Genomic DNA, 57,671 nt, shown 5'->3' on the forward strand with positions numbered 1-57,671 from the left:
TCCGCGGATGGCGCCGCGGGCTCGGCGTAGCAGACGACGTTACGCGGGCAACGGGGCCTTTGGAAGCGGAGCAGGAGCAGCGGACGGGCTCGGTGCAGCGCCGCCTTGGACCACGGGAAAGCACCCGCGCCCCTCTGGCAGTTCGCGGGCGTGCGTAGCGGGAGTGCCTTCGCGCTCGGCGTCGCCGTCTCGGGGACGGAGGGCAGCGCTTCGAGTAGCTCCAGCATCCTCCAAATGTGGTTCGTCACGCCAGCCTCCATTGCGGGCGTTACGCGTGTCGACCCGGCTGCGACCGGACTCAGGTTGAAGCAACCAGTAAGGTTGGAGCGAGCAGCGAGCCGACCCAGGTTGGCGGATCCGGGGAGGTTACCGGCACCCGAGCTGCCGCCGCCTCGCCCGCGCCTGCGCCGCCGAGCGCGAGCGCTCCGCCGCCCCCCACCGCCCGAGGACGCTTCCGTACGCCGCGCACGCCCCCGCCTTGTCCCCGCTCGCTTCCAGCGCCTCGCCCAGCCACGCGCTCGCCCACACGTACACGAACGGCTCGTCCAGCGGGATGCACGCGTCCGCCACGGCGCGCAGCAGGGGCACGGCCGCCGCGTGCTCCCCGGCCATCGACAGCGCGCGCCCCGCGAACGCCTGCGCCGTCCACGCGTCGCGCCCGAACTGCTCCGGCCGCGGCGCGCCCCCTAGCTCCGCCGGCATCGCCCGCACCGCCCGCGCCGCCTCGCTCGCCGACGCCACCGTCGCCGCCTCCGTGAGCGCCCACAGGTCTGCCGCCGTCAGCAGCCCGCTCCCGTGCAGCTTCGCGAGCCGCCCTCGCCAGCGCGCATCGAGCGCCGGCGTGCCCTCCCTGCCGTCCGCGCCCTCCCTCCCGCCCATTCTCGCCGCGCGTTCCAGCCACGGATCGGTCCGGTGCAACCCCGAGAACGTCTCATCCACCCCGAGCCGCGCCGTCCATCCGTCCTTGCGCCGCAGGTACGCGACCGCGACCGCGGCGGCCTCCTCGCGGCGCCCCATCTCTTCCAGGAGGTCGACCACGAAGAGCGCGTGCACCCCGTGCGGCAGCCGCTCTGCGGTCCCGGCCACCTCCGCGCCAAGCTCCCCCGCGAGCCGCTCCGCCGCCGCAAGGTCGCCGTCCAGCACCGCGAGCTTCGCGCGCTCGTGGCGCTCCCTCCACGCCTCGTCGCCGCGTAGCCGCGCCCAGCGCCGGCCGAGCGCCTCGAGCGCCGCCTCGCGGGGACCGCCGCGCGCGACGAGCATCGACCCGAGATGGAAGAACCCCTCCGCCGTGTCCGGCGAGCTCGCCGTCCAGCGTCGGGCGTCCGCCTCCGCGTCCTCGCATCGACCCGAGCGCTGGTGCGCCGTGAAGCGGTCGCGGAGGCAATCGACCGCCCCGGGCGCCGCGCGGATGCACCGAGCGAGCGCCTCCATCTTGCCGGCCTCGTCGCCGAGCCGTTCCGCCGCGCGCGCGACGGTCTGCCACCCGTCGGCGTACCCGGGGTCCAGCGCCACCGCGCGGAGGGCCAGCGCGCGCTGCTCCAGCGGATCGGGCGACATCCAGGCGCCTGCCATGGCGATCTCCGCGTCGTCCGGGAACCGGCCGGCGAGCTGCCGGGCCTCGGCCGCGAACCCGGCGAAATCGGGCGGGTCTTCCAGGAGCAGCGGCGCGAGCATGTCGAGGAAGAGGCGGTCGCGCTCCAGCAGCCCTTCGCGCAGCTCGCGCGCCCGCTGGAAGGCGCGCCGCGCCTCCGAGGCCGAGCTGAAGAACCCGGTTTGCGCGAGGCGCAGGTGGGCTTCGGGGCAGCTCGGATCCGCCGCGGTGGCTCGCCGGAAGTGGAGGCGCGCCTGCTCCCAGCCGCCCTGGCGCAGGCTGGACCGCCCGAGGAGCACGTTGGCCGTCGCCGCGGGCGTGCACCTCGCCGGATCGGGCATCGCCGCCAGCGTGGTCCTTGGGCTTGTCGGGGCGGGGGTCGCCTCGGCCGGTGCGGGGCCCATCGCTGGCGGCCGTGGCTGCGCGTCAATCCCGGCAGTGCCCGTCGCGCGTGGGCCGATCCCGAGCGTGCCGATCCCGATCGAACCGAGCCCGAGCGCACCGAGACCGAGCGCGATGGCGCACACAAGCAGCCCGCGCGCCATGCGGCCGCGGTCGTGGCGCGGCCGGCCAGGCTCCGCGCCGCGGTCAGGCCCCGCAGCGCGATCAGCCCCCGCAGCGCGATCAGCCCCCGCAGCGCGATCAGGCTCCGCAGCGCGATCAGGCTCCGCGCCTGTACCCGCCGCCGCCGGGTCGATCCGCTCGAGCGCGTCGAGCACCACGAGGCTCGACGGCGGGCGATCCGCGGGCTCCTTGCGCAGGCACGCGGCGATCAGCGCGTCGAGCGCGGCCGGGACGCCGGCGCGGAGCGACGACGCCCTCGGCGGCTCGTCGCGCTGGGTCGCGACGAGGACATCGAGCGCGGTCGCGCCGCGGAAGGGTCGCTGGCCCGTGATCATCTCGTGGAGGAGCACCCCGAATGAGAACAGGTCGCTCCGCGCGTCCACCGCGAGGCCGCGGGCCTGCTCGGGGGACATGTACCCCGGCGTGCCGAGGATGCGCCCCTCCTCGGTCGCGACCGCCGCGGCGCCGTCGCCTGCGAGGCCGCTCCCGGCGGCGCCGACCGGCTTTGCCAGGCCGAAGTCGAGGATTTTGACCGCGCCGCCGTCGGCGATCATCACGTTGTCCGGCTTGAGATCGCGGTGCACGACGCCGGCCTCGTGTGCCTTCGCGAGCCCGCCGGCGATCCCCCGCGCGACGCGGACGGCCTCGTCGATCGCCGGCGGGCCGCTCGCCAGGACGGCCCGCAGCGTGTGTCCCTCCACGAGCTCCATGGCGAGGAAGAGGCGCTCGCCTTCGGCGCCGACGTCGTAGATCGCCGCGATGCTGGGGTGGGCGGAGAGCGCCGCCGCGCGCGCCTCGCGGAGCAGCCGCGCGTCGAAGCCTGCGCCGGCGAGGTGGCCCGGGAGGACCTTGAGCGCCACCGCGCGGCCGAGGGTCTCGTCGATGGCGCGGTAGACGACGCCCATCCCGCCTTTCCCGAGGACCGACACGACGCGGTAGCGGCCCATCCTTCGTCCCACGAGCGACTCGGGCGGCTCGGGCGGCTGCACTGCGGGCGCGCGTGCGGCGAGGCGCAGGAAGGCGTCTTCCGCTGTGTTACCGGCCGGCTCACCCGGATCGCTCGAGCCCACCGCCTCGCGCTGCGGATCCCACCCCGTCCCGCCGGGCGCCCCGTCCATGGCTCACCCGTCGCCGTCGCGGAGGAGGCCGCGCGCGCGGCCCAGGGCGATGAGCCGCTCGCGCACGAGCTGGAACCGCTTCCGGAGCCGCGCTGCCTCGCGCCGGATCACCTCGTCGTCGGCGCCCGGATCGTCGAGGAACACGCGGGCGAGATCGTTCCAGGCGAGGCCGCGATCGAGGCGCAAGATCAGCAGCGTGCGATCGGCAACCGGGAGCTCGTCCCGTAACTTCTCGATCTCACTTCGTTTTTCGGTGCGCAGGTACGACGCCGTCTCGGTCCGCACCGCGGCGGCCATCCGGTCCACCGCCGAGCACGCCGACAGGTCGACCTCGCGGCGGGCGCGTCTCCCTTCGGCTTTGCCGTGGGTGCGGGACGTGTTGCGCGCGACCACGTAGGCCCAGGTCCGGATCGAGCAGTGCCACCGGAAGCCGGCGAGGCCGCGCCAGAGGTGCTCGCAGACGATCGAGAACAGGTCGTCCGCGTCGCCGCCGCGCGGGTGCAGCGAGAGGAGCAGGCCGTAGAGCTCCGGCCCGTAGACCCGGATCACCTCCGTCGCTGCCCCGTCGAGGTCGCCTGCGTCCCACCGCGCGCGGATGGCGGTCTCGGCGGCGTGCCTCGCGTCGGGCGGCGCCTCGCCCGTGCCGGAGGTTTTTTTCGGTTCGGTCGGGTTCACATCCGGACGAGCGCCGAGTCTACCCGATCGAGGAGTGATGGAATGAACGGCATCCTACGACGGTGGGTGAGCGCCCTGGTGCTGCCCGCCCTGATCTACGTGTGTCCTGCGTGCGAGGGCGGCGGCGGCCACGGGTCGACCACCGAAGGTGGCGGCGCCGGTCCCGCCGCCAGCAGCGGTCCTGCTGGCAGCGGCGGCAATGGCGGCAACGGCGGCGATGGCAGCGGGAGCGAGGTCGGCACCGGCGGCACCGGCGGCACCGGAGAAGGCGGCACCGGCGGCACCGGCGCCTCCCTCGAGCACCGGCTCCAGGCGGCGCTCGACGACACCGTGGCGCTCCAGGAGGTGCCCGGCGGCACCGCCGCGGTGCGGTTCCCCGACGGCGCCGTGTGGACCGGCGCGACGGGGCTCCGCCAGCTCGATCCGCCCGAGCCGATGGCGCCCGGGAGCGTCCTCCGGATCGGCAGCGTCACGAAGACGTTCGTCTCCACCGTGCTGCTCCAGCTCTGGACCGAGGGCGCGCTCGACCTCGACGCGCCGCTCTCCACGTGGCTCGACCTCGTGCCGGACGGCGACGTCGTCACCCTTCGCCAGGTCCTGAACCACACGAGCGGCATCCCCGACTACTTCGAGAGCTCCGCCTTCCTCGAGGCGCTCTTCGCCGAGCCGCAGCGGGCGTGGGCGCCCGAGGAGCTCGTCGCCTACGGCGTCGCGCAGGAGCCGTACTTCGCCCCCGGCGCCGGCTGGCGGTACTCCAACACGAACTACATCCTCGCCGGGCTCGTGCTCGAGGCGGCGACCGGCCACCCCGCCGTGGAGGAGCTCCGGCGGCGCGTCCTCGATCCGCTCGAGCTCGGGTCCACGTTCCTCGACGCCTCCGAGCCGGTGCCGGTCGAGCTCGCGCGCGGCTACTTCTCCAACGAGGAGATCACGCTGCTCGACACCACGACGCGTTACCACGAGTCGCAGGGGTGGACGGCCGGCTCGCTGGTCTCGAGCGCCTCCGACGTCGCGCGGTTCATGGCGGCGCTGCTCGACGTCGACGTCGACGGCGGCAGCGGCCTGCTCGAGGCGCCCGCGCTCGCCGAGATGAAGACGTTCCTCCCGCTCGGACACCCCACCTACACGGGCTACGGGCTCGGGCTCTTCGCGCGGGAGAGCGCGATCGGCCCGACATACGGCCACGGCGGCGCGACCACGGGGTACCTCGCCAGCGCCTACTACGCGCCCGAGAAGGACGTCACCGTCACCGTGCTCCTCAACCTCACGGGCGGCAGCGCCGACGCGGACGCGGTCGCCGACGCGCTCTTCGAGGTGCTCGGCGACGCCGCCTTCTGAACCGGTTCAGGCCCGCCGCCGGCGCGCCTCAGCCGCCCGCCGCCGCGAGGATCTCGCGCACGATCGCGACCACCTCGCCGGGGCGCGACAGGAAGGGAGAGTGGCTCGTGCCCAGCCGCCGCACCGCGCCCGCGCGCTGCGACATCGCCTCTTGCGCGAACACGGGGATCGCGTTGTCGCGCTCGCAGATCACGTACGTGGACGGCAGCTCCCGCCAGGCCGCGTTGCGCAGCGGCTGCGTGAACGCCGCCTTGGCCTGAGGCTGCAGCGCCGCCTCGGCGGCGGCCGCGACCTCTTCCGTGCAGTCGTTGTAGAAGACGTCGCGCGGGTTCGCGGTCGTCACCGTCTTGCCGTCCGCCGAGGTGATCCACCACGGCGGCTCGTTCCCGCCGATCGCCGACAGCAGCGAATCCCCGCGGTCCAGCTGGAACGCGCACAGGTAAACGATGTGCGCGACCTTGCCCGTCCCGGCGGCCACCTCCGTGACCGGCAGCCCCCCGTAGGAGTGCGCGACCACGATCGCCTTCCCGGGCACCTCCGCGAGCGCCGCCCGCACCACGTCGGCGTCCGCCGCGAGGCTGCCCAGCCGGCCCGCGTCGGGCCCGGCGCTCGGCAGATCCGGCACGCGGACGTCGATGCCGCTTTCGATCAGCTGGCATGCGACCTGGGACCAGCACGACGGCCGGTGCCAGGCGCCGTGGACGAGGACAACCGAGGGGGCTGCGCGCATGGGCTCTCCTTGCCTCCGCTGCTCGCGGGGCGAGACCTCCGGACGTTATCCGAGCCGGTCGATCGGCACCAGCGCCCGCGTGGCCGGCGCCCGCGACCATCCGCGCCCTGGACCGCGGCCCGCCCGTGGGGTAAACCATATACCGGAACGATATTCCGAATAATGGAACGATCTGGAACCGTCGACAAGGCCGTGCGCGCCCTCGAGGCGCTGCACTCGAGCGGCGGCAGCGCCTCCCTCGCGGAGCTCGCCGCGCGGCTCCGCATGCCCAAGGCCACGCTGCACCGGCTGCTCGCGTCGCTCGCCGCGCACGCCCTGGTCGAGCAGGACGGCGAGGGCCGCTACCGGCTCGGCGTCGGCCTCATCCGCCTCGGGCTGGGCGCGCAGGCGCTCGACCCCGTCGCCCGCGTGGCCAGGCCCGAGCTCGAGCAGGCGGCGCGCGCCTTCGGCGAGACGTTCTTCCTCGTCGCCGCGCGCGGCGGCCGGCTCGTCGTGCTCGACAAGGCGGAGGGCACCGGCGTCCTCCGCGCCGCGCCCACCGTCGGCGCCGAGATCCCCGTCGACGTGACGGCGAGCGGCCGGCTCTACCTCGCGCACGCGCCGGAGCTCGTGGGCGCCGCGGACGCCGGCCGCGCCGCGCCGCGGGCCGTGCAGCAGGCGAAGAAGCGCGGCTACGACGTCAACGAAGGCGAATGGATCGACGGGCTGACCGTGATCGCCGCCCCGGTGCTCGCGCGCGGCGGCCTGCACGGCTGCGTCGCCTGCGCCGCCGCGTCGCCGAACCTGCGCGGCCAGCGCCTCGAAGCCGCTGTGCGCCACACGCGCGACGCCGCCGACAGCGTCGCGCGCTCTCTCCAGGGTGAAAGCAAGAGGTGACCGCATGAAGACATGGATCGATGGGCGAATCGTCGACGCGGCGGATGCGACCGTGAACGTCGCCGACCACGGGCTGCTCTACGGCGACGGCATCTTCGAGGGCCTCCGCGTCATCGCCGGGCGCGTCTTCCGGATCGAGCGCCACCTCGCCCGGCTCCAGGTCGGCGCGAAGGCGATCGGCCTGGAGCTGCCGCGCTCGCCCGACGCCCTCCGCGAGATCGTGGAGGAGACCGCGCGCGCCCACGGCGAGCGCGAGGCGTACGTCCGCCTCGTGGTCACGCGCGGCGTGGGCCCGCTCGGCGTCGACCCCACGACCTGCGAGCGCCCGGGGCTCTTCTGCATCGTCGGCGCGATCCGCCTCTTCAGCGACGAGCAGCGGAGGCGCGGCCTGGATCTCATCACCTCGAGCCACCGCCGCCCCAACGCGGACGCGCTCGACATGCGCGTGAAGAGCCTCAACTACCTCGGCTCCGCGCTCGCCAAGCTCGAGGCCCGGCAGCGCGGCGCCGACGACGCGCTGCTCCTGAACGCGCGCGGCCACGTGGCCGAGGCGAGCGTCGCCAACGTGTTCACGCTGCACGGCGACGTGCTCTCGACCCCGCCCGCCACCGACGGCTGCCTCGAGGGCATCAACCGCGCCGCCGTGATGCAGATCGCCCGCTCGATCGGCCTCGAGGTCAGGGAGCGCTCGCTCGGCCGGCTCGACTTCTTCGGCGCCGACGAGGCGTTCCTGACGGGCTCCGGCGCCGGCGTGATCGCGATGCGGAGCCTCGACGGCCGCACCCTCGGCGCCGGCGAGCAAGGCCCCGTCACGGCCCGCCTCACCGCGCTCCACCGGCGGCTCGCCGAGACCGAGGGCTCCGAGATCCTCCCGGCCTCCAAGGGCCAGAGCTGACCGGGATGAGGCGGTGATCGGAGGCGGGGAGCAGGAACGTCAGCACTCGCGGGCGATGTCCGCGAACAGCCCTCGCAGCCAGGTGTGCGCCTCGTCCTTGGCCTGCCGCTCGTGCCACACCTGATCCAGCGCGAAGCCGCCGAGCTCGACCGGCGGCTTCATGACGCGCAGCGCCTCCATGTCCGCGAACACCCGCGCGACGCGCGCCGGCACGGTCAGCACCAGATCGGTCTGGGCGACGATGAGCGGCGCCACGAGGAAGTGCGGGATCCGCAGCGCCACGCGGCGTGAGAGCCCCTGCTTGGCCAGCACCTCGTCGACCTGGCCGCCGGCCTCGCCGCGCGGGCTGATGAGCGCGTGCGGCAGGCTCGCGTACGTCTTGAGCGTGAGCTTGCTGCGCACCGCCGGGTGGTCCTTCCGCACGACGCAGACGAAGCGCTCCTCGAGCAGCCTTTGCCGGTAGAACCCCGCGGGCACCGAGGGGAACAGGCCGATGGCCAGATCGAGCTTGCCGGTCTCCATCGAGCCGAACATGTCCTCGTCGTAGGAGCGCGCGATCAGGTCGACGTGGGGCGCGTCGGAGAAGAGCTTCTGGACGAGGCGCGGCATCAGGACGAGCTCGACGTAATCGGCCGTGGCGAGCGTGAACGCGCGGCGCGCCGTCGTGGGCTCGAAGCGGGCGCGGCGCACGACGTTCGCCTCGATCTCGGCGAGGGCCGCGCGGACGGGCCCGATGAGCTCCTGCGCGCGCGGCGTCGGCGTCATCCCCCGCGGCGTGCGCACGAGGACCGGGTCGTCGACGAGCGCGCGGAGGCGCCCGAGCGCGTGGCTCATCGCCGACTGGCTGAGCCCCACGCGCGCCGCCGCGCGCGTGACGCTCCCCTCCGCCAAGAGCGCGTCGAAGACGACGAGCAGGTTCAGATCGATGGAGGCGAGATGCATCGTGTGCATGGCCTCCATGCTACTTATGAGTTGGTCACGCGCCATGAGGAGGCATGCTGTCGGGCCGTGAAGCGACACGAACCGACTCCGCCGCACCGTGATTCGATTTGTGAAGAAGCGTTGACTTGTTAAAATGCGTTAATTTGTAAAGATGCGTTAAGGTCCTCGACGTGGCGGGGACTCCGCTGCACCCGAACTCGAGGGCTCGACGCCACGAGGCGGAGGGCGAGATCGCGGCGACGTCGGGGTCGCAGCCGCAGAGCCGGCCTGCGGTCTTCACCCGTCTTCGCGAGACCAGGAGGAAGGTGGGCGACGGGGGGCGGGCTCGCCGCACGGCGTGTGGACGGCACGGAGCGGCGTCGAGGCTGGCCAACGCCGCACAAATCGGTAGGGTACGGGCCCCGGCGAGGCCGGTGCGCCAGGTGCCCTGCTGTAATGTTGTCCGGCTTACATGGTGAACTCGGTTCGCCGCCCTCCGCGGGGCGAGGCCGTGAGGGACGATCGCTGCTCCTGCGGCTGCTCGGGCTGAGCTGGGCGTACCGGGGGCGGGTCGCCCGGGTCCTCGGCTACCAGGTCGTCCTGCTCTCGCTGGGGCTCACGGGGCTCGGGCTGACGGGGCTCGCGATCGACCTCCTGCGCCACCGGCTCGATCCGTCGGTCCAGCGCCCCGCGCTGCCGCTCGGGATCGGCTGGCCGGTCGACGTCGACCGGGAGCCGCTGGGCGCGATCGTCGGGATCGGCGTGGTCATCCTCGCGATGGCGGCGCTGCGCGCGGTGCTCAACTACGGGTATGCGCTCGCGGTGGGGCACCTCGTCCACATGGAGATCGTCCCGGATCTCCGGGCGCGGGTGTACGACAAGCTGCAGCGGCTGAGCTTCCGGTTCTTCGACGCCAACAAGAGCGGCTCGCTCATCAACCGCGTCACGGGCGATGTCCAGCTCGTGCGCTCGTTCGTGGACGGCGTGCTGCTCCAGAGCGTCATCATGGTGCTCTCGCTCGGGCTCTACGTCGGGTACATGGTGCGCACCGACGCCCTCCTGACGCTCGCGTGCCTCGCGCCGACGCCGCTCATCTGGCTCGCGAGCACGCTGTTCGCGCGGTGGGTGCGGCCGGCCTACCTGCGCAACCGGGAGCTCGTCGACCGCATGGTCCTGAGCTTCACGGAGGGGCTCCAGGGGATCCAGGTCATCAAGGGGCTCGGGCGAGAGCAGGAGATCCACCGCCGCTTCGACGAGCGGAGCCGCGAGGTGCGCGAGCAGCAGCAGGACACGTTCTGGAAGGTCAGCGTGCTCAGCCCGACCATCGATCTGCTCGGGCAGACGAACCTCGTCATCCTGCTCGGCATGGGCGGGTTGCTCGTCGCGCGCGACCGGATGACGCTCGGGCAGCTCGTGGTGTTCGCCGGCATCCTCCAGCAGTTCTCCGGGCAGGTCGCGAGCATGGCGACGCTCGTCAACACCGCGCAGCAGAGCTTCATCGGGGCGCGGCGGGTCTTCGAGGTGCTCGACGCCCCCGTCGAGATCGAGAGCCCCGCGGCGCCCGAGCGCCCCGCGCGTGTCGAAGGGCGCCTCGTCTTCGAGCGCGTCACGTTCGGTTACCAGGCGGGCCGGCCGGTGCTGCACGACGTCGACCTCGACATCGCGCCGGGGCAGTTCATCGCCGTCGTCGGCCCGACGGGCGCGGGCAAGAGCACGCTGCTCAGCCTGATCCCGCGCTTCTACGACCCGACCGCGGGGCGCGTCCTGCTCGACGGCGTCGATCTCCGGCGCCACGACCTCGAGCTCTTGCGCCGGCGCATGGGCGTCGTCTTCCAGGACAACTTCCTCTTCAGCAACACGGTCGCGGCCAACATCGCGTTCGGCGCCCCGGACGCGACGCGGGAGCAGATCGAGCGCGCCGCGAGGATCGCCTGCGCCCACGAGTTCATCCGCGAGCTGCCGGGCGGCTACGACACCGAGCTCGGCGAGTCGGCGGTCAACCTCTCGGGCGGCCAGCGGCAGCGGCTCGCCATCGCGCGCGCCGTGCTGCTCGATCCGCCGCTGCTCCTGCTCGACGACCCGACCGCCGCGGTGGACGCGAGCACCGAGCGCGAGATCCTCGACGCGATCCACAGCGCCACCCAGGGCCGGACGACGATCATGGCCACCCACAGGCCCCACCTGCTGCGCCGGGCAGATCAGGTGATCGTGCTCGACCGCGGCCGCATCGCCGAGCGGGGGACCCACGACGAGCTCCTGCGGCGCCGCGGCCACTACGCCAGCGCGCTCGCGCTGCACCACGCCCACGCCGCCGCGGCGCGCGCGGACGACACGCCCTCGCGCCGGGGCGCGGACGACACGCCCTCGCGCCGGGGCGCGGAAGACAGGCCCTCGCACCGGGGCACGGACGACACGCCCTCGCGCCGCGGCGGCGGAGGCGCGCGCTCCGCGCCGCCGGGGCGGGCGGAGGAGCCGGCGTGAGCCGCGCCGTCAAGGCGCCGCGCCGCCCTGCGGAGGATCCGGAGGTGGCCCGCTCCGCGGCCGAGCCGGCGGCGATCGACGTGAACCTCGGCCTCGCGCGGGTCTCGCTCGAGGACGAGCGGGAGGAGCACGGGACTCGCAAGCTCGACTTCGAGCTCGTGCGGCGGGTGTTCGCCTTCACCCGCCCCTACGCCAGGAAGCGCAACGCGCTCTTCCTGCTCGTGGTGGCGAGGTCCATCCAGCTCCCGGTCCTGACCTGGGCGGTCGGCGCCATCATCAGCGGCCCGGTGGCCCGGCGCGACGCGCGCGCCACGGTGCTCTCCGTCCTCGGCTTCGCCCTGTTCGCGATCGTCACCGCGGTCGTCTTCCACTTCCGCGCGCGCCTCGCGCTCGAGCTCGGCGAGGCGGTGGTGTTCGACATGCGCGACCGGCTGGAGCGCCACCTCCTGCACATGCCGATGAGCTTCTTCGTGAAGACGAAGGTGGGGCGCCTCATCGGCCGCATGACGTCCGACATCGACGCGATCCGGGTGGCGGTGCAGGACGTCGTGTTCGTGAGCACGGTGCAGCTCGGCACGATGGCGGTCGCGATGGCGCTGATGGCGCGCGCGCACTGGCCGCTCTTCCTCGTGGTCGTCGCGATGGTCCCCGTCTTCTGGGGGCTCATCGCCTATTTCCACCGGCGCCTCGGGGCCGCGCACCAGCGCGCGCAGGAGAGCTTCAGCCGGGTGACGGCGACGCTCGCCGAGTCGGTCACCGGGGTGCGCGTGACGCAGGGCTTCGTGCGGCAGGACATCAACGGCGGGCTCTTCCGCGCGCTGATCTTCGATCACTCCCGCTACAACATGGACGCGGCGCGCCACTCGGCGGCGTTCCTGCCGCTGCTCGAGTTCAACGGGCAGCTGTTCCTGGCCGTGCTCGTGGTCGTCGGCGGCTACCAGGCGCTCCACGGCACGATCGGTTTGAGCGTGCTCGTGGAGTTCTTCTTCCTCGCGAACCTCCTCTTCAACCCGATACCGATCCTCGGCAATCAGTACAACCAGGCCCTCACCGCGATGGCGGGCGCCGAGCGCCTCTTCCGCGTGCTCGACCTCGCGCCCGACTGGCCGGACGAGCGCGATCTCCCGCCGCTGCCGCCGGTGCGCGGCCGGGTGGCGCTCGAGCAGGTGCACTTCGCTTACGACCCGGGCAAGCCGGTGCTCCACGGCGTCGATCTGGTGGCCGAGCCGGGCCAGATGATCGCGCTCGTCGGCCACACGGGCAGCGGCAAGTCCTCGGTCCTGAACCTGCTCGCGAAGCTCTATCGCCCGACGGCGGGGGCGATCACGATCGACGGGCACGATCTCGCGAAGACCTCCTCCGCGTCGCTGCGCGCGCAGCTCGGCCTCGTGCTCCAGAGCAACTTCCTCTTCAGCGGCACGGTGCTCGACAACGTGCGCCTCGGCAACCTCGGCGCGACCGAGGCGGCGATCCGCGGCGCCGCGCGGAGCCTGGACGTGCTCGATCTGCTCGACGCGCTCCCGGACGGCCTGCACACCGAGGTCGGCGAGCGCGGGACGGGCCTGTCGCTCGGCCAGCGGCAGATCGTGTGTTTCCTGCGCGCCATGGTCGCGGAGCCCCGGATCGTGCTGCTCGACGAGGCGACGAGCTCGGTCGACGCGCTGACCGAGGCGCGCCTCCAGGCGGCGCTCGGGCGGCTCCTGCGAGGCCGCACGAGCTTCGTCGTCGCCCACCGGCTGACCACGATCCGCCACGCCGATCGCATCGTCGTGCTCGATCACGGCCGGATCGTCGAGCAGGGGACGCACGCCGAGCTGCTCGCCCGCGGCGGCGCGTTCGCCGCGCTCCATCGCGAGCTGACCGACGAGGAAGAGCCGCGCGCCGCGCTGGCGACGAGCCCGCAAGAGGGCTGAAGGGGAGAGAGCGCCCGCGCCGGCGGGCGCGTCTCGTGGTGAGCTTGTCAGGGAGGGAAGCGGCGCCGGGAGCGGCGCGCGCAAGGGAGATCCGGGCTACTTGCCCTTCTTGGCGGGCGCGGCTGCGGGAGGCGCCGCCTTCGCGTTTGCGGCTGCCTTCTTCTGGTTCTTCTCCGCCGTGTCCTGCTTCTTCTGCCGCTCTTTGGCCTTCGGAGATTTGTCACCCATGGAGCACCGCCTTGTGGTGGATCCGTTGCAGAAATGTGCTGCGAGTCGATGCTAGCACCACCGGTGGCGCCGCCACCGGATTTGTGATCCGCTTCGGAAGAAGGGGAAAGCGGCTGCCGAGGGGCGGCCGGCCGCGGCGGGGCGGCGGGGTGCTGGGTAATTCAGCGCTGGACGGTTCCGGCGCTGGACGGCTCAGGCGCTGGACGGTTCCGGCGCTGGACGGCTCTGACGCTGGACGGTTCCGGCGCTAGGCGTCCGGCGCCAAGGCGTCATGGCTTGCCGGGAGGCTGGGTCTGCTCGGTGTTGTGCACCGACACGATCCGCCAGGCGCCGCCCTGCTGGACGAGCACCGAGGAGATGACGCCGCTCCCGGGCGGCAGGCTACCGTCGTCGTCCGCGGCGGTCCGGTCTCTCGTCCAGCGGACATGGCAGAGCGCCAGGTCCGGCTTGAGGAGCTTGATCCGGGTGCTCGTGAACGTCAGCCGGCTGCTGCGCAGGACGCTGGCGAACCCGCGGGCGTGGCCTTCCTCGATCGCCGCGCGCCCTTGCAGCCACTGGCCCAAGACGTTGACGAAGTCCCCGTCTTCCACGAACAGCGCTGCCAGCCGCCCTGCGTCGTGCGCGTTGAAGGCCTCGCTGTAGGCGTGAATCTGGGCGCGGATGGCCTCTTCGTCGCGGGTCATGGGTCCTCCTTCTTCTGCTCTGCAGACGCCTGCCTGGCCGGTGAGGCCCGCAGCGGGTTGACTTTGCACGCTGCCTGAGCCCAGGACACTCGGAATTGTCACGCTCCTGTGTTACTGGAACGTTGCAATGACGTGGAAGGACCGCCTGGTCGCTCTGGCCATCGTGGCCGTGTGGGGCTTCAACTTCGTGGTGATCAAGTGGGGCGTGTCGGGCATTCCGCCCTTCTTGCTGGGCGGCCTGCGGTTCAGCGCCGTCGTGGCGCTGGGGATGTCGTTCGTGCGCCGCCCGGCCATCCCTTGGCGCTGGCTGGGGCTCTACGGGTTGACCGTCGGTTTCCTCCAGTTTGCCTGTCTGTTCACGGCCATCCGGGTGGGCATGCCGCCCGGGCTGGCGTCCATCGTGCAGCAGTCGCAGGCGTTCTTCACGATGCTCATCGCGCTGGTCTGGCAGAAGGAGCGCTTCACCGGCTGGCAGCTCTCCGGGCTCCTGGTCGGCGGGAGCGGGTTATGGCTGATCGGCGGCATGGGCGTGGCCGACATCCCTCTCCTGGGCTTCGTCTTGACCCTGCTTGGGGCGTTTTCGTGGGCGGTCTCCAACGTGGTCGTGCGCGCCATCGTCCGCGCCGGACACCAGCCCGACGTGATGGGCATGATCGTCTGGTCGGGGCTGTTCCCGATCGCGCCGTTCTTCCTCGTGTCGTCCCTGCTCGAGCCGAGCCGGATCGTCTGGGCCGACGTGCTGACCGTCAAGAGCCTGTTCGCCGTCGGCTACCTCGCCGTGATCTCCACGCTGTTCGGCTACGGTCAGTGGAGCAAGCTGCTCAGCCGTCATCCGGCCAATCAGGTGGCGCCGTACTCGCTGCTGATACCGCTCGTCGCGGTGTTGTCCTCGTGGCTTGTGCTGGGCGAGCGGCTGTCGTTCTGGCAGGTGACCGGAGGGACGGTGCTCCTGTCCGGCCTCGCCATCAACGTGCTCGGCCCGCGCCTCGTGGCCCTCTGGCGCAAGCCGGCGGCGGCGCAGTGACCGCGCTGAGGCATGCCGACTGCTATCAGGCCTGGTTCGGCCTGTCAGGGGTCTTGGCAGGGATCACGGCGAGAGAAGAGAGAATTTAACGCCAAGGCGCAAAGGCGCAAAGGCGCAAAGGCGCAAAAATACAAAGAAAATTCTGGTTTGCGTCTTTGCGTCTTTGCGCCTTGGCGTTAAATTCTCTCGGGATCTCTGGGTTCAACCCATTTGTCGCTCTCGCCACGCGCCTCCGCGCCGCGGCCGACGAGCCGCTGCACCGTGGCCGCCTGCAGATCGCGCGTCTGCGCGGTGAGCGAGTACAGCATCGCCTCGCGGAACAGCCGCTGGGCCGTGTGCTCCAGCAAGTTCGCGCTCCCCCCGACCGCCGCGACGGCCGCGTGCGCGGCCCGGACCCCCAGCTCGACGCACCACGCGCGAGCGCGCACGGCGTGCTCCCCATAACCGGCTGCTTCCGGCTGGTCCGCCCATACATCGACCTCGGCGCGGGCGTCGTCGATCTCGCCCTCGAGCCCCCGCGCCGCGCCGGCCAGGGCCGCGCTGCCGCGGCGGCCGGCGGCCTCTTCGATCAGCGCCACTGCCGCGCCGGCCACGCCAAGGGAGAGCGCCGACGGCGCGAGCACGCCTGCGGCGTCGCGGGCTATCTGCTGCTCGCGCGTCATCGTGGCGATCACCTGCTCGGGGCCGATGCGCAGGCCGCGCAGCTCGAGCGACACCGTGGCCGACGCGTTCATCGCGCACAGGCGCAGCGGCGGCGACGCCCGGATGGCCTCCGCCTCCCGCAAGGACGAGAGCACGAAGATCACCCGGCCGTCCGGGAGCGTGCCCGCGAGGACCGCGTCGTCGGCGAACCCATAGCCGGTGAGCCAAGGCACCGTGCCGTCGAGGCGAACCTCGTCGCCATCGAGCTCGGCCCTCACCATCGGCGGGCCCGGGCGGCGGACGTGGGAGAAACCGACCGTGCAGAAGCGCTCTCCCGAGGCAAAGCGGGGCAGGACACGCTCCTTGAGCGCCTCGTTTTCGCCGCGCGCGATGAGCGAGCACGCGCCGGTCGTGTGCTGCATCTGCACGAACGTGGTCGCGCCGCACGCCCCGGCGAGGACCTCCATGTACGCGCGCGTGACCCGCCCCGGCGCGCCGTGGCCGCCGTACCGCGTCGGGGTCGCGAGGCCGAGCAGCCCGGCGCCCGCGAGCGCGAGGAGGTTCTCGCGCGGAATCACCTCGGCCTGGTCGGTCGCGTTCGACGCCGGAGCGAGCACGTCGGCCGCGATCCGGCGGGCGCGGTCGAGCAGCGCGCCGAAGTCGGCAGCAGCGGGCGGCGGCGGTGTGGTCGATGAGGGGAGCATGCGAGGGCGGTCTCCTCGAGGACGAGACGCGGAGTCCGCGCCGGCGGGGGCGCCGCGGCGCACCCCAGCGTACCCCATCGATCGCCGCCGCGGACCAGCCCAGCGCCCTACGCGATCGCGCGCGCCGGCGCCGCGCGGCCGCTCACGAGCCCGTCCAGGCGTACTCGAGCGTGGACAGGTCCGGGGCGCCGGTGGGGATCTCGCCCGTGAAGCCGAGCGTGACGAGCTCCAGGTGATTGCCGAACGGATCATTGAAATAGAGCGACGCATGGCCCGGCGGCCCGAGCCGCGTCGGGCCGTACGTCGGCACGCCCCGATCGTTCAAGCGCTTCTTCCACGCGAGCAGCTGCCCCGGCGCGACCCAGAGCGCGCAGTGCGGGTGCGACGCCGCGCGCGGCGGCTGCCCGATCGACGACTCGAACAGATCGAGCCGCGGCCCCCCGGCGAACACCACCGACAGGTGAACGCCCCCGGCGATCTCGTCCGCCGGGCGCCCCATGCGCTCGAGGAACGAGGCGTCGACGCGCATCATCAGGCGCGCGCCGAGCAGGCCGACATAGAACTCCTCCGCGACCCCGAGATCCGTGCACGGCACGGTGAGGTGATCGACCGCGCCGAGCTTGCCGCCCCACGGCGGACGCAGGCGGTACACAAAGCGCGACCAGGCGAAGAAGAGGCGCATCCCCGCCCCGATGGCCTTCCGCTGCACCCGCGCGGAAAGCGGCGCGGCGACGAGTTCCGACGACATCATGAATCCCTCCGTGAGCAAGAGTCAATCAATCAGTTGATTGACAATATGCGCCGCCGGCCGGCCGGTCAAGGCGGCTTGCTGGCCGTGGAGGAAACCTGTAGGGTTGCGCGGGGTTGGCGAAGGCAAAAGCAAAAGCGAAGCCGGACGAGAAGCGCGCCGCCGCGGCCGGCGAGGCCTCGTCCACCGAGCTCGGGGCGGCGCGGCGGCGCGACCTGCTCGAGGCGGCGTACACGCTCATCGCCGAGAAGGGGCTCGAGGGGCTGCGGACGCGCGACATCGCGGCGCGCGCGGGCGTCAATATCTCGACGCTGCATTACTACTTCGGGACGAAGGAGGCGCTCCTCGTCGCCATCGTCGCGCACGTGGCCGACAAGTTCGGCGAGGCGCGCCGAGACGTCGAGGGCTCCCCCGCGACCGTGAGAGCGCACATCGAGGGCGCGTGGCGCAGCTTCCAGGACAATCCGCACCTCACGACCGTGCTGCAGGAGCTCTCCTTGCGCGCGCGGCGCGACCCGGCGGCGCGCGCGGCGTTCCGCGAAGTCCACGAGGGGTGGAACCTCGCGGTCGAGCACCTCGTGCGGCAAGGCGTGCGCGACGGACAGCTGCGCTCCGACCTGGACCCGCGCACGTCGGCCTTCGTGGTCACGTCGTTCGTCATCGGGGCCATGACGCAGCTCGGGGTGAACGCGGAGGCCTTCGACTTCCACCACGTCTCCGCGGAGCTCGATCGGTGGCTCGCCCCCGAGCCGGGGGAGCGACCGCGCGGCGGCGCGGGGGTGGGCGAGGGCCCCGCGCGGCGCCGATCGGGTAGAACGCGGGCGTGACGGTCCGCGCTCCCTCGAAGGCGCTCTGGCTGACCGCCGGCCTCGCGCTCGTCGGCGTCGCCGCGCTCGCGTCGAGGTACCTCGCGCCGCCGAGCTCGCCCGCGCCGCCGGAGCCGTCGCCGCCGGCGGCCGCCGCGTCCTCGGCGCCGTTCCCCGCCGAGCCATCACCGCCGGCGCCCGCCGCGCCGTCCGCCGCGCTCGCAGCGCCTTCCGCGCCGGCGGGCCCACCTTCAGGAGCCCCCGTCCGGCCCGAGGTGATGACCGTCTCCGGCGAGGACTACGTCGTTCACGTCTTCGCCTTCCGCCTCGCGGCCGTGCGCTTCGAGGTCGTCGACGCGGGCATGTCGCGCGACCTCGCGGGCGTGCTCGATCGCACCCGCGCGTCGATCGTCATCAACGGTGGCTTCTTCGATCGACACGCGAGGCCCGAGGGGCTCGTCGTGGCCGGCGGCCGGGAGCTCTCGCCGCTCGCGCCGTCGCTCGGCGGCGGCGTCCTGGTGGTCTCCGGCGGCCGCGCCGCGCTGCACGACGCCGCGGGGTTCGTCCTCGGGCCCGGCGTCGAGCTCGCGGTGCAGGCCCGGCCGCGGCTCGTGGTCCGCGGCGAGCGGAACGTGCGCAGCGACGGCGGGCCGCGCGCGGAGCGGACGGCGCTCTGCGCGCTCGATCAAGGCCGGCGGATGGAGGTGATCGTCGCGCGCGGCGAGGCGGCGGGCAGCGGACCGACGCTGGGGCTGCTCGCCGACATGCTGGTGGCGCGCGGGTGCGAGCAGGCGCTCAACCTCGATGGCGGCCCCTCGACCGGCGTCGCGTGGCGCGAGGACGGGAGCGCGCGCGAGATGGCGCCGCGGGGACCGATCCGGCACGCGATCGCGGTGCGGCTCGACCCCTGACCGCGAGAGCGCGCCGCCGGAGAGCCGCTTGCGCCGGTCCGCCGCCGGCGGGCATTCCCCTGGTCGAGCGCGTGAGCCCGTGGGCGGATCGAAGAGACTAAGGTACGCTCCCCTGCGGAACCCGCGACGATCAGGAGCTCTCCTCATGACCCAGCGAATCCCTCTCCTGCTCGCAACCGTCGTGGCGCTCGCAGCGGCGCTGGCATGCAGCCCCGAGACCCGCACCTTCACGGACAACACGGGAGGGACCGCGGATCCCGCCGCCGGCTCCGGCGGCGCGGGCGGGACCGCCGGCGGGGGCGCTGGAGGCGGCTGCACGGAGCGCTCGGATTGCCCGGCTCCGGCGGAGCCCTGCCAGACCTCGGCGTGTGTCGACGGCACGTGCGCCGTGGTGCCGCTGCCGGAGGGCATCGAGGTCGCGCCGGAGCCCGGCGACTGCCGGCGCCTCGTCTGCGACGGCGACGGCGCGCAGGTCGCCCTCCCCGCGGATGAGCCCGAGGACGACGGCAATCCGTGCACCGACGACCTCTGTCAGGAGGCAATGCCCGCGCACCCGCCGCGGGCAGGGGAGACCTGCCCGGGGGGCGTCTGCGACGCGGGCGGTCGATGCGTCCCGAGGATGTGCGCCGGCGACCTCGACTGCGGCATTTCGACAGAGTGCTACCGCTACACCTGTCAAGACGGCCTCTGCATGGAGGGGCCCGCGCCGGCGGGCACCTCGTGCAACGCGCTTCAGGATCAGTGTGACGGGGCGGGCTCCTGCGTGGATTGCTTCAACAGCGGCGGGTGCGGCGAATGCTGCGTCTGCCAGAACTTCGTCTGCATCCCCGCATAAGCCGCCGGCCCGGCCTTCGCGCGCACGTGGGAGATACCCGCGCCTCTCCAGGGATCCTCTCGGCGCGCTCAGCGAGGAGGAGCGGAAGAAGCTGGTGCCGTGGGTGCCGTGGTTCATGCGGTCGCTCGCGCAGACATGCTCGACCAGGATCCCCCGGTCCACACGCGCCTGCGGGGGCTCGTGACTCCAGCTGTAACTTCGGACGCGGACGTACGAGCGAGGCAGCGTGTCACAGTGTGGCAGTGTGGCCAACACGGCACCACGCGCTGTCCCCCGCTGAGCCGGGTGGGTCGACGTGCGGGGTGCACGCGCGGCGCGGCCGAACGGCAACCGCCGCCGCACCCGGGGTCGCCGCGCGGTGCGCGCCGGCGAGCTCGAGCGCCGCGCGCGGCACGCCTCGTGCACCCTTTCGTGCACCCTCTCGTGCACACGAGGGCACACGACGAGCCATTGCGAGAGGAGCGCGGCGGTCCAATGCGGATCCATCATCTCAACTGCATCTCCACCTGCCCGATCGGCGGCGCGCTGATGGATGGGCAGACGCTGGGCCTCCGCGGCAGGCTGACGTGCCATTGCCTGCTCCTCGAGACGGAGAGCGGCCTTGTCCTCGTGGACACCGGCCTCGGTCTGCTCGACGTCTCCATGGCCAGGAAGCGGCTGAGCCGGTTCTTCCTCTTCCTCGTGCGTCCGGAGTTCCGCGCCGAGATGACGGCGCACCGGCAGATCCAGCGCCTCGGGTTCCGGCCCGAGGACGTCCGCCACATCGTGCTCACCCACCTCGATTTCGATCACGCCGGCGGCCTCGACGACTTCCCGCAGGCGAAGGTCCACCTGCTCGCCGACGAGCGCGACGCCGCGGTCGCGCAGCGCACGCTCCTCGATCGCATGCGCTACCGCCCCGCCCAGTGGTCGACGCAGCCGAACTGGATCACCTACCCCTCGACCGGCGGCGAGCGCTGGTACAGCTTCGAGGGCGCCCGCGCCGCCTCTGGTCTCCAGGACGAGGTGCTCTTCGTCCCGCTGATCGGCCACACGCTGGGCCACGCCGGCGTGGCCGTCCGGGACGCGAACGGCTGGCTGCTGCTCGCGGGCGACGCGTATTTCTATCACCGCGAGATGGACCCGGGCAGGCCGCGCTGCACGCCGGGCCTGCGCTTCTATCAGGTCATGATGGAGAAGGACCGCCGCGCGCGCCTCGACAACCAGCGCCGCCTGCGCGCGCTGCGCATGGAGCGCGGCCACGAGGTCACCCTCGTGTGCTCCCACGACGTCCTCGAGTTCGAGCGTCTGGCCGGGCGGAGCCACGCCGTGCCCGCGGGAGCGCGGGAGAAGGATCCGGCCGAGCAGCAGCTCCTGTGGGGCCCCGCGCCCTCCCACGCCGCGGGGCGCTGAGCTCATCTCCAGAGCGGTTTTCCTCCGTCTCTGGTCCATGCGTCACAGAGCGGCGGTCACCCGCACAGGAGACGGGTCCAGATCGGCGTTTTCGGCGCGGAAGCGCACTCCTGTGCGCTGAGCACCGAAAACGTCGAGATGGGCCCGTATCCGAAGCGGGTGACCGCCGCTCTAGAGATCGCGGATCCAGGCGCGGAGCGCCGCGAGACCGGCCTCGTCGACGACCTCGGTCCCGAGCGGCGGCATCGAGGGCCACGACGGGTCGCGCCGCCCGGCGCGCTGCACGACCTCGCTGTCGTCGGGATCGCCCGGGGAGATCCACTTGTCCACCGCGGTGCGGTACGTGGCCGTCGCCTCGACCGATCGGAGCTCGCCCACCCGCAGCGTGAAATCGAAGCTGTGCTGCGGATCGTAACACCGCGCCCCGCGCCGCTCCGGGCGGCGCTGGTTGTGGCAATGGCTGCAGTTCGCGTGCAGCCAGCCGAGGGCGGCGCGCGCCGCGTCGTCCCCGGGCAAGACGACAGGATCCTCCGGCGGGTCGGACAACATCCCGCGGGCGGCGACCTCGCCGAGGTCGACCTCGCCCGGGCTCGCGGCCAGCTGGATCGCCGAGAACCCGAGCACGCGGCTCTCCGTGCCGCCGTGGCAACCCATGCAGTCGCTCGCCGCGGGCACGTCGTGCGGCGTCCCGAGCGCGTCCTTCACGCCCTCCGGCGCCGCCAGCGCTTCGGTCCCGTCGGCGTTCCACACGTAGGCGACCGCGGCCCACGCCTCCGGGGCGGCGCCCACCTTGGCGAGCACGCGTGTCTCGACCAGCACACCGTCCCTGCGGAACTCCTTCCACAGGCGCGTCCCCTCGGGGAACTGCCACGCGTCCTGATCCTCGGTGTCGATCCGGGCGCCGGGCGGCAGCCGGAGGAAGCGGCGCTTCTCCGCCCCGTCGCTCCAGAGCTCGAATCCGGGCTCGTAGGCCACGACGTCGCTCGCCACCGAGCGCGCCGCGAGGTCGGCGTAGAGCCCTGTCTCCGACAGCGCCGCGGGCAGCGCGGCCTGGAGATCCGGGGCCGGCGCGTCGCACTGGCGGAAATCGTCGCAGCCGGCCGCGAGGGCGCCCGCGGCGGCGATCCAGAGAGAGGCGGCTCGGGCGCGGAGCGCGCCGTGCTTGCGTGTGCTCATGGCGTTATCTACGCAGCGGCCACGTGCCACCTCCAGTGATGGTTCGTGATAACGTCCATCACCGTGGTGAATCTATCGTCGATCGACCTGAACCTGCTGCACGTGCTCGCGGTCGCGCTCGAGGAGCGCAGCGCGACGCGCGCCGCGCGGCGGCTCGGCGTCACCCAGTCGGCGGTCTCGAACGCGCTCGCCCGGGCGCGCGACCTCCTCGACGATCCGCTGCTCGTCCGCGACGGCCGCGGCATGGCGCCGACGCCCGCGGCCCAGGCGATCTTGCCGGAGCTCGCCGCGGCGATGCACAAGCTCCGGTCCGTCCTCGAGCCCAGGCGGCCGTTCGACCCGCGCTCGTCGACCCGGGAGCTCTCGCTCGCCTGCGCCGACAACTCCCAGCTCGCCGACGTGCCGCCCATCGCGGCGGCGCTCGCGCGGGAGATGCCGCTCGCGCGGCTGCGCGTGGTGAGCATCGACGCCCTCATGGCCGGGGGCGGCCTGTCCGCCGACGGGATCGACATGGCGATCGGGCTGCGCCGGCGCCAGCCGGGGTTCCGCGCCGCGCCGCTCTACGAGGACCCGATCGCCGCGGTGGTGCGCCGCGACCACCCGGCGGTCGGCAAGCGCCTCACGCGGCGCGCGTTCGCGCGGCTCGCGTTCATCGACGTGCACCTCGCGCTCGGCCGCCCGGGGGCGGGGCACGCGTTCGTCGAGCACGCCCTCCGCGCGCGCGGGCTCGTCCGCCGCATCGGCCTCGTCGTCCCCGGGTTCGCGGCCGCGGCGATGGCCGCCGCCGGCACCGACCTCGTCGCGCTCATGCCCCTGCGCGCCGCCCGGGCGCTCGCGTCGAACCTCCCGGTGCGCGTCGTCGAGCAGCCGGTCCAGGACCTCCGCATCGACCTCTGGCTCGTCTGGCACGAGCGGACCCACGAGGACCCCGCCGCCGCCCACCTGCGGAAGGTGATCGTCGAGGCGCTGCGCGCGCGGGACAGGCCCGCGGCGGGGTGAGCGTCGATCACCCGCTGTCCTGGGCCGGCGGCGCGCCGATCGGCAGCGTGAAGTGGAACGCCGTCGGACCTCCTCTCCGGCTCTCGGCCCAGATCCTGCCGTGGTGGGCCTCCACCAGCCCCTTCGCGATGTACAGGCCGAGCCCGAGGCCGACGACGCGCTCCCCCCTGGCCTTTCCCCGGAAGAAGCGCTCGAACAGCATCGGCAGATCCTCGGGCGGGATCCCCTGTCCCGCGTTCTCGACCGACACCTGCACCTCGTCGCCCCGCCGCTCCAGCGTCGCCCGGATCGGCGTCTCCGGCTCACCGTACTTCGCGGCGTTGGAGAGGAGATTGCTGAGGATCTGCTCGACGCGCCCCGCGTCCGCGTACACGACCGGGATGTCGCCGCTCACCGCGATCTCGACCTTGTGCCCCTCGGTCTCGCTCGCCGTCCGCTCCACGACGGCCTCGACGAGCGCCGGCAGGTCGACGGGGGCGCGCTCGATCGCGAGCCGCCTCGACTCGAGCTGGGAGATGTCCGTCAGATCGGAGACCATGCGCCCGAGCCGCTTGGCGCTCGACACGATGTGGCCAGCGCGGGTCTTCACCGCGGCGGCCACCTGGGGCCTGCGCTCGATCTGGGCGGCATACCCGATGATCGCCGTCACCGGCTGCTTCAGGTCGTGCGCCACCACCGAGGTCCACTCCTCCCTGAGCTGGTCGAGCTCCTTGATCTGCGTGATGTCGTCGAACACGACGACCGCGCCGAGCAGCCGCCCGCTCGCGTCCCCGCTCGCGTCGACGATGGGCCCGGCGCTCACGAGCACCGGCACGGCCCTGCCGTCTGCGCGCTGGAGCGAGAGCTCCCGCGCCGTCGTGACCTCGCCCCGGAGCGCGCTCACGGACGGCTGCTCCTCGCGGGAGAGCGGCTGTCCGTCGGGGAGGCGCAGGTACGATGGATCCGAGAGATCGGGCGGCGCCGCCGTTCCGGCCAGCTCCTGCGCGCGGCGGTTCCAGGCGATCTGCGCGCCGCCCGCGTCGAGGAGGAGGATGCCGACCGGCGAGCGCTCGATCACCGCGTTGAGCCAGCTCCGCTCGGCCGCGAGCTGCCCGAGGAGCCGCTCGCGCTCCTCGTCGGCCAGCTTCTCCGCGGTGACGTCGCGCGAGATGCCGATCCCCGCGATCGGCCGCCCGGCCTCGTCGCGCTGGATCGTGATGTGGGTCGAGATCCAGCGGACGCGGCCGCTCCGGTCGACGATCCGGAAGGTGAGGCGCCCGCCGGCGGCGGCCATGCGCTCGACGAACTCCGAGTAAAGTACGGCGTCCTCGGGGTGGACCAGCGAGAGGAAGAGCTCGGGGTCCTCGTACCACGCCTCCGGCGGATACCCGGTGTGCTCGAGGACGGCAGGGTTGATGTACTCGTAACCTCCCCCGGGGCCGAGCCGCATCCGGAAGATGACGTCGCTCGCGTGCTCCGCGATGACACGCAGCCGCTCCTCGCTGAGCTGCAGGGCCATCTCGGCGCGCCGCTGCTCGGTCACGTCGAGCGCCGTGCCGATCATGCGGGTCGGGGCGCCGTCCTCGGCGCGGAGCACGTCCGCCTTGGTGCGGACGATGCGCTCCTCGCCGCCGGGGCGGAGGACGCGGTACTCGAGGCAATACGGCGCCTCCCCGGCGAGCGCGCGATCGACGGCGCGCGTCACGGCGTCGCGGTCCTCGCGGTGGATGCAGGCGAGGAACCTCTCGTACGTGAGCGCGCCGGCCTCGGGGGACAGCCCCAGCATCGAATAACACTCGTCGGACCAGAGCAGCTCGTTCTGCGGAATGCGCCAGTCCCAGTGCCCCAGCTTCACGATCTTCTGCGCCCGGGCGAGGCTGTCCTCGCTGAGCCTGAGCGCGGCCTCCGTCCGCCTGGCGTCCGCGATCGCGGCGGAGAGCCGCTCCCGCGCGCGCTCGAGCTCGAGCTTGTCGTGCTCGAGCGCCTCGACCCGCGCCCGCAGGGCGCGCGACTCGGCCGCGGCGAGCGCCATGCCGAAGAGGCCCGCCAGGGCGCGGAGGAGCTCGGTCACCTCGGCCTCCGGCAGCGCCGGGCGCGCCGCGCGGCAGTGCAGCACCGCGCGCACGTCGCCCGCGACGCGGATCGGCACCGCGACGGCGAGGGCGCTGCCCGGCGGGCCGCGGGGGGCGCCGGCGTCCGAGGGCGCCGCGTCGCCGTCGCCCTCGGGCGCGACCTGCACCAGCCCGGCGCGCGCCGCCGCGGCGGCGAGGCTCTGGCCGTCGAGCGGCAAGCGCCGGAGCTCCTCCGGCACGGCGCCGCTTTCGTGTGCGGCGAGCTCCAGCGCGGGCGGCTCGCGCAACACCACGTAGAGACACGTGATCTCGGCGCGCAGCAGGCGCGACGCGGCGGCCGCGATCGCCCGCTGCGCGCCGGCGGGATCGACGTCGCCGGAGAGGGCCAGCGACGCCTCCGCCACCAGGCGCGCCGCCGCGTCGCTCATCGCCGGCGGTCCGCTGCGCCGTCCAATCCCGGACGGTCCGCTCCGTCCGGCCCCACCCCCTCGTTCGTCGCTGCTCAATCCGCCCCTCGCGTTTTCTGTCCAAGACCCGGTGAGCGCAGCGCGAGCGTAACACGGGCCTTCCCCTCGCACCTTCGCTCGCGCGACGGCGCGCCGCGGCTCAGGCCGGCAGCACATCGGCTCGGCGCCAGCACCCCCGGCTGAGCCGCGCGTGACGGGCGTGACCGGCGCGTATTTGTAATTCTGCTTTCCAAAGTGCGGCGGGCCGCGGGCGTGGCGCTGGGGCGGCGCGCAGCAGGCACACAGGAGCTCATCATGTCCGCGGTACCCCCGATCGCCGGCGCGGTCGATGGGCCGCGCGGCGATGGCCATATGAGAGTCCCGAGGCGCAGGCAAGCCCCGAGCCTCGCGGCGTGATGGCCAGTTGCATCAGGCCAGCTCCTGCGAGGTGAGACGTCGCGCCACGAGGCGCGCTCCCCCGGGCCAGCGCCGAGGCGCAGCCCTCCATGCCCGCCGCGCGAAGGACATCGACGTCTGCCCGGTCGAGCCCCACATGGCCTTCTCGCCCCCCAGCCCGAGCTATCTCCCCGCTGGGCTCCGATGCCTCGCAATTGTGCGACATTCATGAGAACGAGAACCGCAAAATTGCGTCCTCTTCGAAATAATCCCGTTCCTTGTTCATCGACGGGAGACCCCGGTGTTGCTGCCCTGCGAAGCTCGCCGTCAGGTCCTCCTTGCGTCGAGGGGGCCGAGTCGCGCTGGCGCCGGAGCGGAAGGCGGTCGGCAGATCGCGCACGGTACGGCGCAGTGCAGCACGGGGCAGCGCGGGGCGAGGTGTCGATCCCTGTGCCCCCGCGCCCAGCGCCCCGCGCGCGTCGCGCGTGTGCTGCGCCGGGACGCCGGCCTGATCTCCTGTCAGTTATCCCTGTGAATACGGCGGCTTGGGCCTGCACCCAAGCCCTCATCCGCTTGGAGGTTCCATGCACAGCGCTCGTCTTCTCATCGGTCTTGGCGTCACCTCGCTCCTGTGGCTCTCGGCCGCGACCGCGCGGGCCGAGGTGACCATCGGCGATCTCCGCGCGTCCAACGGCGTCAGCGCGCCGCGGACCGACCTGTTCGTCGATGGCAACACCCTGGTCTTGAGCGCCTCGGCGTCCTCGAGCCTGGGTGTCCACCGAGTCGAGGCGGAGCTCGAGGGGGTGACGGTCGAGCTCGCGCCCGTGGGCGGGGGGGCCTACCAGGGGACGTTCGACATCAGCGATGTCGCCCCGGGACGGCATGAACTGACGATCCGCGCGTACGACCGGCTCGGCGATCTGTCGACGGTGGAGAGGACCTTGCATAAACACCCTCCGCCCATCCTGTGGCTGTCCAGCCCGCGGCCGCAGCGTGTGATCGCCGGGAACACGCCCCTCGACGCGCGGTGCATCGCGACCGCGCCCTACGAGTGCCAGGTCCTCTGCTTGAACGTCCGGAGCGCGACGCGTTCGGAGACCACGTGCCGCACCCGCGACGCGAGCACGCGCCCGGGGCCGCTGGTCATCCTGACCCGGCCCTCCCGGGCGTTCGCGCCGGGCGAGGTGCTCACGGTCACGCTCACCGGCGACGTCGGCGTCGGCGCCGAGATCCAGCCGTCGGTGGCCAGCCCGATCTACGTCGAGACGAGCCCGAAGCTCACCGCGGTCCAGGTCGCCCCGGGCGTCATCCTCGACTTCGACGCGACGCGGATCCTGTTTATCCACGAGGGCTACCAGATCGGCGTCGTCGATCGCGCCACCCGGGAGGTGCGGTGGATCTCGACCCTCCCGCCCGACCCGGCCGGGAGCAGCCCGAGCTACGGCGCCCTCACGCCGTCCGGCGCCGTGGTCCAGTCGGCGACCGGGCGCATCTTCGTCTGGTACGACGGCGTGTGGCGCAAGGTCGTGACGAACGGCCGGCTCGACGTGGTGAACGGCGACAGGTTCGTGTGGACGATGCTCAACGACAGGCGGGGGTACGTCCACGCGATCCCGGAGGGCACCAACAGCATCGTCTGGAACCGCCCGGACAGCACGTCGCCGTTCCAGACCGACCTCTCGGCCTCCGGCGATCTCTACTGGGGTACGTACGACGAGCCGTGGATTCGCCACCTCGGCGTGGGCCGCCTCGGGAGCCACCCGGGCAACCTGCAGCGGCCGATCACGGACGGGGCGAACGTCGCGGGCCGGTGGTGGGACGGGGACACGAGCTCGAGTTACCTCTACACGGCGGAAGGAGAGGAGGTGTTCCTCGGCGACTCGATCTCGGGCAACTCCGCGGGGCTGCTCCTGCACGCGGGGTACGCCGGATTCCTGAAGAGCGATGGGGCTGTGAACCAGGTCTGGCTGCGGACCCCCGACGGCGAGCAGCATCAGCTCAGCAGCTTCGGGACATCGAGCCTGTTCGATCAGCAGAAGCTCCGGGTCGGCCACGACGGCATCAGCGACGCCGGCGAGGTGCTGTTCCTGAACGGCGGCAAGCGGTACATCGGCCGCGCGGGCGCGGCGCCGGAGCCGATCGGCTCGGATCTCGGGCACGGGCGCTGGTTCGACGGGAGCTTCTACGTGACGCTCGGCAACACGCTGTTCCGGGTCGGGAGCGGGGGTCGCGCCGCCGCGCGCCTCGCGGCGCCGAGCGAGGCGCTGCGCGACGGCCTGGAGGAGATGGACGGGTGCGACCGGCTCGTCGCGACGCCGGCGGACCTCGAGGCCGAGGCGCCGGCGATCGTGATGAATCGTCTCGAGCCCGACGCCATGCCGTCGCTGTCCGACGAGGAGCCGTCGGCCGACCTGGCCGGCGACGAGCAAAGCGGCGATCTGCCGGCCGGGGTCGGGTGCAGCGCCGGCGGCGCGGCGGGGTCCCGCGGCGGCGCCGCCGCGTTCGCCGCGGCGCTCGCGGGCCTCGCGCTCGCGCGGCGCGGCCGCCGGCGCGTGTAGGCGAGGCCCTCCGATCGGCGCCTCAGCGCAGGAGGGCGCGAGGAGGCGGCGCCCCGCCGGTTGACGTGCGCACCCGTCTCGCCATGTTCCACGCGGACGCGGGCTCGGACAGACCGCGCACGGAGGAGCCATGGCCAAGACAGCGTCGAACGAGGGCAGGAAGATCCGCTACGCCGTCGTGGGGGTGGGCAACATCGCGCAGGTCGCCGTGCTGCCGGCGTTCGCGCACGCCGGCGAGAACTCGGAGCTGGTCGCGCTCGTGTCGGGCGACCCCGAGAAGCTCGCGGCGGTCGGCGAGCGCTACGGCGTCGCGGAGCGCGGCGGGTACGATGAACTCGAGGACATCCTGAGGCGCGCGCGGGTCGACGCGGTGTACATCGCCTTGCCCAACACCCACCACCGCGAGTTCACCGAGCGCGCCGCGGCCGCCGGCGTCCACGTGCTCTGCGAGAAGCCGATGGCGATGACCGAGGAGGACTGCGAGGCGATGATCCGCGCGACGAAGGATCGCGGCGTGAAGCTGATGATCGCCTACCGGCTCCACTTCGAGGAGGCGAACCTGAGCGCCATCGAGATCGCCCGCTCGGGCAAGCTCGGCGCGGTGCGCGCCTTCACGTCGTTCTTCACCCAGGTGGTGCGCCCCGGCGACATCCGCACCCGCAGCGAGGTGGGCGGCGGGGCGCTGTTCGACCTGGGCGTCTATTGCGTCAACGCGGCCCGTTACCTGTTCCGCGAGGAGCCCGTCGAGGCGCTCGCGCTGAGCCAGCGGCTCGACGAGCGGCGCGCGAAGGACGTCGACGAGACCACCTCGGCCATTTTGCGGTTCCCGAGCGGCGCGATCGCCCAGTTCACCGTCAGCCAGGGGATCTCGAGCGTGTCGTGGTTCCAGATCGCCGGCACGGAGGGGGACCTCCGCGTGGAGCCGGCATTCGATTACACGAGCGAGATAACGCATTACCTCACGATCGGCGGGAAGACGGAGAAGAAGACCTTCAAGAAGCGGGACCATTTCGCGCCGGAGCTCGTGTACTTCTCGCGGTGCATCCTCGAGGACAAGGAGCCCGAGCCGTCCGGGCTCGAAGGGCTGGCGGACGTGCGGGTGATGCGGACGATCCAGAGCGCGGCCGCGAGCGGAAGGGTCGAGGCCATCGCGCCGTTCGAGAAGGAGCAACGGCCCGATCTGGGCCAGAGCATGAAGAAGCCGCCCGTGGACGCGCCGGAGCCGGTGAACGCGCCGTCGCCTTCGGAGCAGTGACGCTCGCCTCTGGTCGCGGGAGGCCTTGTCGAGCAGCCTGCAGATTGGGCTCGTTCACGGCGCTTCAGCGTCCGGGTAGAACGGCGTCCGGCCGTACGCGCGCTCGCAGGACTCGTAGCCCCGCCGGGCGGCTTCGGCGCTCTCGTCGAGGTACGTGCGGCGCATTTCGTGGGAGATGCAGTCGGTGGTGGCGGCGCGAAGGGCCTGCCGAAGAACGTCGGCAGAGATGGCCCACACCCGCGCCGCCTTGTCCGAGACGGTGACCACCCGGTGCCCGTCGGCGCTGAACGTTGCGGAGCTGACCCCTATCTCGTGGCCCCGGAGCACGATGGGCATGCCGGTGCCGTCCGCGTTCCACACCCGCGCGGTCTTGTCGTGCGAGGCGGTGAGCACCCGCTGCCCATCGGCGCTGAACGTTGCGGAGCTGACCCCTGCCTCGTGGCCCTGGAGCACGATGGGCATGCCGGTGCCGTCCGCGTTCCACACCCGCGCGGTCTTGTCGTGCGAGGCGGTGAGCACCCGCTGCCCGTCGGGGCTGAACGCCGCGGACAGGAGCGAGCCCTCGTGGCCCCGGAGCACGACGGGCGTGCCGGTGCCGTCCGCGTTCCACACCCGCGCGGTCTTGTCGTGCGAGGCGGTGACCACCCGCTGCCCGTCGGGGCTGAACGCCGCGGACCAGACCGAGGCCTCGTGGCCCCGGAGCACGACGGGCGTGCCGGTGCCGTCCGCGTTCCACACCCGCGCCGTCCTGTCGTGCGAGGCGGTGAGCACCCGCTGCCCGTCGGCGCTGAACGTTGCGGACCTCGGCCAGTCTTCGTGCCCCCGGAGCACGACGGGCGTGCCGGTGCCGTCCGCGTTCCACACCCGCGCCGTCTTGTCGTGCGAAATGGTGACCAGCCGCCGCCCGTCGGCGCTGAACGCCGCGGAGCTGACCCCTGCCTCGTGGCCCCGGAGCACGACGGGCGTGCCGGTGCCGTCCGCGTTCCACACCCGCGCCGTCTTGTCGAGCGAGGCGGTGAGCACCCGCCGCCCGTCGGCGCTGAACGCCGCGGACCAAACCCGGGCCTCGTGCCCCCGGAGCACGACGGGCGTGCCGGTGCCGTCCGCGTTCCACACCCGCGCCGTCCCGTCGAGTGAGGCGGTGAGCACCCGCCGCCCGTCGGCGCTGAACGCCGCGGACCAGATCGGGGCCGCATGCCCCCGGAGCACGACCGGCATGCTGCTCCCGTCCGCGTTCCAGAGCCGAGCCGTCCTGTCGTGCGAGGCGGTGACCACCCGCCGCCCGTCGGCGCTGAACGCCGCGGAGTCGACCGCGGCCTCGTGGCTCCGGAGCACGATGGGCGTGCCGGCGCCGTCCGCGTTCCAGAGCCGAGCCGTCCCGTCGAGCGAGGCGGTGAGCACCCGCAGCCCGTCGGCGCTGAACGCCGCCGAAGCAACCTCTGCCTCATGGCCGCGGAGCACGACGGTCGCGCCTCCGTCCTCCGCGTGCCCGTGAGGGTCGGCGTCGGCTCGCGCGTGCCCGGAGTCATCGGCGTGAACAGGGCTATTCCGGCCACTACCCGCGTCCCACACCCGCGCCGTCTTGTCGTGCGAGGCGGTGACCACCCGCTCCCCATCGACGCTGAACGCCGCGGACAAAACCGGTCCCTCGTGGCCCTGGAGCACGAGAGGCGCGCCCCTGCCGTCCGCGTTCCACAGCCGCGCCGTCCCGTCGAGCGAGGCGGTGAGCACCCGCTGCCCGTCAGCGCTGAACACTGCGGAGCTGACCCCTGCCTCGTGGCCCCGGAGCACGACGGGCGCGCCGGTGCCGTCCGCGTTCCACAGCCGCGCGGTCTGGTCGCGCGAGGCAGTGATCACCCGCTGCCCGTCGGCGCTGAACGCCGCGGAGCTGACCGCGGCCTCGTGGCCCCGGAGCACGACGGGCGTGCCGCTGCCGTCCGCGTTCCACACGCGTGCGGTCTTGTCGGGCGAGGCGGTGACGATGCGCTGCCCGTCGGCGCTGAACGCCGCGGAGCTGACCGCGACCTCGTGGCCTCGGAGCACGACGGGCGTGCCGGTGCCGTCCGCGTTCCACACCCGCGCGGTTTTGTCGGGCGAGGCGGTGACGATGCGCTGCCCGTCGGCGCTGAACGCCGCGGAGCTGACCGCGGCCTCGTGGCCCCGGAGCACGACGGGCGCGCCGGTGCCGTCTGCGTTCCACACGCGCGCGGTCTTGTCGAGCGAGGCGGTGACGATGCGCTGCCCATCAGGGCTGAAGTCAGCAAGCAACACTTCGCCCCGATGGCCGCGCATCGTGAGCATCGGTGGGGTCGAGGCCAGCACATCACGTGTCAGGTCGGTCCAGCCACGTACTTTTTCGGCGTCCACTACCTCGAGCAGCAGCTTCACCGCTGGCCCCGGCTGGTTTCTCGCCAGTAGCTCACGAGCGTCGGCCATCAGCGAGGAAGCTCGCGCTCGCGCCGCCTGGGCCGCCGCCTCTTGCTGCGCGGCCTTCGCCGCCTCCTCCGCCCTTCGCGCGGCGGCTTCCGCATTCCGTGCCGCGTCCCGCTGCTCCAGGGCCCAGGCGACGATCCCCGCCATGACCACGGCCGCTGTGACGGCGACTGCCGCAATCGCCACCGGCATCCGCCGCGCCGCACGCTCCCGGCCCGCCCGCCGCTCCCCTTCCTCCCTCTGATCCAACTTCGCCTCTCCCTGCCACGTCAAGCTCGCCAGTACGATCTTCTGGATCGCGATTAACACGACCCGCCGTCCGGTCGCCAGCTTGAAGGGCTCCAGCAAGGAGATCGATGCGCGGTGCGAGGAGACGATGATCTCTGGCCGCGGCTCGCCGCGACGCGACGACTTCCGATGATTTCGGAGCTCAGGTTCCCCGAACCCTCGGGAATCGCCGTCTCCGGACTATCGAGCCTCGTCCCTGCGCCGGATCCTCGGCAGGACGCAGCGGCGCCGTCTGCCGGAGGGGCCCGCGCGCCGCCGGTCCGGCCTACCTTGGACGCCCCTCGTGCTGCCGGTTCGGCACCGCAACCTCGTCCTTGGAGGACGTGGTGCTAGATCGGTCGCCTCGAGCGATACCGCCCGTAGCAGGCAGGGCATCGCCACTCCATCACCCTGTGTCCGCTCGCGTCGAGCGTCCGCGTCAGCCGCCAGCCGTAACGAGAGCTGATGAGCGTGTAGTTCGTCTCCGTCTTCGGGGCAGGGGTGCTGCAGTCCACGCACCGCTGCGCGGGGCGCCGCTCGCTCTCGGGAGGCTCTCTCAGCGTGTGGTCCAACGTGGCAGAGTTCATCCGGGCGCTGTCGTCGAGCCTTCCTGGGAGAACGGAGCTGCGTCTCATGCCTGACATCTGGACCTCAGGTGCGCTCGGGATCAGCCATGATAAGAACGAGCCGATGAGGGGCGAAATACACCAGAAATATATCGCGACGTGCCTGGAGCGCCAACCGCATCTCGATGACACGCCTGATTTCAGGAATGTCCCGATCTCTCGGTTGCACGGCTGACGGTTGCACGGGTGACAGGATCGCAGAGAACCGACGTGACGTGTGTCATCGAGCGCGTGCGCGCGCTCGCCGGCGCAGGTGCCCGCCCGCAGGCAAGCAGCCGTGGATCGAGGTTGCCCGGCGCGGTCTCCCGTCGCGCCGGACACGCATGTGCGTCAGTGTAGTTTGCGCGGGCGCCGCCTCCGCCAGGCGCGGCGCCGTCGGCGGCTCGGCCGGCAGGCGCCCTCGCCTCGACGTGGGCGAGGCGGGTAACACCTGCCGCGATCGCTCGATCAGGGTCACCGCGCCCGGCGCCTCTCCTCGACATGGACGTGGCGCCGGTGATGCTCGACGTGGGGCGCCCTCATCGGGGCGTACGTCGTCGCGGGGTAGGCGCGGTAGTGCTGCTGCGGGCGGCGCCGCTCGAAATCGACGCGGTGGTGGACGAGGGCGCGAGGCTCCTCGCGGTAGTAGACCCAGCCGTGGCGCGACGGATAGTACCAGCGCCCGTCCACGTAGTAGACGTAGCTCCCCCGGTAGTAAACGCGGGGGTAGGTCTCGATGTGGGCCGGCGCCGCCCCGATGTGAACGACTGGCTCCTCGTACACCGTGACCTCCCGGTACGTCACGACGGGCGGGGGCGCCGTCGCGACGGTCCTGGTCCGGACCTCGGCGACGCACCCGGTCGCGCCGAGGAGCGCGGACGCGGCGAGCGCGGCCAGCACGGCGAGCTTGCCGCGCTGCGGGCCACGCGCGGAGGTTGCGGAGAACGAGCTCTTGAGGGCTGAGAGGTAGGTCTTCATGCCGTTCATGGAGAGCAATCGCAATGCCACGAGGCGCGCTGGGGCGTCACCGCCCGCGCCTGGGCCGGCGCCGCTCGCTGGTACAGCGCTTGCTGAAAGGGCGGGCATCGGCGCGACAGCGCCAGACTCCAACGAAGGAAGATCCCCCCATGAAACTCTCGAAGATGCTCTCTGGTCTCACTGGCTGCATGCTCGCCGCTGCCTCGCTCTCGGGGTGCATCATCGTCGATAACGACGACGACTACCCCTCGCGTGGTTCGCTCACCGTCGCGATGACCGTCGATGGCAGCGATCACTCCTTTCAGTGCTTCGACTACGACGTGGACGGGCTCGCGGTCAGCATCGAAGACGAGGCGGGCTTCGTCACCGAGGCGATCGCGGACTGCGACGACTTCGGTCTCACCATCGACAACCTCCCGGCGGGTTACTATGACGTGAGCGCCTGGCTCACGGATTTCGCGGGGTTCTCGAAGAGCGATATCGTGGTGGTGCCGGCCGTCGAGGTGTTCGACGGCCTCGACACGGTCGTCGACGTCGACTTCGACTCCTCGTGGATCGATCCGTGACGCGCGCGCGGCTCGGTTGACCGGCCGCACCGGCCGCACCTGCCGCGCGAGGCCGCCGCCGGGCGCAGGCTCAGAACTTCTCCACGGAGGGGCGCACGTCGAGCTCGTGGGTCCACGCGCTCGGCGGCTGGGCGTGGAGCTGGAAGTATGTCTCCGCGAGCGCCTCGGGGGAGAGCATGGTCTGGGGGCTTCTCCCGGGCAACATGGCGCGCACCCGCGGGGTGTCGATCAGCCCATCGATCACCACGTGGGCGACGTGGACGCCGCGCGGGCCGAGCTCGCGCGCGAGCGACTGCGCGAGGGCGCGGAGGCCGAATTTGCCCACGGCCAGGGCCGCGAAGCGGGCCCCGCCCCGGAGCGAGGCGGTGGCGCCCGTGAAGAGGATCGTGCCCTTTCCGCGCTCGAGCATGCCGGGCAGCACGGCCTGCGCGCTCAGGAAGCCGCCGAGGCAGCTGATCTTCCAGTCGTGCTCGAGCTCTCTCGGCGTGATCTCGAGGGCTCCGGCCACGCGGAAGGCGCTGGCGTTGTAGATCAGCACGTCCACCGGACCGAGCGCCTCGTTCACCCGCGCGAACGCTGCCGCGACCGAGTCCGCGTCGGCGGCGTCGGCGGGGACGCTCAGGGCGCGTCCGCCGGCCTCCTCGATCTGCCGCTGGACGGCCTCGCACGCGGCGGCGGTCCGGGCCACGAGCCCGACCGAGTACCCCTCTCTCGCGAAACGCCTGGACACCGCGGCCCCGAGGCCGGGGCCGACACCGACGACCACCGCTACCTTGCTCGAGCTCATGAACGACCGACCCTCCCGCCAGGCGATCGGCCCGGCGAACTGTGGCAGGGTAGCCCGGGGGCGCGGCGCGCGCCGGGCTTCCTCCGTGGGGGCCTGTTGATTTCCGGAAGCAGGGACGGGCTCGGGGAGACAACGCGCTAGCGCGCTCGATCGTGTTCCGGTGCGGCGCGCCACTGGCGCAGGAAGAACGGCCACGCGTCGTGGAGATACAGGCCAAAGGGGATCCACCAGACGAGGTCGTTGGTCAGACAGAGGACGGCGGCTCGGGGTGGCCATTGCCCTGTCGCCAGCAGCGCGGCGAGGCCGATCGGCCCGAGGACCTTGCCGAGCAGACCGACGGCCGCCAGCAGAAAGCCGCGCTCGGGGGCCCGCGCGACCTCCGCGTAGAGGACGGCGTAGACGCCGACGACCATCCCGAGGCAGGCGAAGATGGCCGGGTGGTTGAGCGGCGGCATGCCGGCGAAGCGGAAGAGCCATTGCGGGTCGAGCGCCGCGTAGAGCCCCCAGCAGGCGTTGTACACGGCGGCCAGCGCGAAGACGGCGCGGTGCAAGCGGCGGCGGGGGATCATGCCGCCGGCAGCGAGAGATCGCTGTTCCTCATCGGCGGGGGAGGATAGCCGGGTCGGCTGGCGAAAGGCCAACGACGACACACGGGCGCCGCCGGAGACGGGTGGGGCGCGCCGGCGCGGCGAGGACGGCCGCCGGCGAGCGCTACGGGGCGACGTCGGGCCGGGATAGGCTACCGGCTCAGGCCAGACGACGATGCGCCGCAGCTCGCCGGGGTTTTCGCCATGAAGCCACGCCGGCGGGAAGCGCTGCGAGGCTCGTGAGGCGTGCGCCGCGAACAGCGCTCACTGCCCGTGCTGCTGCACCCCTTCGTGCTGCCCGTACTGCGCGTACTGCTTGTGTGCGCCTTGCTGCGGTTTTTCGCTCTGCTGCGGCCGCTCGGGCTTCCGGGTCTGCTGCTTCTCTCTCTGCTGCGGCCCCTGGATCTGCTTGCTCTGCTGCGGCCCCTGGATCTGCTTGCTCTGCTGCGGCCGCTCGGGCTTCCGGGTCTGCTGCTTCTCTTTCTGCTGCGGCCGCTCGGGCTTCTGGGTCTGCTGCTTCTCTTTCTGCTGCGGCCGCTCGGGCTTCCGGGTCTGCTGCTTCTCTTTCTGCTGCGGCCCCTGGACCTGCTTGCTCTGCTGCGGCCGCTCGGGCTTCCGGGCCTGCTGCTTCTCTCTCTGCTGCGGCCCCTGGAGCTCCTTGCCCTGCTGCTTCTCTCTCTGCTGCGGCCCCTGGAGCTCCTTGCCCTGCTGTGGCCCTTGGAACTGCTTGCTCTGTTGCTTCTCGCTCTGCTGCGTTCCTTTCAGCTCCTTGCTCTGCTCTTGCCCGCTCTGCAGCGCCTTGCTCTGCTGCTCTTCGTGGAGCGCGCAGAAGATCTGCTCAGCCTCCTTCAGGTGCTGCTCCACGCTTGCCCGCATCGTCGCGACGTCCTCTCGGAGCTTCGCGTCTTTGATGTTCTCGACGATCGGCAAGTCGAGCACGTCGAGGGCACGGCGGTGCAGGGAGACCTGCGACCAGATATACGCGACGTCGAACTCCTCGCCCTTCAGCTCCTCCAGCGAATCGCTGAACTGGACCGAGCTCTCTTTCAGCTGAGCGCAGCGCTCGCACTGGCTGAATTGCATGCTCACCCTCTCCGACACGTCGGCGGCGCGCTGCTCGGCCTGGGTGTGCTCTTCGATCATCTGCTCGGCATACCGCTGAACTTCGGAGGACTCGGCCTTGTCTCGGGCGATCGCCGACAGCTCGATCTCCTGCTCGTTGATGGTCGACAGCAGCATCGCGACCTCGCTGTCCGAGGAAGCCTGCAACGCGCTGTGGCCACCGCACTGGACGCTTCCCACGAACGCCGCCCCGCCGCTGACTTGCTTGCTGTCCGCGCGCTGCCCGCCGGACTTCTCGCCGCCGGCTTGCTTGCTGTCCGCGCGCTGCCCGCCGAACTTCTCGCCGCTGACTTGCTTGCTGTCCGCGCGCTGCCCGCCGAACTGGTCGCCGGTCTGCCTGCGGCCCGCGGGCTCGCCGCCCCGCGCTCGACCGCCTTGCCTGCCGTCGCCCCGCTCAGCGCCCGCCCTGCGGTTTGTGTCGGTGCGTGTCGCTCCGGCAGCGGCGGCCTCCCCGCCTTCGGCCTTCGCCTCCTCGTCGCCGCCGACGCACCCGCCGGCGCCCGCGAGCGCAAAGCTCCCCGCGAACATCATCGCCATGAGGCGACCTGAACGATTCCGCAACATCATGCTTGCTCCTTGCTCGATATCGGCATCAGCGCGCTGTCGCGCTCACCTGCCGGTCATCGGCCCCCAACATCTGGGTTCCCCAAGCTGCGATGGTGAGCGAGGGGGAGCCCGAAGCCAGCATCGTCTTTTCCCCGAGAGCCCCGCGGCGCCGCAGAGAATCGAAGTCGCGCTCGACGCTTGACCCTGGCTGTCGCGTGCATGCCAGTGCGACGTCGATCCCGCGGGCGATCGCCCGCTCGCGCGCGCACCCGCCTGCTCGCGCCCGGCAGGAGGGCAATCAGGGCGCGCGACGATAGACGATCTGGCCGCTCGCCTCGGGCAGCGCGCGGCGCGCAGACCGACCCGAGCTCGAGCGTCGAGCGTCGAGCGGGCGACGGCGCGCTCGCCGCGATCGGGCTGCCGTCCCCGGCCGAGGCGCCCGCGTGCCCGCCCGCGAGGCGGACCTCGGCGCCGTGGCGGGGCGGCGCGCTCGGGGGCTCGACGGCGCGCGCCGGCGACGTCGCGCGTACGTCTCCCTGCGCCCTCGGGAACATCCCGCGCGCGCGGGCGTCTTGCTCGCCCATGCCGCCGGCCGTCGTCCGCTTCTTCGTGCTCGCCTGCGCGATCACCTGGCTCTGCCAGCTCCCGCTCCTGCTGCAGCAGTGGGGCGCCCCCATCCCGCCGGCCGCCGCCATGGCGCCGCTCGCGCTCGGCGCGGTCGGCCCGTCGGCGGCGGCCCTCGTGTGCGCGTGGAAGGAAGGCGGCCGCGCCGGGCTCTCAGGGCTGTTCTCGCCGCGCCGCGCCCCCGCCGGCTGGGGGTATGTGCCGCTCGCGCTGTGCCTCCCGGCGGCGCTGCACCTCCTCGGCCTCTCGCTGCTGCTGCTCGCCGGCGGGACCATGCCCGCCACGCTGCTCTACACGCCGGTGACCCCGGAGCAGCGCGGCATCGCCGTGCTCGGCCCGGCGGGCGAGGAGCTCGGGTGGCGCGGTTATGCCCTCCGGCGGCTCCTGCCGTCGCAGGGACCCGCGCTCGCCAGCGTCGTCGTCGGCTTCGCGTGGACCTTCTGGCACCTCCCCATGATGTGCCTCCCCGGCGTGCCGTGGTGGTCGTGGGCGCTGGCCCCGCTGTTCATCACGGCGCTCAGCGTGCTGATGACGGCGCTGCACATCAAGTCCGGCGGCAGCCTGCTCGTCGCGTGGGCGGCGCACCTCGGCATCCACCTCGACAACGTCTCCCGCGCGCACCTGTCCGGGGACGGCGCGGCGCCGCTCGCGGTCACGACGCTCGTCGCGCTCGTGGCCGCCGCGATCACGGCGCGGCGCATGCGGACATGCACACCGACGTGAGCGGCGGCGGACGTCCCGCAGAGGCCCGCGCGGCGCGGCCCGGGGACTGCGCTCTCCGCTGTAGCGCTCCCTAGGGAGCTGCCCCACATGGCCGCGAGCGCAGCGCGTGTTCTTTCGCGGCGCCACCAGCCGGCGTAAGCTCCGCGCGATACTCGGTCGCGCGCCGCCTGGCCGCGCCTCGAGCCTCCCCGCTTCGACCTTCCTATGGAAATCTCCGCGCGTTCCCCCTCCTCTCCCGCGCCGACCACCAGCGCTGACCCGATGGACGGCGAAGCGCTGAAGCGCGAGCTGGAGCGGCTCCGCATCGTCGCTTCCCGCGATCGCGGGTGGCTCGACGCCGTGCTCGAGCACAGCCCCCACGGCATCATCATCTGCGACGCCTCGGGGAAGCTCATCCTGCACAACCGGGCGGCGGAGCGGATCTGGGCCGGCAGCGCCTCGACCGAGTCGATGAAGGACTGGACCGCGTACCGCGCGTTCCACGCGGATGGCCGGCCCTACGAGGCCGCGGACTGGGCGATGGCCCGAGCGATGCAGTCCCGGCAGGTCATCGACACCGAGGAGGTGTGGATTCAGCGCTTCGACGGCACGCACGGCGTGGTCCTCGGGAGCGCCGCGCCGATCCTCGGGGCCGGCGGCGCGCTGGAGGGCGGCATCTCGGTGTTCGCCGACATCTCGCGCCTGAAGCAGGTCGAGGCGGAGCGCGTCGAGCTCGCCGAGCAGCTCAGGCGGCGGGTCGAGGAGCTCGATCGCGGCGCGCGCGTGACGCAGGCGCTGCTCGCGGTCAGCATGGCGCTGAGCGGCGCGGTCACGATCGACCAGATCTCCGCCGCGGTGGTGCGCGACGTCCACCGCGTGATCCACGCCTCCACGACGATGATGTACACGGCGAGCGACACGTCGCAGGTCGCGACGCTGGTCGGCCAGTGCGGGCTGGAGGAGCAGCGCACGAGCCCCTACCGGACGGTCCCGCTCGACGCCCCCCTGCCGCTCTCGGAGGCGCTCCGGGAGCGCCGCCCCGTCTGGGTGGAGACGAGGGACGCCATGCACGCCGCGTACCCCGAGCTGGCGGAGCTCAAGCCGGCGCGCGACGACATCCAGGCGCTCGCGGTCTTGCCGATCATCGCGCACGCCGAGCTGCTCGGCTGCCTCTCGTTCTCGTTCGCGGAGGAGCGCGCGTGGAGCGCCGAGGAGCGCGAGTTCCTGCTGAGCGTGGCGGCGCAGTGCGCCTCCGCGCTGGACAGGGCGCGCCTGCTCGAGCAGGAGCGCGAGGCCCGGGCGCGCGCGGAGACGCTCGCCGCCGAGCTCGAGCGGCAGCAATCGACGCTCCATCTGCTGAGCGAGGCCGGCGCCGCGCTGTCGAACTCGCTCGACGTCGAGGCGCGGCTCAGGCAGCTCACCCACCTCGCGGTCCCCATGCTGGCGGACTGGTGTGCGGTCGACATGCTGAATGGCGGCGCGATCGAGCGCGTGGCCGTCCACCACGTCGATCCGGCGAAGATGGCCCTGGGCGAGCGCCTGCGGGCGATGTCCCCGCCTCGGCTCGACGCGCCGACGGGCGTGCCCGCCGTCCTCCGCACCGGCCGCCCCGAGTGGGTGCCCGAGATCCCGGACGCCGTGCTGGAGGCCGCCGCGCTCGGCCCCGAGCACCTCGAGCTCATCCGATCGCTGGGGCTCAAGTCGTATGTCGTCGTCCCGCTCAGGGCGCGCGAGCGCACCATCGGCGCGCTCACGCTCGTCCATGCGGAGTCGGGCCGCCGCTTCAGCGCAGGCGACATCCCCGTCATCGAGGAGGTCGCGAACCGCGTGGCGCTCCTGATCGACAACGCGAGGTTGTTCCAGGAGGTCGCGGCGCGCGAGGCGCGGCTCCGCACGCTGGTGCACGCGACCACGGCCATCGTGTGGACGGCCGCGCCCACGGGCGAGGTCACCCAGATCTCGCCGAGCTGGCTGGAGTTCACCGGGCAGACCGAGGACGAGTACCTGAACGGCGGCTTCCTGGACGCCATTCACCCCGACGATCGCGAGCGGACCATGCAAGTCTGGTCGGACGCCATCGCCCGCGGCGCCCTGTACGAGACCGAGTACCGGCTCCGCCGTGCCGACGGCACCTATGCCCGCACGATCGCGCGCGCGGCGCCGGTCCGAGCCCCGGACGGCGGTGTCCGCGAGTACGTGGGCTGCAACATCGATGTCAGCCAGCAGCGCGAGGCCGAGCGGCTCACGCGCGAGCACGCCGAGGTGCTGGAGACGCTGCACGAGGTAGGGCAGGTGCTGTCGGCGGAGCTCGAGCTCGACGCGCTGGTCCAGTCGGTCACCGACGCCGGGACGAAGCTCTCGGGCGCGGAGTTCGGGGCGTTCTTCTACAACGTGAACGACGCGCAGGGCGGCAGTTACATGCTGTATTCGCTCTCCGGGGCGCCGAAGGAGGTCTTTTCGAATTTTGCCATGCCACGGAACACGGCGGTGTTTGCGCCGACGTTCGCCGGCGAGGGCGTCGTGCGCCTCGACGACGTGACCAAGGACCTGCGTTACGGCAAGAACGCCCCCAACCAGGGGGTGCCGGCGAACCACCTCCCTGTCACGAGCTACCTGGCTGTCCCCGTGGTCTCCCGGAGCGGCAAGGTCATCGGCGGCATGTTCTTCGGCCACTCGAGGGCGGGGGTCTTCACCGAGCGCTCCGAGCGCCTCGCGGTCGGGCTCGCCGCGCAGGCCGCGGTGGCGATGGACAACGCGCGGCTCTTCCGGGAGGCGCAGGTGCTGATCGGGGCGCTGGAGCGCACCAACGCCGAGCTCGACCAGTTCGCGTACGTGACGAGCCACGATCTCAAGGCGCCGCTCCGCGGCATCGCGAGCCTCGCCCAGTGGATCGAGGAAGACCTGGGAGACAAGCTCACCGGCGACACGCGCCAGCAGATGGAGCTCCTGCGCGGGCGCGTGCGGCGCATGGAGGCCCTGATCGAGGGGATCCTGGCGTACTCCCGCGCGACCAGGATGCGCGAGAAGCCGGAGAGCGTGAACGTCGAGAAGCTCGCCAAGGAGGTGGTCGAGCTCATCGCGCCGAGGCCGCCCGCGACGGTTGCGCTCGACGTGCCGCCCGTCTCCCTGCGGACGCACAAGGTGCCGCTGCAGCAGGTGCTGATGAACCTGATCACCAACGCCCTGAAGCACGCGGGGCGCGAGGACGCGAGGGTGAACGTCTCCGTCAGGGAGCAGGGCGACAACTACGAGTTCTCGGTCACGGACAACGGCCCTGGGATAGCGCCCGAGTTCCAGGAGAAGGTGTGGGGGATGTTCCAGACGCTGCAGGCGCGGGACAAGGTGGAGAACACCGGGATCGGGCTCGCCATCGTGAAGAAGATCGTGGTGAACCGCGGCGGGCGGGCGTGGGTGGAGTCGGACGGGAAGAACGGCGCGACGTTCCGGTTCACGTGGCCGAAGAGGGAGCAGACGCAGGGGTAAGCTCACATCGGTCGCGGCACGCCGCAAGGCAGCGCTGCGATCGCCGTGGCTTCGCCCGGAGCTCGGCCGATCAGAGCGTGCGCACCTCGACGCGTGGAACGCCGATCCGGAGCTGTCCCGTCGCAGGGCGCCGTACCACAATGCCATCCTCCGTCGCGGCGCGACGAGGTGCAGCATAGAGCCGCCCCGGCTCGACCTGCGGCTGTGGCGGCATGCGCTGCTCCAGCCCGAGCGTGTAGAGCACCGGCTGAACATGTCGTACCGCCGCCGCTCGCGACCCCGTCGCGCGTCTTTGACCGAGCCGACGGCAGGCGTAAGCTTACCGGATGATGTCCGACCAGGAACTCCTCTCCAGGATCACCGTAGATCCCGATATCTTCGGGGGAAAGCCGATCCTTCGAGGCCGCCGGCTGGCGGTCGAGCACGTGCTCGGGATGCTCGCCGCAGGCGACACCATCGAGACGCTCCTCGAGGAGTACCCGTGGCTCGAGCGCGAGGACGTGCAGGCCTGCTTGCTCTATGCACGCCGGCTGGTGGGGCATGAACGGGTCGAGCCCTCGTTTCTGAAGACGGGCACGTGAAGGTCTTGCTCGACACCTGCGTCGCGCCCAGGGCTGCGACGCTCCTCCGGTCGCTCGGCCACGACGTGGAGCATGTCGGCGACTGGCCCGAGGACCCCGGCGATGTCGCGATCCTCGCGCACGCCCATGCCGATGGCCGTGTGCTCGTCACGCTGGACAAGGACTTCGGCGAGCTGGTCATCGTCCAAGGCCAACCTCACGCGGGGGTCGTGCGTCTCGTCGATATTCCGTCGCGTCAGCAGGGGGATGCGTGTGCCGAGGTGCTCGCGCGGTTCGGAGATGAGCTCCAGGCCGGTGCGATCGTCACCCTCGACACCCGCCGCGTTCGCATCCGGCCGCCTCCCGGACGCGAGACCTGACCGCGACTCCCTCCCTCACGCCAGCCTGCGGAGCTGCTCCAGCCTTCTGCGCGGCTCGATGTCGCGCCGCTTGATCTTCCCCGTCCGGAGCTCCTCGTAGGGCCCGCACACCGGCCGATAATCGCACTGCGCACACGCGCCCTCGGCCGGCAGCGGCAGGAGCGCCGCCTTGTCGATCGCGTCGCCGATGACCCCCGCCACCTGCGCGGCGGCCTCGCGCGCCCGGGCGTCCAGGTAAATCGGCACCTCCGTGAACCCGCCGGCCGAGGTGCAGTAATAGAGACGCCCCGACTCGACCTGCGTCCCCGGCGGCATGAGCTTCTCCAGCGCGAGCGCGTAGAGCACGGGCTGCAGCGTCCCGCCGCCGCTCACGACCGCGTCGCGCGGCGCCCGCGCCTTGCCCGTCTTGTAGTCGGTCGCGCGCATCGCGCCCCACACGCTCCGCTCGACCAGGTCGATGGAGCCGCGGAGCTTCACGCCGCAGTCGAGCTCCACCGGCTGGTCCGAGCTGCCCGGGTCGCGCGCGAAGCGGCGCGGCAGCCCGAACGACAGCTCGAAATGGATCGGCTCCCAGTCGCGGTCCTCCGCGGCGCGCCGCAGCCACTCCCGCAGGTCGGCCCGCACCGACGCGATGCCGTCGTCCCAGACCCGCTGGATCGCGGGCGCGAGCTCGTCCGCGTAACGCGCGGCCACGCGGTCGAGCGCCCGGTCGAGCTCGGCCCGCGCCTCGTCGAGCGTGGACACGCTCACGGGCAGCTTGCCCGCGTCGCGCAGGGCGACCAGGACCTCGTAGAGCACGTCGTGCACGAGCCGGCCGCGCTGGAGCGGATCGAGCTCCTCGATCGCCTCCGGCGCGCGGCGCGGGGCGAGCCGGTGCACGGCGTAGAGGAAGAACCGGTACGGGCACGCGGCGAAGTGCTGGAGCGCCGTCGGCGAGAACGAGCGGCGCGCGAACGTGTGCTTCGCGAGCGCCTCGCGCGCCTCCGGGAGCGGCTTGAACAGCCCATCGGCGCTCGTCCAGCCCGGGATCCAGCGCCGCGCCCGGAACCGGAGCGCCCGCGCGAGGTGCGGGTTCGCGCTGAGCAGGTAACGCGCCGTGCCGACGGTCCGCTCCTCGGGCAGGCTGAACAACGTCTCGAGGAGCGCGAGGTCGTGCTCGGCCGCGTCGATGGCGTCCTCGGGGTGCGCGGGCGCGGGCCAGCCGATGCGCGAGGCGCCGCCCTGCTCGGCGCGGCGCTCGAGCTCGCCGAAGCCGGGGAGCCGCCCCTCGGCGGCGCGCAAGAGCTCGAGCCCGTAGAACGACGGCACGCGCGGCCGCGACTGGTCCATGTCGACGCGCGGGTACGACACGACGAGCCTGCGCCGGGCCGCGCCGACGGCGAGCCGCAGCGCGAGGCGCTCGCGCGCCACCCGGTCGTCGCTCGTGTCGAGGCGCGAGGCACCGCCCGAGATCGCCCGGCGGAGGGCGTCGCGGAGGATCGGGTCCTCGGTGACCTTCTGCGGGAAGATGCGCTCGGCGAGCCCGGGCACGAAGACCACGTCGAACGAGCGGCCGCGGGCGGCCTCGATCGGGGCCACGAAGAGGTGCCCGTCGCGGCGGGCGGCCGGCGGCAGCACGAGGTTCGTGAGCCGGTGCGAGAGGCAGAGGCGCACCTCGCCGAGGTCCACGGGCCCGACGTCGGCCATCGGCGCGAGCTCCGCGAGCACGGCGAGCACCCGCTCGGGCCGCCGGAGCGCGCGCGTCGCGAGCGCCGAGAGCCGGTCGCGCCACTGCCCCCAGGTCGCGCGCTCGCCCGGGCTCGGCAGCGCCGCGAGCAGCGGCAGCACGAACCCGCGGAGCGCGGCGAGGTCCGCGAGCGCCCGCGTGAGGCGCGCAGCGTCCCGCTCCTCCGAGGCGCGCGCGAGCTCCTGCCGGAGCTCCCGCTCGAAGCCGGAGAGCCGCGCCTCCCACCGATCGAGCCCGCCGATCACCGCGGCGTCGACGAGGATCCGCTCCCAGCGCCGCGGCGCGCGCAGGGTGCCGTCCTGCACCGGTGCGTCGGGGCCGGCGGGCGCGCCGTTGCCGGCGGGGGCGCCGTTGCCGGCGTGCGCGGCGTAGCCCAGCGGCGCGTCGTCCTCGGCCGGCCCGTCGTCGTCGACCCGCGCCGGCGCGAGATCGTCGAGCTCGCCGCGCAGGAGCTCGGGGAAGAGGTCGTCGTCCGGCGGCACCCACCGGTCGGGCTCGGAGGCCGCCGGCGGCGGCTCGCCGGCGGGGGTCGCGTCGGGCACCTGCCCGAGCGAGAGGTACTCGGCGAAGCGCGACGCGGACAGGTGCTCGGCCGCGCACGCGAGCAGCGCGAGCAGCGCGCGACCCGCCGGGTCGGGCTGGACCGAGCCCTGCGCGAAATACGCGGGGATCCCGGCCCGGCGCAGCGCCTCGACCAGGTGCGCCCGGTACTGCTCCGGCGCGCGCAGGAGGATCGCCATCCGCTCGAACGGCACGCCGCGGCCGGCCTCGCGCAGCGCGATCCGCGCGATCTCCACGCACTCGCGGCTCTCGCCGGGCGCGGAGAGGATCTCGACCTCGTCGCCGAGCCCAGGGGCCTCGTCGGCGAGCGGATCGAACAGGTGCTCCTGGAGCCGCGCCAGCGACGTGCTGGGCGCGGCCGGCGGCGGCTCGCCCTGCTCGTCGTCGCCCGCGCCGTCGCCGGCGGCGTCCCCGGCGCCGGCGCCGTCGTGCGCCGCCGAGACCGCCGTGAGCGCCACCCGCCGCGCCGGCGACCGGAGCGCCGCCTCGAGGTGATGACGCGATGCGTCATCGCCGGCGGGCACGGTCGCGAGCGCGTCGGGCGAGCGCGCGGCGACGGCCTCGAGCAGCTCGCGCTCCAGCTCGAACCGCACCGGCAGGTCGAGCAGGAGCATCGGCAGCCCGAGCAGCGGGTGCCTGGCGCGCGGGTCGCCGTTCCCGTCGGCCCGGGCGCGCTCGGCGGCGAGGCGCAGGACGAGCGCGCGGTCGGCGAGCCCCGCTTCGTCGAGCGCGGCGTCGAAGGCGCGGGCGATGTGGTCGAGGTCGGCCGGCTTGAGCGCGTCGGGCTCGACCCCGGCGAGCCGCACCTCGTCCAGCGTGCGCGCCATGGCCCGCGGCAGCCCGGGTCTATCCGCGACGCGGGCGAACCGCCCGAGCTTCCCGTCCTGCGCGAGGTCGTCGAGCGCGCGCGCGCAGAGGGCCTCGATGGCGAGCGCGCCGGCCGGGACGAGGCCGCGCGCGGCGAGCGCCGGCATCGCGAGCGCGGCGGCGAGGCGCCCGAGGGTGAGCCGGTGCCAGCCGAAGGCGGCGCGCCGGCCGCGGAGCGCCGCGCGGGCGAGCTCGCTGACGGCCTCGACCGAGGCGCCGACGAGCAGCACGGGCTCGGCGGGGCGCCGGCGGCGCAGCCAGCCCAGGGCCCGGTCGAGGCGGGCGGCGGCGCTCGGGGAGGTGATGACGGCGTGGGGCACGTGGTCGCGGGAGGAGGCGGATGCCGGATGCTGGAAGCGGCCGGTGGAGGCCGGCACTGGCCGGCTGCGCGGGCCGGGGGCGCCGGCGCACGCCGGCGGAGTGTGAAGCAGAACGGAGGTGGAGGAAACCCGCCGAGGTGGAGGAAACCCGCCGAGGCGCGGCGTGGGTGGGGGGCTCCGCTCCGGCGCGCTGCGGCGGCCGGCATCCGTTATACTGGCGGGGTGACGCTGTGTGACACCGCGGCGAGCTCGCCTCGCCGCCCTTCCCTGGACCGCCGCGCCCCGAGGCCGGCATGAGCGACGTAGACCTACGCTGGATGGAGCGCTGCCTCGAGCTTGCGGCCCGCTCGGCGGGGCGCACCGCGCCGAACCCGATGGTGGGTGCGGTGATCGTGCGCGGCGAGGAGCTCCTGGCCGAGGGTTTTCACGAGCGCGCCGGGCTGGCCCACGCCGAGGTCGACGCGCTCTGCAAGCTGACCGGCAGCGCCGAGGGCGCCACGCTTTACGTCAACCTCGAGCCGTGCTGCCACCATGGCCGGACGCCGCCGTGCACCGACGCGCTCCTCCGCGCCGGCGTCCGGCGCGTGGTGATCGGCATGATCGACCCGAACCCGCTCGTCAGCGGGAAGGGCGTGGCCATCTTGCAGCGCGCCGGGATCGAGGTCGCGATCGGCGTCCACGAGCCCGCGTGCCGTGAGCTCAACCGGGTCTACATCGCCACCATGAGCGCGCGGGGCGCCGAGCTGACCTGACCCGGCCGAGCTGACGCAGCTCGGTCGCGCGGCACCTGGCGGCGCGACCTCGGCGCCTTTCGGCCCGACCTCACGCGCCGCGGTCGGCTCGACGCCGCCTCTCGACGCCGTGAGCGTCGGTTGCGGCCAGAGGATGGCGCCCGCCTCCCGAACAGCGACATTCTCCCGCTCGCGCGCCGCTCTCCAGGACCTCCGCCCGCGCATCGGCGGCTCGCGCGCTGCCGAGCACGCCGCTGGCACCGCGCTTGTTAAAGCCCCGCGCACCCGCGCGGCATCGAGCGATGTCAGCCCGGCGCGCCCTCGCGACCGCGTCGCCCTGGACATCCCTCCTCGGCGGAAAGGTGACAGTATGAAGAAGGCTCTCCTGATCGCGACCCTGTGCCTCCGCGGGATCGGCTGCGCGGATACGCCGCCCGGAGACGGCGGCGAGCAGCCGCTTCTCACGTCCCGGCAACCGATCGTCGGCGGCGCCGTGGACACAGCGCACGCCTACGTCGTGGGCGTCGGCAACAAGAGCCGCGCCTTCTGCACCGGGACGGTCATCTCGCGGCGCACCGTGATCACCGCGGGCCATTGCCACGGCAACCTCACGCGGGTCTTTTTCGGCACGAGGCTCGGGCGCCGCTCCGAGAGCGTGCGGATCGAGACGTCGAAGCTGCACCCCGGCTTCGACCCGTCCACGCTCGAGAACGACCTCGCCCTCCTGAAGCTCGAGAGCGACGCGCCCGTGCAGCCCGCGCCGCTCCTGCGCGAGAGGATGGAGAACAACGGCTGGTACGTCGGCCCGGCGTACACCTTCGTCGGCTACGGGGTCTCGGACGGCGTCGCAGGGACGGGGTTCGGCACGCGCCGCGTCGCGACGTTTCCCATCCTCGCGATCGGCCCCGCCACGGTCGGCGGGACGCCGGGATCCATCGACGCGACGCAGTTCTATTACCAGGTCCCCTCCATGAACACCTGCAGCGGCGACTCCGGAGGCCCGGCGTTCCTCGCGCGCTGGGGCGTCGAGCGGCACGCCGGCGTGACCTCGTTCGGCGACGACCCCTGCACCCTCGACGGCGTGCAGGCGCGCACCGACGAGCGCCAGATCGCCGAGTTCATCCAGCCCACGATCGACGAGTTCGAGGCGGACAACCCGTGCCGCGCCGACGGCCTCTGCGACGTGTCGTGTGACGTCGGCCCCGATCTCGTCGACCCCGACTGCGCCGATCGCCGCTGCGGGGCCGACGGCATCTGCGCGCTCGCGTGTGTGGCCCCCGCCGACCCGGACTGCGCTCCTCGCGACGGCGCCCCGCAGCCGTGATGTCCCCGGGGCGCCGGCCGCCGCCTGCGCGCGGCGGCGGTCAGGGCGTGTCGGCGGGGTCCGCCGGATCGCTGCCGGCGCTGCGCTCGTCGCCGTCGAGGAAGCCGTCCTCGTCGCGGTCGATGCCGACGCGGTAGCCCGACCCCGGCGGCGCGCACGTGTAGGTGAGCGCGCGCCCCGTCGCGACCGCGATCTGCCGGAGCGCGGCGTCCGGGAGCGGCGGCAGCCCCGTCCGATCCACGGCGAAGTGCCCTGCGCCGGTGTAGAGGAAGCCGATCTCGTGAAAGAGCAGGTGGCTCTTGGCCACGAGATCACACTCCCCCGCGTCGGCCCGCGCGATCAGGAGATCGACGCGCGGCCCCACCACGGCCGCATTGCCGCCGCGGAGCGTGATCTGCTGGCCGACGATCGGCGCCACGTTCGAGTCGAACGCGAGCAGGAACGCCTCGAGCTGCCGCCGGACCACGTCGCCCGCCGGCGAGTCCGGCAGGCCCGCCGGGTTGTCGGGGAAGGTGCCGAACTGGTTCGTGAAGCCGGTGAACGGCGAGAACCCCATCCCGCGGAAGAACCGGAACAGCGTGTCGAAGCTCCCGTCGTGCAGGAACCCGAAGCCCCTCACCTGATCTCCCTTGGGGTCGTTGTCGCCCGGCAGGATGCCGAACATCGGGGCTGCCATCCCGAACATCCCGACCTTCTGGTACAGGTTCCTGAGGTGCGGCGTCTTGATGAGCTGCGGCTGGAAATCGAACGTCATGTTGCCGTTCGCGCCGAAGAAGCCGGGCTTGTCGGCGCCGGGGTTCGCGCCCGGGTCGAGCACGTGGCAGCCGTTGCAGATGGCGGTCCCGTCCAGGTTGCCGCTGAAGAAGGTGTCGCGCCCGGCCTGCTGATCCGGCGTGAGCGCGTTGTCCAGGCTGCGGATCGGGTTGGGCGGATAGGTCACCTGCAGGATGAAGTCCGTGAACGCCTCCATGTCGGCGGCGGGGATCGGGCCGCTCCGGCCGAGGAGGTCGGTGAAGCCGGCCTGGAACTTCCTGAACGCGGCGCGCTCGTCGAACGAGCCGCTGTCCGGCTGGGCCGTCGGCGCGTCGTTGCCGCCGGTGCGGTCCCCGCGCCAGTGCATGGGGCCGTGGTTCGCCATGCCCCGCAGGCTCTGGGTCGTGGTCGGGCCCTTCATCGGGTGGAACTCCCGCGGCATCGGCTGCTGCGTGAAGAGGTTGAGCAGCGGGCCGACGAACGGGCCCGGGTTCGTCGTGACCACCTCGTCCGGATTGCCGAGGTCCCACCCCAGGCTGTCGAAATCGCCGAAGATGTGGCAGCTCGCGCACGAGGAGTCGCCGTGCGCGGAGCTCGACCGCGCGTCGTAGAGGTGGCGCCGCCCGATCGTGACGCTCGGCGGCTCGGGGTTGTACATGGGCACGTGGGCCGCCTCGGCCCCCGTCGCGAGGTCGATGACCGAGATCGCGTTGTCGAAGCGGGTGAGCACGTAGAGCTGGCCCCGCGCCTCGTCGAGCGCGAGCCCCGTCGGGCCGCCGCCGCTCACCTCGATGTGGTCGGCCGCGTCGGGCACGAAGGTGTCATTCTCGAGCGCGGCCGTGCTGAACACGCCGATCTTGCTCGAGCCGAGCGCGGCCACGTAGAGCGTCGCGCCGTCGCTCGAGACGGCCATGTCGGTCGGCTGGGCCAGGCTCTTCTCGCTCTCCGCGTTCGGCGTCGGGGCGCAGCAGACCGAGTAATCGATGTGTTTGTTGAGGTGCCGCGGGGCGACGCCGCCCGCGCCGAGCACCGTGACGCGGCTCTCGTGGAGGTGGCCCCGGAGGCTCTGCCCGGCGAAGACGCCGGGGCCCTCGAACCGCTGCTCGTTCCTCGCGTCGGTGTTGGAGACGTAGACCTTCCCGCTCACCGGGTTGACGACCATGTTGAAGAGGATCGTCCCGACGCCGGTGAAGTAGCCTGAAGCGCCGGCCACGGGCCGCGGCGGGTTCCTCATCGCGTCGATCGCGAACACGTCCTTGTCCGGCAGCGAGAGCCTCACCTGCTCGTCCCACGACCGGCCCAGCTCGTCGACCCAGTGCTCGCCGTCGAACTTGACGATGAGGCTGACCTCCGGCGCCGGGGCGCCCTCCGCGTTCGTGGTCGGGCCCGGCGTGCCGCCGTTCGCCTCGCCCCCGTCGGGCACGAGCAGCTCGGTGACGACGGTGGTCTGGTTGCCCGAGTGGAAGCCGGCGGCGTAGACGCGGGCGCCGTCGGGCGTGGCCGCGAGCGCGCGGGGCGTGTCCGTGAACAGGGTGAGGACGGTGAGCGGCGCGCCGCCGAGCGACGCGCCCAGGTGGTTCGCGTCGAACACCCAGACGTCGGCCCGGCCCACGCCCGGCGTGGTGAGCTCGGGATCGTTCGGGTTGTTCTGGCCGCGGTGCGCGGCCGTGATGAACGCGCGCCGCCTCGCGGGACCGGCGAACACGATGTCCCGCGGCTCGTCGCCGACGAGCAACGTGCGCTCGACGTGCCCGCCGAACCCGCCGGGCGAGAGCTCGACGACGCTCACGCTGTCGGACAGGTGATTGACGACCCACACCTCGGTCTCGCTCCGCGCCGCGACGGCGACGGGCTCGAGCCCGACAGGGATCGAGCTCCTGTGGATCAAGCCGCCCTCGTGCACGCGGAAGACCTCGAGGCGGCTGTCGGGCGTGTTGAGCGCGAAGAGCAGGTCCCCGCTGGGGGAGAGCGCGAGCGGGCGCACCTGCCCGCTCTCGAAGAGCGTATAGGAAGAGCTGGCCAGCGCGGGCGCGCTGGCGGCAAGGGAAGCAGCGGACGTCACGGCGAACAAAAGTCCAGCGGCCACCCTTCGCGGAGCGACAGGTGTTCTCATGGGGCCTCCTTGAATAAGCGATGTCAGGGGGCGACGGTGAATCTGTGAATGGGCGAGTCTTCACCGATACCATGAGCGCTCTGTCTTGAGATCATGAAACGCGCGTCGCCGGCGGAGCTCGCGTGTGCTGCCTCACGCGCCGCGGCTCGGGGCGAGCGCTGGTGACGGGACGGAACGTGCGCCCTCGGTTCGCGCTGCGTCGCGCTGGGACGGGCGGGCTCCGGGGAGGAGGGCGCTACTTCTTCGCCGCCACGTACCGGAAGTCGCACCGCTCGGCGCCCGTGCCGAGCGTGCCGGTGCGGCGCAGCTCGACCCCGCGGCGCGCGCTCGCCTCGAGGTCGTCCAGCCGGCAGATCATCGCGACGATCTCCGGCGCGCCGTGCCGCCGGGCGAAGCTCACGAGCGGGCACGCGCGCACGTCGAACGCCATCAGCGCGCCGGCGTCGTCGGCCTGCTCGAAGCGGAAGCCGTCCGGCTCCTCGGCGAACAGGCCCCTCATCAGCAGGTTCCGCGCGGGCTTCAGGCGGAACATCATGTCCATGGCGATGCCGTGGAGCGGGCTCCGGTGCAGCTGCTTGTGGTGGAAGGCGTGCAGCATCTCCTCGGCGAGGCGCAGGGCCGGCTCCCGGTCCACGCCGAGGTCGTGGTGGAGCGCCTGGTAGATCGCGAGCACGGGCGGGCCGAGCTCGAAGATCCGGCGGTTCATGCTGCGCCGGAACCGGGGTATCGTCGCCTCCAGCGCGAGATACCTCTCCTTCGCGTGGGTGTGGAGCTCCGCCGCGCACTCTTCGCCCAGCGAGCGAATCGCGTGGAATCGGCCCTCCGCAAGGATATGAGCGAGACATTCGGACGGCGACGACATGCGCTCAGGCTACCACGCGCGACTCCGGCGCGTGCAGCTCCTCCGCGAATTTTCGCCCTCGAGGTGGTCAGTCGAGCTGGCCGGGTTGGCCGGCCTGGCCGGCCATTCGGATAGCCCGTGCGGCCGGCTAGCGCGGCGAGCGGCCCAGCCGTGTTGACCTGCTGACCCCGGGCCCACCGAGAAATATCCCGGCAATGCGCTGCGGGCGTTTGGACTCCGCGCTGGACAGCGGCGAGACGCCTGATCGGGGGAGGGTTACGCCGCTGTCGGCTTCCACAGGCCAGGCACACGCGTGCCGCACGCGGGGCAGGCGCCGCCGGTGAGCAGGACCTCCTGCGTCTCGTAATTGAAGCGCCGCACCACGACCTCGTAACAGCCCGGGCAGCGGGTATGGGAGAGCTCGCGCAGGCGGTCGGCCATGTTGCTGACGTAGACGTATTTCATGCCGCGCGCGTACGCGACGCCGGCGACGTCCATGAGGAAGGCCGGGTCGGTGGCCTGGCGGTCGCGCATCTTGTAGCGCGGGTAGAAGGCGTTGAGGTGCCAGGGGATGTCGGGGTCGACCCTGGCGATCTCGGCGCCGAGGGCGCGGAGGCCGGCCGGGTCGTCGTTGAAGCCTGGCACGACGAGCGTCACGACCTCGACCCAGTAACCGAGCCGCCGGGCCTCGCCGATCGCGGCGAGCACGGGCTCCACGCGGCCGCCGAGCGCCCGGTACTGCTCGGCGCTCCACCCCTTGAGATCGACGCGGAACACGTCCGCGACCGGGCGCATGTACACGAGCGCCTCCGGCGTCGTGTTGCCGTCCGAGATGAGCGCCGTCACGAGCCCCCTCCGCCGCGCCTCCGTGAAGATCGCCCGGGCCCACTCGGCCGTGATCATCGGCTCGTTGTAGGCGCTGGCGAGCACCTCGCAGCCCGCCTGGACGGCCATCTCGACGAGCGCCTCGGCGCTGAGGTCGATCGGCTCGCCCCCGGTCTCCGGCTCGCGCAGCGCCTGGGACACCTTCCAGTTCTGGCAGTAAGGGCAGCGGAGGTCGCACCCGAACATGCCGAAGGTGAGCGACTTCGCGCCTGGGCGGACATGGAAGATCGTATTCGTCTCGACCGAGCGCACGTAATGGCGAGCGACATACCCGAACGGGACGCGCAGCTCGCCGTCCTTCTCGAAGCGGATCCCGCACGCGCCCGCGCGCCCCGGCGAGAGCACGCAGCGGTGGGCGCACGCGGTGCACCGGAGATACCCTGGCTCGGGCCCGGGCTCGTAGAGCGCGCCGGGTACGGTGCGGCGGGCGAGCCTGGCGGTGAGGGGCTCGTCCGCGCCGGCACCCGCGCCGGGCTCGACCGTCGCGCGCTCGTCCGAGGGAGCCTGTGGAGCGCCGCGCACGAGGTCCTCCAGGCGGACGTGCGGCCGGTCGCCCGGTCCGGGCTCATGGGCGGGTGTTTCTTCCGTCGCGCGCCTGCCGTTCGTCTCCATGGGAACGGCGCCCATCCTCGCATCGGCGCGGCCAAAGACAAGGGCCGCCTCCTGCGTCGTACCTTGCATCGAAACGCCCCGGGCGCCGTCGAGTGGCAGTGCGACGAGCCTGGAGAACGTCCCACGCGGGCAGCGCGCTCGTGCCGTCGGCGATCCAGCCGGCCAACGCGAGGGCTGATGAAGGAAGCGCTGGCGCGACGGCGGCGTGCTCGCCGCTTCGGGGGCGGTGGGGGTCTCCTTATCCTGGCGGCCGTCGCGCGAGGGAGCGGAGGGACGTGTCATGAAGCGACCGTGGTTCAAGCAGGCGTGGACGTTCGTCGTGCTCGGGCTCGCCCTGTCGGCGCTCCTCGTCTGGTCCATGCGGCGCCGTCCCGCCGGGGCACCCGCGGCCGGCTCTGACGCTGCGCCGGCGAGCGCGGCGCCGGCGGGGCCCGGCGCGCGCGGGCGCGCCCCGGCGTCGCAGCCGCGCCAGCCCGGGAGCGCCGCGGGGCGCGTCGTGGGGCTCGCGGGCGCGCCGGTCGCCGGCGCCGTGGTGTGCGCCACCGTCGAGTCGCACGTGCTGTCGATGACGGGGGCGCGCGAGCCGGTGTGCGCGCCGGCCGCTCAGGACGGCCGATATACACTCTCCGGCCTGCAGCCGGCACGCTGGAGCATCAGCGCCTCGGCGCCGGGGCACAGGCCGGCGCACTACGTTACTCCCGACGCCTTCCGTGCTCCCTTCCTCGATCTCGGCGCCGGCGAGGCGCGCACCGGCGTCGATCTGACGCTGGCGCCCGGCGGGGTGGAGGTGAAGGGGCAGGTCGAGGACATCGGCGGAGGGGCCATCTCGGGCGCGCTGGTCATGATCAGCCGGTTCGGGCCGGGCGACGTCGTGGTGGCCAGGTCCGACGCGCAGGGCTCCTATGCGGCGTGGGTCGACGAGGGGCCGTACATGGCGCGCGCCGAAGCCGACGGGTATTCGGCGGGCTTCAAGGACGGGGTTGCCCCGGGGCCGGCGCTCAAGCTCCTCTTGACCCCGGCGTCGGTGCTCGCGGGTCGGGTCCTGGAGGCGGGGACCGGGGCCCCGGTCGAGGGAGCGACGATCTCCCTCGAAAACGACGAGGGGTGGGGGGAGATGCCCGGCGCCGCCGCCGCCCACAGCGACGCCGAGGGCCGCTTCCGCGTCGATCGGCTCCCGCCGGGGCGTTACAGGATCCTTGCCCGCGCGCCCGGCAGGTTCGGTCAGGCGCGCGAGAGCGTGGTCCTCGGCGTGGGCCAGACCTCGAGCGAGGTGGTCGTCGAGGTCCACCCCGCGCGCACCGTGACGGGTCGCGTGGAGATCGCGCCGGACGGCGCGCCGTGCAAGAGCGGCAACGTCGGCCTCATGGACACGGCGCCCAGAGGGGCGATGGGCGTTCCCATCGAGGCCGACGGCGCGGTGCGGTTCGACGGGGTGCTCCCTGGCACCTACCAGGTGCGCGTGGCGTGCGCGAACCAGGTGGTGGAGCCGAGTTACCCGCCCGTGGTGGTGGGGGACGTGGACGTCGAGGGCCTCGTGTGGACGGTGCGCGCCGGGCTGACGATCCGGGGCCGGGTCGTGGACCGCGACGGCGGGCCGGTCCGCGCGAACGTCCACGCGCATGCGCCGGAGATGATGGGGCGGAGCGGGGCCACCGGCGCGTTCGCGTCGAACGAGCCTGACGGGAGCTTCGTGCTCCAGGGGCTCTTGCCGGCGAAGTACATGATCGTTGCGGAGCCGATCGACCACGTCCAGCCCGAGCCGGTCGAGGTCGAGCTCCGCGACGAGCACGCCCCCGAGGTGACGATCGTGGCCGACCGCGGCGGCGCGATCGAGGGGACCGTCACCGACGCGGACCGGAAGCCGGTCGAGGGCGTGCACGTCATGATCGCGAGCCCGCCGCCCATGGACGCGGACCCGCTGCACATGGGCCCGGCCCCGCCGCGCATGAACGCGGCGGTGTCGCGCGAGGATGGGAGCTTCGTGATGAAGGGCCTCCCGCCGGGCGAGTACCGCGTCTGGGCCCGCGAGAACGACATGCCGCCGCCGCCGCCGCCGCCGGGAGCAGATCCGCTCGCCGGCGGGTCTCAGGTGGTCTCCGCGACCGTGAAGGCGGGCGAGAGCGCGCGCGTCGCGCTGGTCGTGGAGCGCCGCAGAGGGGAGATCCAGGGTCGCGTCGTCGACGAGGTCGGCGAGCCCGTGACGGACGCCTTCGTCCACGCCGTGCCGGAGTCGGGGGGCCCGGCCCCGCCGGGCGCGAGCGCCGTGCACATGGCGAGGTCGGGTGCGTTCTCGCAATCACCGGTGCTCACCGATCCCGAGGGCAGGTTCGTCCTTGGGGGCCTCCGCGAGGGCGTGTACACGGTCCGCGCCTACCGGAAGGGGGGCGGCGACGGCATCGCCGAGCACGTCAAGACCGGCGACACCGTGACGCTCGCATTGCAGCCGGCCGGCGCGATCTCCGGCACGCTCACCGTGCCGGGCGGGAAGGTCCCCGACAGGTTCACCGTCCGTGTGATCGACCGCGCGTCGATGTTCTTCCGGTCCGAGACCTTCGTCTTCACGGAGGGTGCCTTCACGATCGGCGATCTCCCGGAGGGGAAGTACACGGTCTCGACCGCAGCGCAGGAGGGGACGGCGGCGGCGGAGGTCCCGCTCGGCCCCGGGGAGCATCGGCGCGGCGTGGTGCTCGCGCTCGCGCCGCTGGCCGCGGTGAGGGGGCAGGTCGTGTCGCTCGACGACGGTGCGCCCGTCGTCGGGGTGAACGTCCGAATCGTGAATCGCGCGCCGGGATCGATGCTCCCGCCCGGTGCCATGGAGGACAACCTCACCGACGCGTCGGGTCGCTTCGAGGTGAGCGGTGTCGCGTCCGGTCGCGTCGCCGTCATTCTCATGCCGTCCGATCCGATGAATTCCCCCTATGACGGCGCGGCGATCCCGTTCGACGTGCAGGCGGGCGGCTCGACGGACGTGGGCCGGATCGCCCTGCCGAAGCGCCGGCTCAGGCCAGGGGACCCGCCCGGCGATCTCGGCTACTCGATCAAGTGGGGATCGGACTTCATGGTCGACATCGTCGAGATGACCTTCGAGGTGAGCGAGGTGCGCTCAGCCGGCCCCGCCGCCGCTGCCGGCCTCCGGGTGGGCGACGTCATCGTGTCCGTCGACGGACACAATGTCCGGGGAAAGATGGGGTATCTCTACCACGCGCTCTCCACGGTTCCTTCGGGAGCCCGGGTGACGCTCGGCCTGGCCCGCGGGGCGAACGTCTCCATCACCGCCGGAAATGTACAGCCTCCCCCGGGGATGCCGGGCGTGCCTGCCTATCCGCGTTGAGGGAGCGAGTC

At 72.8% G+C, this 57,671-nt stretch carries 41 protein-coding genes (1 of these 41 only partly in view); 21 read left to right on the forward strand and 20 right to left on the reverse strand.

Annotation, left to right across the window (positions count from 1 at the left end; genetic code table 11):
* Positions 1–366: 366 nt before the first annotated feature.
* Both WMF43_RS02005 and WMF43_RS02010 read right to left on the reverse strand, forming a co-directional pair.
* Entirely contained in the window at positions 367–3,273 is a 2,907-nt protein-coding gene (locus WMF43_RS02005) for a protein kinase domain-containing protein (protein ID WP_437677081.1), read from the reverse strand.
* Positions 3,274–3,276: 3 nt separating this feature from the next.
* Positions 3,277–3,948, reverse strand: coding sequence for an RNA polymerase sigma factor (locus WMF43_RS02010; protein WP_437677083.1), 672 nt, complete (start codon positions 3,946–3,948; stop codon positions 3,277–3,279).
* A gap of 42 nt (positions 3,949–3,990) precedes the next feature.
* Between WMF43_RS02010 and WMF43_RS02015 the strand changes: the two genes are divergently transcribed.
* Positions 3,991–5,286, forward strand: coding sequence for a serine hydrolase domain-containing protein (locus WMF43_RS02015; protein ID WP_437677084.1), 1,296 nt, complete (start codon positions 3,991–3,993; stop codon positions 5,284–5,286).
* A gap of 28 nt (positions 5,287–5,314) precedes the next feature.
* Here the strand turns inward: WMF43_RS02015 and WMF43_RS02020 are convergent, their stop codons facing one another.
* Positions 5,315–6,016, reverse strand: coding sequence for an alpha/beta hydrolase (locus tag WMF43_RS02020; RefSeq protein ID WP_437677086.1), 702 nt, complete (start codon positions 6,014–6,016; stop codon positions 5,315–5,317).
* Between the two features lie 162 nt (positions 6,017–6,178).
* On the opposite strand from WMF43_RS02020, the gene WMF43_RS02025 reads away from it, so the two are divergent.
* Together WMF43_RS02025 and ilvE are read left to right on the forward strand one after the other, a co-directional pair.
* On the forward strand, positions 6,179–6,892 hold the full coding sequence (locus WMF43_RS02025; protein WP_437677087.1) for an IclR family transcriptional regulator: 714 nt from the start codon (positions 6,179–6,181) through the stop codon (positions 6,890–6,892).
* 4 nt (positions 6,893–6,896) lie between these two features.
* On the forward strand, positions 6,897–7,787 hold the full coding sequence (ilvE, locus tag WMF43_RS02030; protein WP_437677089.1) for a branched-chain-amino-acid transaminase: 891 nt from the start codon (positions 6,897–6,899) through the stop codon (positions 7,785–7,787).
* 39 nt (positions 7,788–7,826) lie between these two features.
* Here the strand turns inward: ilvE and WMF43_RS02035 are convergent, their stop codons facing one another.
* Entirely contained in the window at positions 7,827–8,738 is a 912-nt protein-coding gene (locus WMF43_RS02035; protein WP_437677091.1) for a LysR family transcriptional regulator, read from the reverse strand.
* 426 nt (positions 8,739–9,164) lie between these two features.
* Between WMF43_RS02035 and WMF43_RS02040 the strand changes: the two genes are divergently transcribed.
* The gene (locus WMF43_RS02040; RefSeq protein ID WP_437677093.1) at positions 9,165–11,189 is read left to right on the forward strand and encodes an ABC transporter ATP-binding protein; all 2,025 of its coding nucleotides are present in this window, start codon (positions 9,165–9,167) and stop codon (positions 11,187–11,189) included.
* On the forward strand, positions 11,186–13,102 hold the full coding sequence (locus WMF43_RS02045; protein WP_437677095.1) for an ABC transporter ATP-binding protein: 1,917 nt from the start codon (positions 11,186–11,188) through the stop codon (positions 13,100–13,102). Before WMF43_RS02040 ends, WMF43_RS02045 begins: the two co-directional genes overlap by 4 nt.
* Before the next feature lie 96 nt (positions 13,103–13,198).
* Here WMF43_RS02045 and WMF43_RS02050 read toward each other — a convergent pair whose 3' ends face one another.
* Positions 13,199–13,330 (reverse strand): hypothetical protein, encoded by a 132-nt coding sequence (locus tag WMF43_RS02050; RefSeq protein ID WP_267898753.1) that lies wholly within the window; start codon positions 13,328–13,330, stop codon positions 13,199–13,201.
* A gap of 269 nt (positions 13,331–13,599) precedes the next feature.
* Complete coding sequence (locus tag WMF43_RS02055) at positions 13,600–14,013, reverse strand: SgcJ/EcaC family oxidoreductase (protein WP_437677097.1); 414 nt, start codon at positions 14,011–14,013, stop codon at positions 13,600–13,602.
* A gap of 127 nt (positions 14,014–14,140) precedes the next feature.
* On the opposite strand from WMF43_RS02055, the gene WMF43_RS02060 reads away from it, so the two are divergent.
* The gene (locus WMF43_RS02060) at positions 14,141–15,037 is read left to right on the forward strand and encodes an EamA family transporter (protein ID WP_437677099.1); all 897 of its coding nucleotides are present in this window, start codon (positions 14,141–14,143) and stop codon (positions 15,035–15,037) included.
* A 176-nt stretch (positions 15,038–15,213) separates the two neighbouring features.
* Here the strand turns inward: WMF43_RS02060 and WMF43_RS02065 are convergent, their stop codons facing one another.
* Both WMF43_RS02065 and WMF43_RS02070 read right to left on the reverse strand, forming a co-directional pair.
* Positions 15,214–16,383: an acyl-CoA dehydrogenase family protein gene (locus WMF43_RS02065; protein WP_437677101.1), complete on the reverse strand. Its 1,170-nt coding sequence runs from the start codon at positions 16,381–16,383 to the stop codon at positions 15,214–15,216.
* Positions 16,384–16,525: 142 nt separating this feature from the next.
* The gene (locus WMF43_RS02070) at positions 16,526–17,134 is read right to left on the reverse strand and encodes a VOC family protein (RefSeq protein ID WP_437677103.1); all 609 of its coding nucleotides are present in this window, start codon (positions 17,132–17,134) and stop codon (positions 16,526–16,528) included.
* Between the two features lie 113 nt (positions 17,135–17,247).
* Between WMF43_RS02070 and WMF43_RS02075 the strand changes: the two genes are divergently transcribed.
* The 4 genes from WMF43_RS02075 (at position 17,248) to WMF43_RS02090 (ending at position 21,075) form a co-directional block, all read left to right on the forward strand.
* A complete protein-coding gene (locus tag WMF43_RS02075; RefSeq protein WP_437677105.1) occupies positions 17,248–17,958 on the forward strand; it encodes a TetR/AcrR family transcriptional regulator in 711 nt (236 codons plus the stop codon).
* Positions 17,955–18,848, forward strand: coding sequence for a phosphodiester glycosidase family protein (locus tag WMF43_RS02080; RefSeq protein WP_437677107.1), 894 nt, complete (start codon positions 17,955–17,957; stop codon positions 18,846–18,848). Before WMF43_RS02075 ends, WMF43_RS02080 begins: the two co-directional genes overlap by 4 nt.
* 145 nt (positions 18,849–18,993) lie before the next feature.
* Entirely contained in the window at positions 18,994–19,683 is a 690-nt protein-coding gene (locus WMF43_RS02085; protein WP_437677109.1) for a hypothetical protein, read from the forward strand.
* A gap of 474 nt (positions 19,684–20,157) precedes the next feature.
* Complete coding sequence (locus WMF43_RS02090; RefSeq protein ID WP_437677110.1) at positions 20,158–21,075, forward strand: MBL fold metallo-hydrolase; 918 nt, start codon at positions 20,158–20,160, stop codon at positions 21,073–21,075.
* 171 nt (positions 21,076–21,246) lie between these two features.
* On the opposite strand, the gene WMF43_RS02095 is transcribed toward WMF43_RS02090, so the two are convergent.
* Positions 21,247–22,251: a hypothetical protein gene (locus WMF43_RS02095; protein ID WP_437677112.1), complete on the reverse strand. Its 1,005-nt coding sequence runs from the start codon at positions 22,249–22,251 to the stop codon at positions 21,247–21,249.
* Between the two features lie 45 nt (positions 22,252–22,296).
* Here WMF43_RS02095 and WMF43_RS02100 point away from each other — a divergent pair, with 45 nt between their 5' ends.
* Positions 22,297–23,250, forward strand: coding sequence for a LysR family transcriptional regulator (locus WMF43_RS02100; RefSeq protein WP_437677114.1), 954 nt, complete (start codon positions 22,297–22,299; stop codon positions 23,248–23,250).
* A gap of 7 nt (positions 23,251–23,257) precedes the next feature.
* On the opposite strand, the gene WMF43_RS02105 is transcribed toward WMF43_RS02100, so the two are convergent.
* Entirely contained in the window at positions 23,258–25,729 is a 2,472-nt protein-coding gene (locus WMF43_RS02105) for a PAS domain-containing protein (protein ID WP_437677116.1), read from the reverse strand.
* Positions 25,730–26,727: 998 nt separating this feature from the next.
* Between WMF43_RS02105 and WMF43_RS02110 the strand changes: the two genes are divergently transcribed.
* Positions 26,728–28,701 carry a hypothetical protein gene (locus tag WMF43_RS02110; RefSeq protein ID WP_437677118.1) on the forward strand — a complete coding sequence of 658 codons (1,974 nt, stop codon included), beginning with the start codon at positions 26,728–26,730 and terminating at the stop codon, positions 28,699–28,701.
* A 130-nt stretch (positions 28,702–28,831) separates the two neighbouring features.
* A complete protein-coding gene (locus tag WMF43_RS02115; RefSeq protein ID WP_437677120.1) occupies positions 28,832–29,956 on the forward strand; it encodes a Gfo/Idh/MocA family protein in 1,125 nt (374 codons plus the stop codon).
* A gap of 54 nt (positions 29,957–30,010) precedes the next feature.
* Here the strand turns inward: WMF43_RS02115 and WMF43_RS02120 are convergent, their stop codons facing one another.
* Complete coding sequence (locus WMF43_RS02120) at positions 30,011–32,392, reverse strand: WD40 repeat domain-containing protein (RefSeq protein ID WP_437677122.1); 2,382 nt, start codon at positions 32,390–32,392, stop codon at positions 30,011–30,013.
* A 1,343-nt stretch (positions 32,393–33,735) separates the two neighbouring features.
* Positions 33,736–34,248 (reverse strand): hypothetical protein, encoded by a 513-nt coding sequence (locus WMF43_RS02125; RefSeq protein WP_437677123.1) that lies wholly within the window; start codon positions 34,246–34,248, stop codon positions 33,736–33,738.
* Positions 34,249–34,388: 140 nt separating this feature from the next.
* Here WMF43_RS02125 and WMF43_RS02130 point away from each other — a divergent pair, with 140 nt between their 5' ends.
* Positions 34,389–34,805, forward strand: coding sequence for a hypothetical protein (locus tag WMF43_RS02130; protein ID WP_437677125.1), 417 nt, complete (start codon positions 34,389–34,391; stop codon positions 34,803–34,805).
* Positions 34,806–34,875: 70 nt separating this feature from the next.
* Here the strand turns inward: WMF43_RS02130 and WMF43_RS02135 are convergent, their stop codons facing one another.
* The 3 genes from WMF43_RS02135 to WMF43_RS02145 form a co-directional block, all read right to left on the reverse strand.
* Positions 34,876–35,592, reverse strand: a complete 717-nt coding sequence (locus WMF43_RS02135; RefSeq protein WP_437677127.1) for an SDR family NAD(P)-dependent oxidoreductase — start codon at positions 35,590–35,592, stop codon at positions 34,876–34,878.
* Positions 35,593–35,729: 137 nt separating this feature from the next.
* Positions 35,730–36,161, reverse strand: coding sequence for a hypothetical protein (locus tag WMF43_RS02140; RefSeq protein ID WP_437677129.1), 432 nt, complete (start codon positions 36,159–36,161; stop codon positions 35,730–35,732).
* A 282-nt stretch (positions 36,162–36,443) separates the two neighbouring features.
* Positions 36,444–37,868: a DUF4142 domain-containing protein gene (locus tag WMF43_RS02145; RefSeq protein ID WP_437677130.1), complete on the reverse strand. Its 1,425-nt coding sequence runs from the start codon at positions 37,866–37,868 to the stop codon at positions 36,444–36,446.
* A 561-nt stretch (positions 37,869–38,429) separates the two neighbouring features.
* On the opposite strand from WMF43_RS02145, the gene WMF43_RS02150 reads away from it, so the two are divergent.
* The 4 genes from WMF43_RS02150 (at position 38,430) to WMF43_RS02165 (ending at position 43,596) form a co-directional block, all read left to right on the forward strand.
* The gene (locus tag WMF43_RS02150) at positions 38,430–39,194 is read left to right on the forward strand and encodes a CPBP family intramembrane glutamic endopeptidase (RefSeq protein WP_437677132.1); all 765 of its coding nucleotides are present in this window, start codon (positions 38,430–38,432) and stop codon (positions 39,192–39,194) included.
* A 261-nt stretch (positions 39,195–39,455) separates the two neighbouring features.
* Positions 39,456–42,656 (forward strand): GAF domain-containing protein, encoded by a 3,201-nt coding sequence (locus WMF43_RS02155; protein WP_437677133.1) that lies wholly within the window; start codon positions 39,456–39,458, stop codon positions 42,654–42,656.
* Positions 42,657–42,985: 329 nt separating this feature from the next.
* Positions 42,986–43,237, forward strand: coding sequence for a DUF433 domain-containing protein (locus WMF43_RS02160; protein WP_437684269.1), 252 nt, complete (start codon positions 42,986–42,988; stop codon positions 43,235–43,237).
* Positions 43,234–43,596 carry a DUF5615 family PIN-like protein gene (locus WMF43_RS02165; RefSeq protein ID WP_437677135.1) on the forward strand — a complete coding sequence of 121 codons (363 nt, stop codon included), beginning with the start codon at positions 43,234–43,236 and terminating at the stop codon, positions 43,594–43,596. The genes WMF43_RS02160 and WMF43_RS02165 overlap by 4 nt, the downstream gene beginning before the upstream one ends.
* Before the next feature lie 15 nt (positions 43,597–43,611).
* Here WMF43_RS02165 and WMF43_RS02170 read toward each other — a convergent pair whose 3' ends face one another.
* On the reverse strand, positions 43,612–47,070 hold the full coding sequence (locus tag WMF43_RS02170) for a PD-(D/E)XK nuclease family protein (protein ID WP_437677137.1): 3,459 nt from the start codon (positions 47,068–47,070) through the stop codon (positions 43,612–43,614).
* 293 nt (positions 47,071–47,363) lie between these two features.
* Here WMF43_RS02170 and ribD point away from each other — a divergent pair, with 293 nt between their 5' ends.
* Together ribD and WMF43_RS02180 are read left to right on the forward strand one after the other, a co-directional pair.
* Positions 47,364–47,822, forward strand: coding sequence for a bifunctional diaminohydroxyphosphoribosylaminopyrimidine deaminase/5-amino-6-(5-phosphoribosylamino)uracil reductase RibD (ribD, locus tag WMF43_RS02175; protein WP_437677139.1), 459 nt, complete (start codon positions 47,364–47,366; stop codon positions 47,820–47,822).
* 349 nt (positions 47,823–48,171) lie between these two features.
* Positions 48,172–49,125, forward strand: a complete 954-nt coding sequence (locus tag WMF43_RS02180) for a S1 family peptidase (protein ID WP_437677141.1) — start codon at positions 48,172–48,174, stop codon at positions 49,123–49,125.
* A gap of 40 nt (positions 49,126–49,165) precedes the next feature.
* On the opposite strand, the gene WMF43_RS02185 is transcribed toward WMF43_RS02180, so the two are convergent.
* From WMF43_RS02185 to WMF43_RS02195, 3 genes are all read right to left on the reverse strand, one after another.
* A complete protein-coding gene (locus WMF43_RS02185; protein WP_437677143.1) occupies positions 49,166–51,991 on the reverse strand; it encodes a hypothetical protein in 2,826 nt (941 codons plus the stop codon).
* A 235-nt stretch (positions 51,992–52,226) separates the two neighbouring features.
* The gene (locus WMF43_RS02190) at positions 52,227–52,853 is read right to left on the reverse strand and encodes an L-2-amino-thiazoline-4-carboxylic acid hydrolase (RefSeq protein WP_437677144.1); all 627 of its coding nucleotides are present in this window, start codon (positions 52,851–52,853) and stop codon (positions 52,227–52,229) included.
* Positions 52,854–53,108: 255 nt separating this feature from the next.
* Positions 53,109–54,329, reverse strand: coding sequence for a radical SAM protein (locus WMF43_RS02195; protein WP_437677146.1), 1,221 nt, complete (start codon positions 54,327–54,329; stop codon positions 53,109–53,111).
* Between the two features lie 280 nt (positions 54,330–54,609).
* On the opposite strand from WMF43_RS02195, the gene WMF43_RS02200 reads away from it, so the two are divergent.
* A complete protein-coding gene (locus tag WMF43_RS02200; protein ID WP_437677148.1) occupies positions 54,610–57,660 on the forward strand; it encodes a carboxypeptidase regulatory-like domain-containing protein in 3,051 nt (1,016 codons plus the stop codon).
* Here WMF43_RS02200 and WMF43_RS02205 read toward each other — a convergent pair.
* On the reverse strand, positions 57,648–57,671 hold the end of the coding sequence (locus tag WMF43_RS02205) for a GAF domain-containing protein (RefSeq protein WP_437677149.1). Its footprint extends 390 nt past the window's final position; 24 of the gene's 414 nt are visible here — the last part of the coding sequence; the start codon falls outside the window, past its right edge — the gene reads right to left on this strand; it ends in the stop codon at positions 57,648–57,650. The genes WMF43_RS02200 and WMF43_RS02205 overlap by 13 nt on opposite strands.

Origin of the sequence: Sorangium sp. So ce131 (assembly GCF_051519095.1) — a bacterium.
Taxonomy (GTDB): Bacteria; Myxococcota_A; Polyangia; order Polyangiales; family Polyangiaceae; genus Sorangium.

Bases quoted from the DNA above. Each gene is read 5' to 3' on its own strand.
- WMF43_RS02140 (WP_437677129.1), bottom strand. From the start codon at position 36,161: ATGATCCCCCGCCGCCGCTTGCACCGCGCCGTCTTCGCGCTGGCCGCC.
- WMF43_RS02110 (WP_437677118.1), top strand. From the start codon at position 26,728: ATGCACAGCGCTCGTCTTCTCATCGGTCTTGGCGTCACCTCGCTCCTG.
- WMF43_RS02180 (WP_437677141.1), top strand. From the start codon at position 48,172: ATGAAGAAGGCTCTCCTGATCGCGACCCTGTGCCTCCGCGGGATCGGC.
- ilvE (WP_437677089.1), top strand. From the start codon at position 6,897: ATGAAGACATGGATCGATGGGCGAATCGTCGACGCGGCGGATGCGACC.
- WMF43_RS02135 (WP_437677127.1), bottom strand. From the start codon at position 35,592: ATGAGCTCGAGCAAGGTAGCGGTGGTCGTCGGTGTCGGCCCCGGCCTC.
- WMF43_RS02005 (WP_437677081.1), bottom strand. From the start codon at position 3,273: ATGGACGGGGCGCCCGGCGGGACGGGGTGGGATCCGCAGCGCGAGGCG.
- WMF43_RS02050 (WP_267898753.1), bottom strand. From the start codon at position 13,330: ATGGGTGACAAATCTCCGAAGGCCAAAGAGCGGCAGAAGAAGCAGGAC.
- WMF43_RS02020 (WP_437677086.1), bottom strand. From the start codon at position 6,016: ATGCGCGCAGCCCCCTCGGTTGTCCTCGTCCACGGCGCCTGGCACCGG.
- WMF43_RS02190 (WP_437677144.1), bottom strand. From the start codon at position 52,853: ATGTCGTCGCCGTCCGAATGTCTCGCTCATATCCTTGCGGAGGGCCGA.
- WMF43_RS02195 (WP_437677146.1), bottom strand. From the start codon at position 54,329: ATGGAGACGAACGGCAGGCGCGCGACGGAAGAAACACCCGCCCATGAG.
- WMF43_RS02055 (WP_437677097.1), bottom strand. From the start codon at position 14,013: ATGACCCGCGACGAAGAGGCCATCCGCGCCCAGATTCACGCCTACAGC.
- WMF43_RS02035 (WP_437677091.1), bottom strand. From the start codon at position 8,738: ATGCACACGATGCATCTCGCCTCCATCGATCTGAACCTGCTCGTCGTC.
- WMF43_RS02040 (WP_437677093.1), top strand. From the start codon at position 9,165: ATGTTGTCCGGCTTACATGGTGAACTCGGTTCGCCGCCCTCCGCGGGG.
- WMF43_RS02115 (WP_437677120.1), top strand. From the start codon at position 28,832: ATGGCCAAGACAGCGTCGAACGAGGGCAGGAAGATCCGCTACGCCGTC.
- WMF43_RS02120 (WP_437677122.1), bottom strand. From the start codon at position 32,392: ATGGCCGACGCTCGTGAGCTACTGGCGAGAAACCAGCCGGGGCCAGCG.
- WMF43_RS02130 (WP_437677125.1), top strand. From the start codon at position 34,389: ATGAAACTCTCGAAGATGCTCTCTGGTCTCACTGGCTGCATGCTCGCC.
- WMF43_RS02065 (WP_437677101.1), bottom strand. From the start codon at position 16,383: ATGCTCCCCTCATCGACCACACCGCCGCCGCCCGCTGCTGCCGACTTC.
- WMF43_RS02200 (WP_437677148.1), top strand. From the start codon at position 54,610: ATGAAGCGACCGTGGTTCAAGCAGGCGTGGACGTTCGTCGTGCTCGGG.
- WMF43_RS02145 (WP_437677130.1), bottom strand. From the start codon at position 37,868: ATGATGTTGCGGAATCGTTCAGGTCGCCTCATGGCGATGATGTTCGCG.
- WMF43_RS02125 (WP_437677123.1), bottom strand. From the start codon at position 34,248: ATGAACGGCATGAAGACCTACCTCTCAGCCCTCAAGAGCTCGTTCTCC.
- WMF43_RS02070 (WP_437677103.1), bottom strand. From the start codon at position 17,134: ATGATGTCGTCGGAACTCGTCGCCGCGCCGCTTTCCGCGCGGGTGCAG.
- WMF43_RS02150 (WP_437677132.1), top strand. From the start codon at position 38,430: ATGCCGCCGGCCGTCGTCCGCTTCTTCGTGCTCGCCTGCGCGATCACC.
- WMF43_RS02090 (WP_437677110.1), top strand. From the start codon at position 20,158: ATGCGGATCCATCATCTCAACTGCATCTCCACCTGCCCGATCGGCGGC.
- ribD (WP_437677139.1), top strand. From the start codon at position 47,364: ATGAGCGACGTAGACCTACGCTGGATGGAGCGCTGCCTCGAGCTTGCG.
- WMF43_RS02060 (WP_437677099.1), top strand. From the start codon at position 14,141: ATGACGTGGAAGGACCGCCTGGTCGCTCTGGCCATCGTGGCCGTGTGG.
- WMF43_RS02160 (WP_437684269.1), top strand. From the start codon at position 42,986: ATGTCCGACCAGGAACTCCTCTCCAGGATCACCGTAGATCCCGATATC.
- WMF43_RS02085 (WP_437677109.1), top strand. From the start codon at position 18,994: ATGACCCAGCGAATCCCTCTCCTGCTCGCAACCGTCGTGGCGCTCGCA.
- WMF43_RS02025 (WP_437677087.1), top strand. From the start codon at position 6,179: ATGGAACGATCTGGAACCGTCGACAAGGCCGTGCGCGCCCTCGAGGCG.
- WMF43_RS02015 (WP_437677084.1), top strand. From the start codon at position 3,991: ATGAACGGCATCCTACGACGGTGGGTGAGCGCCCTGGTGCTGCCCGCC.
- WMF43_RS02185 (WP_437677143.1), bottom strand. From the start codon at position 51,991: ATGAGAACACCTGTCGCTCCGCGAAGGGTGGCCGCTGGACTTTTGTTC.
- WMF43_RS02095 (WP_437677112.1), bottom strand. From the start codon at position 22,251: ATGAGCACACGCAAGCACGGCGCGCTCCGCGCCCGAGCCGCCTCTCTC.
- WMF43_RS02155 (WP_437677133.1), top strand. From the start codon at position 39,456: ATGGACGGCGAAGCGCTGAAGCGCGAGCTGGAGCGGCTCCGCATCGTC.
- WMF43_RS02105 (WP_437677116.1), bottom strand. From the start codon at position 25,729: ATGAGCGACGCGGCGGCGCGCCTGGTGGCGGAGGCGTCGCTGGCCCTC.